We start from the raw sequence: 45,967 nt of genomic DNA, 5'->3' as shown, positions 1-45,967 counted from the left end.
GGAAGTGGGCAGATCTCATGGCCACCAGCGGGCAGTTCTACTGGCCGTCAGCGGGCAGTTCCATGGCCGCCTATGGGCAGCTTGTCATGGCCGCCGACACCCGGGGACCATGGACTCGGCCAGCACCTGGACGCTAGCGATGTCCTCCGAACTTCCCGTACAGCTACGCCACACCGCGTCGAGGCCAGCCCTCAAGGCCACGACTTGGCCTGCAGGAACCACCATGACTGCTGCATAGCGCTCGATCAAAGGCCAAATTCGCTCCGCACATGCCGCCGCAAAGGCCGTCTTCGAAGACCTGTCGAACTGCTCCAGCCGGCGCACGAACGTGGCCTCGTCATATTCGTCCGCTCCTACCATCTCGCCTCCCTCGCCTCCGTAGACGGCCGGCCGCGACTTGTTGCCCATGGTGTCGCCCCCTTCGAGTAGTTGATGCTTTCGTACGCGGGCAGCGTTCTAGCGGACCTCCAGTTCGCGAAACGGGTTAGTCGGAAGAACGTCAAGACATCGACGCATGATTGAATCGCTCGCAGGTGTCGACTCCTGGAACATAACGTGTAGCGGCGTCGGCGGTTGCTCACGATAGGGGTCGGCCTCCGAAGCGCCCTTTCCCCACAAGTCAATTGCTGATACGAGGCCTTCAATGGCGATCTTCAAATCTTTGGTCGTCGAGCCTGACAGGAACTCTCCCGATTCGATGATCACCACTACGAAGCCGCGCGTCGGAGGGAACCAATCGAGGTCAGTCATACATTCCCACCACGCGTCCCAGTTGCCGCCGAAATAGTCAGGGAACTCCAGCGCGGTAGAGAATTCCTTCAGCAGCGCACTCTTTGTCCGGCATTCAGCTCCGCGAACGACGCGAACGAGGAAGCCGTCAATTTCAAACGATTTCACAATCGACATCGCTGACTCCTTGGACCCCGCGAAGTGCCACATGTGACCGGGGTTGGACGTATGGGCCAATTCAATCTCAGATTTCATCGCATTCTCCAAAAACTCCGGACGGCGCGGCGGATGTCACCGCAATTCGACCGAAGTCCCCCTCTAGCACGTAGCCATCCTCGCTCGCCTCGAGAGCGTCAATCGAGCCGTAGTCCGGCTCGCCCGTTGCGTCAACCGCCGGCACCGCCCCTTGCCCTTTCCAATCCAGTGAGGAGACCGTGTCGAACCGGATAACCCCACGGCGATAGCAGTATTGCTCGCCAGTTTGAGGCGCTTCATAAGACGGGTGGGACTCCTGCAACACTAGATCCACGACGAACTCGAGGACGCCCGGCCGCGCGACGATGTGGAGAACCCAACTGTCCTCAAGGTAGAGCCCCGCAAATCCGGCGATGGTCCAATAGTCGCGCATCTCGATCACCGATCCCACACGACCGGCACCTTGTGGCATCGGGCGTGACCGCTTAAGCCTCCCCTGTAACCCAGCCGAGCGGGCTGAGCTGAACTGCCACGAGCAAGGAGTCTCACGGGTGGCCGCGTTCGTTATGAGGCGCCAGGGCGGGCTGGGATCCTCGAGCCCGATATTGGGCGGACTTGCGACTCACGAAGTCATCCCACCTCTGTTCGATAGCGCCATACCGGCTCGCCGAACCCTGAGGCCTGGGCATGAAACGGACCAGTCCTTCAATCTCCTCCGGGTAGTCGAAGTCCGCGTACAGCATCTCGACCACCTCGAACGGCTCCAAATACTCTGAGCGGTGCTCGAACACCCACGCAAGAGCCAGAAACAGCCACACTTCGCCAGGGTTCGGCTCGTCGACGGAGGACCGAGCGAGATCCTCCACGAGCTCAGGTGCCCGGCCGAGGTCGTCGGACAACAGCAACGCGAGTTCCTCCACCGCTGAAGGCAAGCCCGCGCCAGCATCGAAGGCGGCCAAGGCCACGTCAACGACCGCTCGATCACTGAGCCACCCGTGACGGTAGCCATGAACCAACTCACCTGGCGTCACCAGAACCCGCGCCGTGACAAACTCCGCCGGGATCGCGAACTTCACCAAGTCATCGCTCATGGCTTGATCGTAAACCGTTGACCGTCCCGCCACACAAGAATTAGATGCGTCAGATTTGCCACTCTCGACGAGCCTTAGGACGGAAACTGCCACGCACACACCCTGCCCAACTCCGTCTACCAGCCCAGCTGGCGACTCCGTTCCTCGGCCGCTCTCGATTGGATTTCGCCGAGATTGGTCTCCAGGACCCCGTTATCTTTTTCGTCCAGCATCGTCAGGAACTCGCCCAGGTATCGAACCACCTCGTTCGCCTGCTCCTCGACATTCAACGCTTGTGGCGTCGCCCAAGTGCCATCGACGAGGGCCGCGCAAACCTGCGGAGAGAACAAGGACCCTCGAACCATTCCGAGCTCGATCCACCACCGCCCGCGATCCTTCACGAAACGAATCCACGCACGCCCCTTGTGAGCCCACTCCAGTACCCCGTCCCCGAAGGAGACGGGCTCTTGGACGTCCTCGGTGAGGATGAAACCGTGCGCCTCCAGATGGCTGGCGAGATCATCGAGAGGGAGGGGCAAGTGGTCACGGATTGCGGTCATAAATTGCGAGTCCTTAGGAAGAACTTCTTGCCCATTGCTGGACACGCGGCAGACGCGTTTCCTTCTATTGTTGAGCACTCTTGCTCAAGGTCTGACCCTGCCCGACGTTTCTATGTAGCATCGCGCGTCGGAAGAAGCTCGGCAGCGACTTGTTCGCCAGCCTCGGTAAGCGTGAGCCAGATCCCCCACCCCCACGAATCAATATCACCGGATTCAATCTCGGCTCGCATCCGGTCTGACCAGCCTTCACGCGGCCCTTCCCAGGCTACAAAACCCACGTGCTCCTGAACTGCGCCCACGTCCATGAGACCTTGGCCGACTAGCGACAAGGCTGCACGGGCCACCTGTTGTTCACGCTGTCCATCGTCGGCCGACGGAGCCATACGTCGAGTCCTGGCGTCGATGAACGCGAGGGCGACCCAATCATCGAGACCTTCGATAAGGGCCCACTTCTCCAGTTCAGTCATCATAGGAAGTCAATCTTGGCTCTAAGACGAAACGTGACCCGGCAACCGTGGCTCTACAGCCCAGCGGTCGACGTAAATCACGGTTACCTGATCGCCCGCAACTGAAAATGCTTGACAGAGCTCACTGAGGCGGACCACGACTTCTAGCCCTAGGTGCGGCCTTGTCTCCAGGGCCGAACACAGCCCCCGGAAGACGATGACCAGCGGAAAGCTCCAACTCTGCCGGATCTCCTCAAATGCGTTCTCCAGTGAATCCCAACTCGAGGCACACCAATCAGGAAACGGCAGGCGACTCTTCAATGCGTCGATCACCGCGCCTGTGCCCGCGGCACTCGCGACGTCAACCGTCACCCACGTCGCGCCGGCAGCATTCAGAAATTCGAAAAGCTCTGAAGAACGCTCCTCGGTCACGAGATACGGCTCCGCCGGCCCCGCAGCCAGCAAGGCTCGAGGCAGGTCGATCCACTGGCTCACGATGGCCACGATCTGACCGTCCCGCAATGGTCGGGTGCGGACCAATCCTTACCAGGGCCTCCGGTCACCACTCGCGCAGTGCAACGTGGACCCCTTCCCCCGCCAGACCTCCCGAAGGACGCGCCTCCGCCAAACTCGTTGGGCCTGCCCGTCCTGGTGCATAACCCGCGAAACGACCGGTCCAAGGCGCACGGTCGAACGGACGACGAACGGCTCATAGGCCGGCCTCCTCCACTTCGCGCCGACGGGCCGTAAACACTTGAACCGCGTTGGGCTCCCTGTCCAAGAGTCGTTCATAAAATCCTCGATCATCCGCCCATTCCGGGAACGAGATAAGCGGGAACTGTTCCTCGACCGTGAAGCGGTTGTAGCCCACGATCCAACTCGCCGGTAGGGATCCGTCTGTGACATCAAACAGCGCAGAGGGAGTCGAGGTCGGCCAATCATGCCCATCATCATTGAGGATGTAGTACCAGGCCGACCCCAAAAATACCGTAATCGCGAAGACGGGGTAGTCGCGGCCAACCGTCAGTGGGAACTCGGTAGAACGGTCAAACCCGCGCCGAGGGTCAATGTTGACGGCCGGCAACGCGACAGCGGAGTTGGCAATACAGCGAACGATCATTGAACTACGGACTCCCCTTCTACCAGCTAGATACCCAGTCGGGCACGCGCCTGAGCGAGACTCAAGACGAGCGCGTGCGGCAGCGGCGGGTTGGGGTTGGTGATGAGCGACGCGGGCCCCGGGTAGAAATCGGCGTCGAACGGTCGCAGCCCGAGAGCCGCGCAGTAGTCGACCATCATCTGCTCGGTGAACCTGGAACGAACGGAACGCTTCTCATACGCCTCCACCTGCTCGAAGTCCTGAACCGTACCCGTCGCGCCAAAACGCCACCGGCTGTCGTCATGGGTTACGCCGACGGCCCGGACATGATTGAGGAAATGGGTTCTCAGTGGGCTGAGCATCTGGAACTGCAATGCCCCGAACCGCCCCGAATCTTCCGAACCCCTGCCGATTGTGTCCGGTACTGACTGGACGACCAGCCCTTGGCATAGGACCGTTTGCGCGATGTGACCCACTGTCGAGATCTGATTTCCGCCTGCGAATCCGGAATCGAAGACGGCCGTCCACTCAGGATTCGACGTTCCCACGAGAAGATCCCGCGCATTGTCGTTGGTTAGAGGCTCGAGACGAGGAAGGATTCGCTCGAGACTGCCCTCGAGGGGATCCATCGTGACGGGACCGTAGAGGCGGTCCCGCCAGACACGGAACGCCTCGGTCGCCTCCGACAGCGGCAGACGGAGCAAGCCAATCCGTGAGGTCAGGGGCGCAAATTTGTCGCCCAGCAATGTCAACACACCGCCATCCTATGGACTGACTCGCGGTATGACGACGCCGGACGGGTCATTGGCGACGATGCGAGTCTCATGGATCGGCCCCAGTTGGGAGGGCGACAGGTCGTAGTCCTCAACCTGCACTGTGAACTGCGCGTCCGGAGTTGGGCCTGGGCGGTCAGATCGGCAAGCCGGGCAAGACCGCAGTCGAGCCACCGGCGGTCCGCCGACCCTGACCTCAGCTGCCACCAGCGAGCAACTTTTGCCCAGGGCCGGTGACGAGCGACTTTCGGATCAGATCCTGACCGTCGCCTGATCGCAGGCCCTCCAGCGACGAGCTGGCCTCCATAAGAGGGAGGAGATGTTCGCGGAGCAAGTCGAGCAGCCCCTCCTTCCGGCTCATCTGATCAAGGTCGCTGTCGAGGTCCAGCAGCTCCGTCAGACGCTTCTCGAGGTCGGCTGGCAGGAGCCGAGTGAGTCGAGTTCGGATCTGGCACTTGTTCTCCTTCGGCGATTCCTCGTCGCCGAGCGCGCGTAGCCAGAGCGCCACATTGACGTAGTACTGGAGCCCGTTCTGCGACTTCTGAAGGTTGAGCACAAGAATCGTCTCGGAGCTTCGCCGGTACCAGGAGCCCGACTTTTTCGAGCAACCTGCCGTTTTCGCAAATTCGTCGAAGGCTGTCTGGATGACGTTGCGGTCACTCATGGTCCGTACGTTACCAGCCTGCCGGTCCATGTCGCACCTGGGTACCCTGCGTTGAGCTTCGCAATGTAGCTGTCCAACTGCTTCCCACCCAGTCGGATCTGACGAGGGTTGTTCGGCTGCAGCTCGCCTACCTTGCGGGTCTCGAAGTTGATCGCATCAACCCGACCATCGGCTTCTAGGGTGAACACTTTTTCAAAGCCCGGACCAGAGTCCCAGGCCGCGTACGTCTCCCGCCCCAAGCGCCGTGACGGCCGTCTCGACGCTGACCGCGACGCTGGCTCCCTCTTCTGCGACGGTTGCTGTTTCTACCGTGAGTTCTTCCGCAAGGACTTCCTCTGTGAAAGGCGAGAAGTTCAGACCATCGATCAGCGAGCTCTGCTCTTCAACAGAGCACGCGCTTCCTTTCCGAACAGCGGATCGTCCTTCAGGGACGTGAGAACGTCGAGTCCCCGCCTGCCACCGACCCTCTTGATCGGGCGCAGGAAGTGGATGCGAGTGCTGCCGCGGCTGGTCTCGTCCAGCAGGGCGATCAGAGCGTCGAGGTGATCAACGGTGGCAGAGGCGGCAAGCGCGACGGCCAGCCCTTCCTCCTCGCCGGGGCCCGGAGCGGCCAAGTAGAGCTGTCATAGCGTCTCCCAGACGGATGCTGCCGGCCCCACTCCCAGCGCCCGCCCAAGGCTCTCCATGATCCGGTCCGGATAGCCGCCGCGCTGCAGGTGGTCGAGCAGGATCGGTAGAGCTTTCGGATAAGGATCGGCGGTGTTGACCAGGTCCCAGACGGAATTCACCTCGACTCCCGCACTGCGCAGGTCTTTCACGATGGGAGACTCAGCCTGCGTAGCGCACTTACCCGCTCCTGCAACTCGGCGTCGAAGAGCTCCTTCTTGCGCTGATACTCCTGGTCGCCAGCCAGCTGGGCCATCAACTCAGCGGCCGTAATGCCTTGGGACGGCTTCTTCTGTTTGCTCACGGGATAAACCTCAGGTTGATCTGGCCACCGCGGATGGCATCTTGGAGCGGGCCGGTGAGATAGGTAGCCGTACCCGGACGCATGAAGAGGTCGAAACGAAGATCATTCCCTTGGGTGTGCGCGAGGCTGTCCTTCAGCTGCTGAGCTGACGCCTGACTGGCGACGTTCTTGACCTCCGAGATCGTCTCGCAGTTCAAGCCGTCGAAGATCCGAGTTCGTCCTCCGACCCACGACCTCGTGCCGGGCCGGCACCTCGATTCACGCGTCAGCCTGTGACTCCGCAAGGGCTTGAAGAAGGGTCGACTCGGAAAGGACAGCCATGGACTCCCCGCCCCACTCCAGCTCATCCCGCCGGTTGAACACCCCCGTCGCGTCCTCCCTCTGCCGCGCTCGCAGCTGACCGTTGAAGACCGACCTCAGTCGAATTGCGTCGTTCGAGTCGTTACCCTCCAAGAGTTCAAGTTGGCGTCTCGCCACGCTGGGAAAATTCGGGATCAACCGAATCTGGGGGTCATCCGGAAAGGTCACTCCGTCAAAGTGACACCCGCGGAACTCCACATTTTCGAATTTCGCGCCTGAGAAATCCACGTGGCGCATGTCTTCCGGAGCCTTGCGATCCGGAACTTCTCTAAAGTCGAAGAGGACGTCGCGGAGCACACCCGAGAAACGGACTCGGTCCAGGCTGCAGCCCTCGAACTGAAGCCCTTGGAGTCTCACATTGTTGAAGTCGCACTCGACGAAGGACGCTGCCTGCAAGGCAACACCACGCAGATCGGCGCGGTCGAAGACGATCTGGGTCCACGTGTCCGGTCGCTCGTCGTTGATTCCGAGGGAGGAATCGCGCAAGTTGCACCGGACGAAACTGCACCGAGATACGTGTGTCTGCCATAGTCGCCAATCAGCACAATGCGCTTCGTCAAAGAGGCAATCCGTGATCTCGGCGTCAAAGAACCGCAGACTCGGAAGAATCGCAAAGCTTAGGTCTAGGCCTTCCCACCGGGTGTCACGAAATGAAAGGGTGCCGTCCAGAATCGCGGCCGTCATCCCACCGACCTCGACATGACCGACAACCTCGGGCGACGGCAAGCCGAAGCCCCGAAGATCCACCCGACCGTCGTGCGTTCCAACATCGAGACCCTCAAATGACTCTCCGGACACAAGCCGGAACGCCACCTCCGTCGCAAGTGTCCGGCCCTCAACACTCATCCAACGGCCTCTGAGCTGCTTCTTGTTCATTGCGTAAAGAGTCCCAGACCATCCCCGAATAGCGAGGTCAGGGCGCGAATTTGTCGCCCAACAATGTCAACACAACGCCATCCGGCCCGACTGCGGACGATCAATATTCCGCGTTGAAGCTCATTCAACGACCCCGATACCGCGGACTTGTGCAGCTGGATCCCAATCCTTAGGAGGCGGTCGGAGGGTCTCGCTCGCCCAAGGCATGCCCCGACTCAACCACTGTCGACGCCATACATCGTAGGTAAACCCAAGGTCATCATCGGTGACGCCGAACTCGAAGCCGCAACTCCAGCAGATCTCGTACGATCCGCCACTGGCCTCCGAACGTGGTTGCTCGGTCAGGTGAGGCCAACCACATACCGGGCAAACATACTCCGTCATAGCACCGTCGTGTTCCGTAAAGGGTTCCTCTTGAGGTTGTTCGGGTGCCTCGATCCGTGGTGCACGCTTGTCCGACTAGACGTCACCAACCATTCCTGGAAACGGTCACCGATTGTAGTTCGCACTCCCGGTCCCAAGCTGGCATCCCCGCGATTACGTTGGCATCGGATTCATCGACGAAATCCGGCTGGATTCGACCAAGTCCCGTCAGCGTCAACGCGTAAAATGCCCCTCGCGTCGCTTCAACGGCCAAGTACTCCGTCGCGCCAGTGAACCCGATTTCGATTGACACTCCGGGAGAATCCCCTTCGACCCTGGAACCCATGACTATCCATGCCCGAGTTTCGGAGGGGAAAAGACTTGCAGACCACGTCAACTTCGTCACGCCGTCAAGCACCAGGAGACCCGTGTTGGAGCCTGTCCCCACAAAATTGAGACTGGTCCTCAGGTCGAACAAGAGGCCCCATCGCAAGTGGACAGCGTCGAACTTCATGCCGGCAAAGCAGGTCTCGAACAATTCGTCATCGAGCTCCAGCACGTTTGGAGCGGACTCGTTGACGTTCGCGAGAGGAACTTCCTGGAGAAAGACCGATTCCACTGTCAGCATTAGTTCCCCAAATCAATATGTGCGAATGGATCTTCGGGAGTTACGCCTCTCCCCGTCAGGGGATTCACGGTCTGCCCCTTTACGTTCGAATATGCCGCATAGCCATTTACATGTGTATAGCGTCCAGAAAGGACAGGGTCCATGATGCGCACGGAAGATACTCTAGCGTCCAGTCCCGGTGTCCCTTGGGGGAACTTGTATTCCAGTCCTTTCCCAGTCCGGACCAGAGTGCCAACCACACCTGACGGCACGCCCGGTAGAATTATGCCATCTGGCCCGACTATCTGCTCCGGCCGAATCGTCGCCCGCGCAATCGTCTCGGGAGCTAGAGCTGCAATGTCCTCGTCCGGCAACATAGCGAGAGGACATCTGCCTATCGCCATGCAGTAGTTGTAAGGCATCATAACTGCGTCGTAGACCAAGTACGCCTCCGTTTTGCGCACGAAGTTGGAGTAGGGCACGTTCGCGGGCACCGAAAGTGACTTGCCCACAGTTCCGCCCGCGGTCCTGTTCGGCTGAGCGGCATGCGGCTGACACGAGCTGGGATTCACCGAGACGCATCCGGAGCGCTTTCCGCTTCCGTTTCCTGCCGCGGGGGCGGCGCTGGTAGCCGTCCCTGAAGTGCTGGGTGCCGTCGACCTCGATCTACTGCCGCTGCACACATAGTCGTCCACCGTGTAGCAATTCCCAGACGGGTCCGTGAACGTCACTGGGCTGTTCGCACTGTAGGCGTAGCCGTTGTTCTGTTGTGGGTTGTACGGCGCAAGCACGGTGTCCACGGAGAGGAACTTCCCTAGGGCCATGTCGTAGGCGCGGGCGCCCAGCTGGGTGAGACCGGACAGGGACGATGTCGGGGCGTTCAGGTACCCGTGGCTGCTGGACCAGGTGGCGGTCGTCCCCCGGGTGATCCCATAGGGGTCGGCGTACCGACGTGTGACCGCGCCGGTCGTGACTGCGGCCTCCAAGTCCGCCGTGCCGTCGATGTTCGTGGTCACCCAGGTCGCCACGCTCCCGGACACTCCAGCCACCGTGGTGCGTTCGGCGATGGGAGTCCCGAGGGGAGCGTAAGTGCGGACAGCGGACGCCGTCGTGGATCCCGGCGCCACGTGCAGCTCGGTGTCACCAAGGTAGAGGGTGGAGCCGGTGGTGGCGTCCGTCTGGAGCAGCAGCGAGCCGGACGCGTCGTAGACGTTGGACTGCGTGACCGCGCCGGCGGTGACTGTGCCGAGTTTCCCGGTCGCGTCGTAGGTGAGCGTCTGGGCGGGACGTGTGGTGGTGTTCCCGGACGCGTCGTACCCGTATGTGCTGGTCGTGGTTGTGGTTCCCGTGGTGTGGGCGACGGACTGCACGGCGTGCGGCCTGGCGGCCCCCGCAGCAGGGTAGGTGTACGTGTCGGTCGTGGCGGTGCCGGTCCCGGTCGTCGGGTTCGTGGCGCTGCTTGTCCGGTTGCCGGTCGCCGGGTCGATGGCGTAAGTGGACCAGTAGGGTGCGGGGCCGCCAATCGTGGTGCTCGTCGGCGCGGCCGCGCAACTGTTGGAGGATGGCGTCCACGCCGAGGTCATGTCACGCAAGTAGTCGTAGCTGAAGCACTGTGTGTCGGTGGCGGCTGTGCCCGTGGTGGTCACCGAGGTGACGTTGCCGCCGTTGTCGTGGACGTAGTTGCGGTCAGCGACAACCGTGTAGGTTCCCGAGACCGTGGTGCCTTCCTTGATCTCGGTGATCGCACCGTTGGCGGGGTCGTAGCCGTAGGTGGAGTCCAGGCTCGTGGTCGCCGCGCGGCCGTAGTCGACGAGTTGGCCGATGGCGCTGTACACGTTGCCGATGAGGTACGAGCTCTTTCCCCCGAAGCTGGTCAGGTGCCCGTTCACGCTGTACGCGTAGCGGAGCAGTTCGGAGGCTAGTCCGCCCTCGGCGGGGTCTGTCGTCGTGAGGGGTGTGCCGTCCTGGTTGTACCGGTACGTGGTGGCGTAGCTGGTGCCACCGAAGGCGGGCGCACCGGTCGGGACGCTGACCGTCGTCCCCGTCGCTAGGTAGCTGTCGTCGTACCCGGTGACAGCCCCCGTGTACGCGATGCCTGGATGCCCGGCGGTCGAGCCTGTGTAGCTACTCGAGGAGGTCAACTGCCCCTTGGCGAGGGTATCATACGTCCACAACGCGAGCAGGCTGCCGGTGCTACCTGTTGACGTGAGGTACTGTCCGGTCTTCCTGTTGAGGGCGTCGTAGGAGTACGCGAGGGTTGTCCCGCGGCCGTCGGTGCTAGTCAGCAAGTTGCTTGCAGTGTCGTAGCTGCTGGTCGTGGTGCCGGTGTCCGGGTCCGTGGCCGTGGTCTGGTCCCCGAGGACGTCGAATCCCCACGTCCACTGGTGGCCGGCCGGGTCGACCATGGCGCTCATCTTGCCTTGGGCGGTGTAGCCGTAGGTGGTGGTCTCGGCGGTCCCGGACGCGGGCGTGGCGGCCAGGTATTGGACCAGCTTCGTCTTCTGGCCGAGGGTGTTGGTGAACACGCTCGTCGGGGTTCCGCCGGCTGGCGGGGTCGTGTCGGTGCGGTCCGCCCCGGGGTAGGCGAAGCTGGTGCGGTACCGCTCCGTGCCGAAGGAGCTGAGGATGGTGGCGAGGGTGCGACCTGTCGGGTCGAACGTGGTGACGGTGCGGGACCCGATCTGCTGCGGGTTCAGCGGGATGAACTGCACCGCTGAGGGGTTCACGGACGTTGTCCAGTAGGCGCCGTTGGATAGGTTCGCCCGGCCGGCCTCGTCGTAGCCGGTGTCGGTGACGACCGTTCCGCTGCCTTCGGCGGGCCCTTGGGTCTGCACGACCTGGCCGAGGCCGTCGTAGAGGGTGTAGTTCGTGACTGTTCCCGCTGCTGTGAGCGTGGTGGTGGCCACCGCTGTCGCTGCGGACTGGGACAGCGTGTAGGCGTAGCCGATGGAGGGGGTGGTGTTCGAGGCTTGCGGGCGGATGGGCAACCAGACGGCGGTGCGCCGGCCGAGAGCGTCATAGGCCGCGGTGGTGATCTTGCCGTTCTGGTCGGTCGCGGACGTCTCCACGCCCCAGGCAGGGTCGTATGTCGTTGAAGACGTCCAGCCGAAGGGCGCCGTGTTCGTGACTGTTTCCGAGGTCAAGGCTCCGCTGCCGGCAGCTGCGGTGGCGGCGGGAACGTAGGCGGTCGTGGTCGTGTGTCCGAGAACGTCGGTGGCCGACGTCACCCGGCCGAATCCGTCGTAGGCGGCCTGGGACGCAGTCGCCCAGTGCGCCGTCGCGGCCGTTGTTCCGGAGTACGAGTCCACAATCTGCGTGGTGGTGGCGTCCCCGCGGGTGGGTGTCGCTCCCCAGGCGAGACCGTCATACGTCGTGCGGGTGTCGGAGATGGCGGCGGCCGGGTAAGTCGCGGAGGCGACGCTGCCACAGGAGACGCCGACCTTGGCGACTTCCGCCGTGCGTCCGATGATCCACGCTGTAGTGTTAGCCGGCGCGTACGAGGTCGTCGCGCACGTCGCTCCCGCATCCGAGGTGAGGGTGTTGACCGTGACCGGCAGTCCGTAGGTGGCCTCGTGGGTGGTCTGCACGTCGGTGGTCCGGTTGCCTCCGGTCGAGACGGGTTCCGTCGTTAGGGCGTCGGCATCGCCCGTCATTCGGGCGCTGCTTGTTCCGTCGGTTGCGGTCACGGCCGATGCCCACGGGGTGTTCACCGTGTCGGTGACGACGGCTCCGCCGGCGCCGTTGAGGGTCTTGGTCTCGCGGGTGAACCCGGCGAACCAGGCCGAATCGGGCACGCCGGCAGAGCCGGTGACGGACACGGACTTGCTGCCGCCGGCGGTCGTCGCACGGTCGCCGTCCATCCCCTGATAGAAGGTGAAGTCCGTGGTTTTCTGAGCGGCTGGGGTGCTCGGGTTGCCGACCCGGACTTCGACGGTGTTGTAGCCGGCGAAGACGGACCAGGTGCGTTGCGTGTCGGGCACCAAGGGCGACGTGTCGTAGCGCCACGCCGGTGTTCCCGTGTAGACGTAGTCGCTCTCCTGGGTGGCGTCGTTTCCCCCGCCGGTCCGGGGGTTGGAGACGACGGAAGTGACCACGTACTTGTGGAAGAGGTCCTTCTTGGCGGGCTGCGGCGGCGTCACTTGCGGGACCCACCACTGCGGGAAGCACCGTGCAGTGTTGGACTCGGGGGCCGCCTCGATGCTGGCCGCGTTGGCGGTCGTGCACTGCTGTCCGGAGTAGTTCACGGAGATCGTGGCTCCGGCGGCCGTGGTGATGGACGAGATCCGGTACTTGTCCAGGGGCGCGAGCCCGTCGACTACCCAGACCCTGTTCTGCAGGGTGGTGCCGGCGAACGTGGTCGTCGGTTCAGGCAGGGAGGCCCCACCGGAGTAGCCGGTGTGCGCAACCTGGGTGAGCCACAGGGCGGCGTTCGTGCCGTCGCCGGGGCTCGGGAACGAGTGGCCGAGGGTCCACACGTCGACGTTCGCATAGCTGCCGGCGGTGAGCGCCCGCGTGGTGACGGTGCCGAGCATCCCGGTGGTCCAGAAGGTGGGCGAGAGGAGGCCCGTGCAAGCGCCGCTCGTGCAGAGCTGGTCGAAGGGCACGTCCGGGTACGCCGTCGCCTGGGCGGGGGCGACCGCGGCGCCGGTGATGGGCTCTGAAGTGCATGTGGCGTGGGTGCTGTCGCTGCAGCGGCCGTAGGCGTCGTAGCCAAGGACGACCTGGTCGGATGCGGCGTTCGCGGAATAGGCGCTGCCGTCGGTGAGCCCGTAGTCGATGTGGTCGAGCTGCCCGCCGCGGATGTAGCTGGTGGCGGCAGTCCCGTTCTTCGAGTAGTTGTTGGCTTCGGAGTCGTAGTAAAGAGCTTCTGCGTTGTTGTGGGTGTCGACGACGTAGTCGAGATTCCAGCGCCACGCCTGGGCGCACGACGAGGTTGCGAAGGAGCCGGCGTTGCAGGGCTCACCGGCGTCGTTGCCGAAGACCGGCACCGTCCAGGCGGAGTTGGTTGCCGGCTTCCCTGTGGCCCATCCAGGCAGCTGGTTCAAGCCGAAGTAGTACTTCGTGCCGTCCATCGTCATCAGGCGCCAGCAGTCATTGTCATAGGTGCCGTTGGCGGCACACCCTTGGGCAGTCCCGACGAGATGCTCGAACCGGGAGCTGTCGTCGTTCTTGAGCTTCCAGATGCCGCTCGCAGTGTCGCGGACGAGTTGCCCGGTGTGACCGGCGAACGAAATCGTGGCGTTGTCAGTCTTCCAGCAGAGGTCCCCGGACGTTGTGACCGGACCGGATGCCCCGTTGTCCTGGGCGCACGAGACGTAACTGCGCTCGATGAAACCGCCGGCACCGCCGAGGCTCCACCCCTCCCCGACAGCCGAGGGCTGGTTGTTCGTCGAGCCGGTCTCACCGTCAACGGACTGGGAATCATAGGACAGCGCCAGGCTCGGGGCCGGCCCGGCCGCAGCCGGAGGCGTGCGTAGCGGAAGCGACCAGGAGAAGTCTCCCGTTTGGGCGGACACGTCCCAGGCGCTCGAGGGCTTCAGCGACGTGGCTGCGAAGGAACCTGTGCCGGTGGATGACACGGGCGCGGCCAGTGTCGTGAGCATGACTGCTGCGGAGCTCACCCGCGCTGTGACGAGGACAGCGCCGGTGGAGGAGTCCAGGGACGTTGCCGCGGGCACTGCCGTGGCTGCCACCTTGTCGGAGGGCGTTCCGGCGGGCACCTGCACCCACCGAGCTCGTGAAGCGTAGTCCGCCCCAAATGTGCCGGAGAGCACTGCCGAGGGGATGCGCACCGTCACGGCTTCGGAATAGGCCGAGGACTTGTCATTCGACAGGCGCAGCGCGAAGTCGGACAGCCCCGCCGAGCGCGCCGCCGCGGTCTCGAGCACTTCGACCGACGCCGGCTGCTGGCCGGACGCCCCGGCAGCCCACGGGCGGGCGACCAATGCGTACGGAGCGGCAGCCGACGCATCAATGGGCGTGGTACCGAGTTGCTGCCAGTCCCCGAAACGTCCGGCTGCGGTGCTCGACGCAGCCGGGACCTTGACGGCATAGCGGCCCGCGACGGGCGTCACTGCGGCCGGAAGCGAAACGGACGAGGACGAGCTCGCGTCGGACAGACCGGCGGCGTCCGCAGCAGACACGCCCGGCACGGGGGTCCCAAGGAAGGGCGCCGGGCCGGCATCACCCGCCGATGCCGCTGGAACAGGCCCGAGAGACGCGGCCAGCACTAGGGCGACCGCCCCCGCTGTCACGGCAACCGTGCGACTGAACCGGTTGAAGATCGGCTGGACGTTTCTCATTGCAGGCTCCGGACTGTCAGACGACTGAGGTGAAGGGCGTGGGAGCTTCGAAACGTCACGGGCTTGGATCAAATTGGTTATAGAGGGCGTAAAGCTGGACCTTCTCAACCACCCCGGGGAAGATGGTGGGGTCCACAATGAGACCGCTCCACTGGTTGACCGTCGCACTGCTTGACACGGCCGACCCGACCGTCAGGACCCCGGTTGCCGAGACGTCCCCCGCGGGCACCAGGTGCGAAGCGACAGCGGCCGGCTGAACCTGGTTGCCGATGAGGAGCCGAATTTGGCTGTTGGCTGAATCCCAGACTCCTGTGACGAAAACCCAGGAACCGTCGGGCGTTGGGCTACTCGCCGTCGCACAGTCCAATGTGGGAGTTCCCGCCTGCGTCCGAATGCAAAAACGCAGCAACCCACCTGGCATTTCCTGAAGATAGAAGCCTGAATTGACCGGTCCCGACTGGGCCATGATGGTGTGGTACCGCGGCGAGCCTGACGTCGCGAGCGGCTTCACCCAGGCCGACACCGTGAAACTCGCAAGGGTATCGACAGCTGGTCGCGAAGTCTGATCGGTGCCCAACTCGGCAATGTAGACCATCGGCCCCTCAACCCTTTGACCTTCACAGTTTGACGCGAGCGAGTCGAAGTGGTCCGTCCCGGCCAGGCATCGGTAGAACAGACTGGTGGGCGGCGCGGTCGGTCCGGTCGGCGGACTTGTCCAGGCATAACCGAGAAGGATCGGGGTGGCACCCGAGCCCTCGCAATTTGACGACAAGGAGGTCATTTCGTCTCCTGTCGAAAGCATGCAGGAGTACACGCCTATGGTTCCGGGAGGAGCCGGTGCGCCGATAGGGGCCAACTGTCCCAAGACCGACTCGAACCAATAGTTGTCCGGCTTCGAGCCTTCGACGATTGCTGAGTGATCGGGCCCCGAGTTCTCACGATCCAGTGACGAATACCCGGGCAGCGAGATCGCTGCCTCTGGCGAGCCTGATGATGTCGGGTCTGCAGTGGCTGTCCGTTGAGTGCCCGCACCCAAGGTCAAGGAATTCGAGTTCGTAAGTCCAGTTCCCGATGCCGTGTTCAGGTCTGGAATCGTCTGTGCAAGCGGCGCTGGCATAAACCCTGGAAGCCACCAGCCATGTCCCTGCGTGTACGAAATAGTGGGGGCGGCCGCCGCGTGCACTTCGAGTCCCGCTGACGTTGAAGCCGGGGTGGCCGAATTCTTGGAGACGTTGCCCGCCTTGTCAACACTCGCCACCCAGAGAGTCGACATGTCATCCACGGGAGCGACCGTGACGTTCGCTGTGCCATTGGCGTCTGCACAGGCGAAGCGCACTAGGCCGGATGAACTGCCACACGCCGGCAACACGCCACCCGAGCCCGTCGTGACAGGTGGTGACGGGCTCGGCGTGACAAGCGGCGAGTTCGTCCACCAGTACTCAAAGGCAGCGACGTTGTCAGCCGCGTTCGAGGTGAACGTCGCAGCCAACGGCAGGCCCACCGTTGATGATCCGCTCTGGGAGATACTCACCCCGGGAAGTGCGGGGCCCGAGTTCTTGACCACGAAATAGCACCAGAATTGAACGTTTGAACTGTCTATTCCATCCCACCCGGCGACTCCCATCGCGTAGAAGCCAGGAACCAGAGTGTTGGCTGGGAGCACCGCCGTCTGCGCGCCTTGCGCCTGTGTGTTGGACGACAGGTATCCGTTGGGAGCAATGCTCGCCGGTAGCTTGTTGTCCGCTCCGTTGTACGCGTTCACGACGTAGAAGCGTCCGGCGACGTTGCCCCCGTCGGAGTCGGTAAAGTACGCCGCCATTGTGATCGGGAAAGTCTCATTGACATACGACGGGGACTCCGCCGTGCCGCAGAATCGGACGGGGCTCGTAAATCCGGCGTTCACCGGCCGGTTTGGGACAGTGTTGTAGGTGATGGTCAACGTGGCGCCGACGGCGAACTTCTTCCAGGAGTACGTGTCGTTCTCGTCGCTGGCGCGCATGCCCAGTGTGACGCTGCCCACGCCCGCTGCCGAGGCGGCTGCGACCGCGGGCGTCGCGTCAAAGCCGACTGCCTGCGCCGGGCAGGACGAGTTGTATCCGTGCGCGACGTTCTGTGTGTCCAGTCGCTGCTGCCAGCCCAATGCGCTGGACCCATTCCAAGACATGCCCGCAGAGACGCCGGTCACGGACCACAATTCGATGGGCCTCGCCTGACAGGACGAGGCGTAGAGTTCGGTCGTGTTGAACCGCGCTTGCAGGATGTGTCGTCCGGTGATGGCCGAAGCGTCCATCTGCCAGAACGCTTCGGCACGCTGCGCTCGGCCGTCTGACGACCACGAGGCCTGAACGTACCCAGCGAACTGCATCCCGTCCGTATATGCACCGCCGTCGATGTAGCTCTGGTTCGGATATGCCTGGTTGATCCACCAGGCGTGGATGTTGCCGCCGCTCCAGTCCGGGTCCACGAATACCGGATATGTGAGTCCGGGCTTCGCCACCACTGCCGCGACGTCGAGAGACATGGTGTCGCCGGTGACCGTCTGGTCGACGGGGAGACCGACGTCTCCGCCGCCGGGGCCGCTTGAGCTGGCGTCGGTCGCGGACGAGTCCCAGGCTTGCGGCTTGTTGGAACGTAACGAGGTTTCAGTGTCCGGCCCTGTGGACGTGGATCCATCTGCCGCGGCAGCCACGGGAGCCCCGCTGACGACGAGCTGGACCGCACTGAGTTCTGGGTTCGCTGCAGCCTCTTTGGTTTTCACCACGAGCACCTCGGACATGCCCGTTGAGGTGGCCGTCAATTGGAGGTCGACGCCTGGAAGCACTTCCGGATAGGTCGCTGACGCTGCGTCGACTACTGGTACCGGCAGGGCTCCGAGGGGCCACGTCTCGGTGAGCCACTCGCCGGTGGGAACCTGGATTTGGGCCAGGCTGTCGGCACCGCCCGAGGAGAATCGCACCGGAACAGTGGTGGCAGCTGGGGCCAGGAAGCCGTCGGTTGACTTGGACAGTGACGTGTCGATATCCGCCCAGGAGCCGTTCTGCTTGACCCTGATGGGTTCCGTGTTCACCGTCAGTTGGAACGACCCGTCTGGGAGGGCCATCACCGTATCGGTCTCAGTGGACGCCGAGTCCACCATGACGCTGTGGTTGTGAGCCTCGGCCACCACGGACGCGGATGACTCGTCGGGTGCCGACTGCGCGTCGTCCACGCTTGACGATGAAGACGCAGCAGTCCTCAACGTACTGTTCGGCGCAGCTGATGCTGGCGCAGCCACGGACGCCATCAGCGCGATGGTGGCCAAACCCGCGAGGAGCACTGGCCGAAAATTCGGCAGAAAGAGTACGGGTCTGGGACCCCGGACGCGACCATTGGCATTCGAAAACAACTGACGCGTCACAGATCCCCCTGCACACCAAACCCGCCCTATGGCGATGCCTGAAGGTAGCAGTACATAGGTCACCAGCGCATCCCCCAAATTCGCGGGTCGACTCAGGGTGACCTGCTGACCGTGAATGGCTCGGCGGTCAGGCCATTTTCACAGGGACGACCATTGGATGAGTTAGGCCGGATTCCGCAGTTCCGTTCGCGGATTGACTCGAACCGTTTGTGAAGCGAACCATGCGCCCCTAAGCGAGCCCTGATACCACAGAGTCAGGGCTGCGCTCATCTCGCTCGCAATGGCAATCTTTTTGTCTAGATTCTTTTGCTCAGCCAGTTCGAGAGCCTTTTCAGTGAGCCATCCGTGCAACGCCTGCTGCCGTTTCGGTACGTCCATCAGCAATCGGTTGGTTGCCAGGCTGACGTCCACAATGCTCGTGTTCCAAAGATTGCTGATGATCGGGTAACGAGCGGATCGGATGGTCCTATCGAGCTCGTCAAGTATCCTCACCACGTTCGCGCGACGCCGTTCTTGGCGTGAATTCGCTGCTGAAATTAGTTGATTCGCGACAAAGACCAACACGCCAACGAGAGCCGCTCCACTCGTCGAAATTGCGGCAGCCCAGAGCACGGCGGAATCGGCAGAAGTCATGCGGAAGATCTTATCGACGGCGGTCGGGTCTCCCCGGGCCGCCTGCCGTCTGAGAAATCACCTCGGTGCTCAACGAGGTTCGAGGCCCCGTCATTCGACAGGCGGCCGTGTTCTGCAGGGACGGTAGTGTGTGAATAAGCGCTGGAATACTAGGCCCAGTCAGGCCCGTTTCTCCTTCTCGGATCCGGCGTAAGACGGGGGTATGCATGCGCGTTCAGGAGCAGATTGAGTTTGACCTCGGCGAATTCGTCGACCGGCCTCAATACCGTGTCATATTTTGGATCCCAATGTCACGAGGGCGAGGCGTACAGAGCTACCAGCATGAATTGTGGACCATCACCGACGCTATCGGCCTCAGTGAGGTCGATAGCTGGGCGCGAGACACTGGCAAAAGCCAGCAGTTCACGGTCTACGTTGTCGTACCGTCCTCCGGTCGGGATCCCGCACTTTTCCGCGTTCAGGGCACCGACCCGACCTCAGGAGAAGACGTCACCTTCACTCTTTGACGAGATAGGTGACGCCTCCATCCTGGGTTTCCTACTGGTCGAAGCTGAACTTAGATTCGGCGAGGCTGAGATCCACCGCTTTGAAGGCCGAAGTCGGCTGCAATGTGAAGGCTGAGAGCCCACAGGCAACGTCGACCCAGGAGCTCTGGAGCGTCTCCGAGTGGTTGCCGGTGCTGCCTACGGGAGCTTGGACGCTGATGTAGGTCACGTTCCGGAAGGAACCAGGACCGTTCGAGCATGACGTCGCCGCATTTGCTGAACCCGACTTAGTATTCAACATGCTGTAGGCGCTACCCTGCCAATTCCTCCCGTCTGATTTCTCGAGGATCACGGAAATGTACATTTCTGCCGCCGCGCCGTCACAGGTGACAGTCCCCTGCGCGTTGATCGTCCCGCTTACATGGCTAGAGGCGTGCGGGTTATTAGCCTTGGCTGCGCAGGTAATCACGGTTGCTTCAGCCGAGGTTGCCATCAAGAGGCCCGCTCCTGAGAGCAATCCGACGAGACCCAACGTTGCACCCGACTTTTTCAATAAACTATTCACAATTCCCCCAAATTTAGTTCTTCGAATACTGCCAGTTAATTGCACGTTTCACCAGCATTTATGACCATTGCCCCAGATTTGGGGACGCGGCTGCAATTTTCGCGGTCACGTTGGTGCGAGGCCCCGTGGCCGCCCGAACGAGTCGCTGCAGCGAACCGGCCCGGCCCGGCCGCGCACCTTCGGTTCAAGTCGACCGACCTACGTCATGGTCTTCGTCGGCACGACCTTCGGCGAATCGAGAGTGCGCAGGCTCGAGCATTGACGCCGTCCGCTAAGGAAGAAGCTTCCATCAGCCACACCAAATCCCTGCTCCCCAAGCACCCCGTCAACGAGCTTCACCAGCCGCGCCACGGCTTCAAACCCCTTGTCGCTCACCATGAACCCAATGAGCCGGTCCTTGTCGAGTAGGCCCATCGCACGAAGCTCACGAAGGTCGTGGAGCGCATCGCGCTTGCCGGCAGCGTCGGCCCATCCGTTGTTGCCGTTCCAGAGGATCCGGTCATACAGCTTTACCTCCGCAGCTCCGAGCGGAGCCTGCACCTCCCGCGTCGCCACGTTGAACGCCCCGTTCGCAGCTGCCCAACCGTGAAGAGGCACGGTGGGGAACTCGACGACAACTGCCTTGCTCCCGCTGTCGCGGGGAAGCGCTCGAGAGAGAAGCTTGAGGCTGGGGTGAAGCAGGACTACGACGCGCGCCTGGATTCCGAGGTGCCCGGACGACTTCTCTGTGACGAAGTCCACACCCTTGAGCAAGTCCGGGATCTGGTTCTCCACAGTGACGGCCACTTGAAGCGGGAGGCGTGCGTCTCGTGCAACGAGCCGGCCGAGTTCGGCGCCGGGGACGAAATTGTTGACCTCGTCAGTCCAGGGAACGTAGAACAGCCTGTGGACAAGCGCGTCAGCGTGCGTGGAATCCTGTGAAGTCATATTCCTGAGGCTATGGCCCGTTCCACGAAGGGTGCGCCCAGGGGAGCGTAGGTGCGGACAGTGGACGCCGTCGTGGATCCCGGGGCACGTTCAGTTCAGTGCGCCAAGGAACAGGGTGGAGCCACTCGTGGCATCCGTTTGGACTAGTGGCGAGCCGGACGCGTCGTAGACGTTGGACTGCGTGACCGCGCTGGCGGTGACCATGGAGAGGTTCCCGGTCGCGTCGTAGATGAGCGTCTGGGCGGGACGTGTGGTGGTGTTCCCGGCCGCAACTCTCGACTTCAATTGAGCTACGGTTCGCCGCAGCCGAACGTCACGGCCACTTCGAGGTTTAGAACGATTGGTAACAAGCAGTGATTGAGAGCAACATGGCGGTGACTGGGGGCGTTGAAGGCTCACCACAGCGGTCATGCAGCGGAACCCAAGTACTAGCCTCGGTTCAGCCCCGGTAACTCAACTGCAGAATTGAAACACATCTGGTTGATTGCCTCGACGCAATTGATGTATGTTGAGGGGACGACAAGGTTCAAGCCTTGCTCGATAACAAAATACAGTCATCGGCCCGTATGGGCTGGAAGACCACAGATGGGCCCGCACGCGCTGAAAGCGAACTCGGCGCAATGCCATCCCATCGAATTCGGATCGTCAGCTGTACATCTGACGGTACGTGTTCATTGAACCCACGGGGGTTCCTGGAAGCGGTGCTGACAGGAGCGTGGTCACATTCACTATTCGTAGATGGCAAAACAATACTTCGAGATAGCCCCCTGCAACCGCACGGGGCTATCTGAATGAAGGGGTTTAGCCAATGAATGAACTGACTGCGACCGTATCAGCGGAGCCGGCCTTCGATCTTGCTGCGCAACTCATCGCTGAAGCTGCCGCGCGCGACTTCCACCCGACCGCTGCAGAGTTCAAGCTTCAAATGCTTAATCGCATGCCGATGTTCTCTGAGAAACAACTCGGATTCCGGAAGTTCATTGACTTCCTTCGCGAGGCTCAGGCTCAAGGCCGACTATTTGTCTTTCTGGACAACAACGGACACCCAAGAGTCTCGGGTGAACCCGTCCTCGCCGAGCCGGTGTTACCCAGCCAAATAGCACCTGAAGAACAGCCCCCTCGCATGCGACAGGACCTTTGGAGTTCCATCGTTCATTGGGAGGACATGAGCGACCGGTTCTGGGACCGGAAAGAACGGCGTGCCATCTACGTTCCAGTGAACGAGGCTGGATCTCCACTTTGGAATTCAGAGCCAGATAGGTTCGCTCGAATCATCCCTGTTTCCAGGGACAAGCACGTCGAGTGGATGAATGAGTTCGCCGAACGCTTGGGAGGGGAGAAACGCGACGCGCTGCTCCACGCGGTTGGCCCCGACGCGAAACGGGGGGCATTCAAATTCGCTCTGCGCCGCTACGACCTCACAGCGCAGTGGGGGGCCGAGCTCCAAAGCCGCGTCACCGAACACGCTGAAGCCTGGGCTAAATCAGAGGACGTGAGGCTGGACCATATTGTTGAACGGACTTCCCCTCAAAGCGCTCCAGCTAGCCCGCCGTCCGACACCAAGATTGCGCCACCGCCGCGGCCGTCGTTCTCCCTTGACTCGGTCCAATCACACGTCGAACCTGTCACCGAAACCGATCTGTTGCGCCGCAGGGTACATGGGGTCATCGACAGGATGAACCTGGCTGAACTCGCTGCTCTTCAGGTTCCTGCCATCTATCTGCTGTCTGAATAGGCTGCTCAATGGCGAGAACGATTCAAGAGCTGGAGCGCAGCGCAACTTCATATCTCGGTAGCCGTGATGTCTTCGATTCACGCATGGACATCGCTGAAGAGTTCAGGCTGGGCAGGAAGCTTCGCGCGCCCATCCGGTGCGCACTAGAGGAATCAAGCAGTTTCTTGTTTGTGGGGGACTTAGAACGTTCGCTCGCCAAAAACCTAGTGGATCTTGGCCTGAAAGAGAGCCTTGCGCCGGCCATGATTTGGGAAGTTCTGGCCGAACCGAGTGTAGCGCTGGCTGCCGAGGAGCATGGCAACCACAAATTTCGACAGGCCGTCGTGATTGCACGAGATGGAAATTCCTCTCCTTTTGACCTACGCCTCGTCGTCGACGCTGTCATCGTGCCGCGCGGTCATGATGCTCGACAGCAACGAACACCACCCGCAATAGTGTCCGTCGCTGTGTCGATAGATATGTATGACCTGGATGAGGAGCCCGAAACTGCCCGCCTAGTTCGGGAACTGTTGGATTGGTGCCTCGAATTCCCTGCGCCGCTCAGTGAAAGACGTTCGCGGCCTCAGCCGATGGCATTTGTTGGCGATCCTCGTCGCATTGGTATCGAAGAGGTCCCCGACTCGTGGCGTCAATACCTCACGATTCTCGCTGCAATGTTCATGTTAACCGCCGAGGTAAAGGACGGGCCAAGTTTCGACGGGACGCTATCATCTAAAACCACTCTGGTCGTGAAACTGGACCCATACGCGGGCAAGACGCTGGTGGTGCCAAGTGACACCGGAATAGTCCTAATCGACGCTAGGGGACGAACTTTCATGTCCGTTGTCGATGAGATATCAATACACCTGGTGACGAGGGAAGCCGCGTTGGTGGACATCCAGAATGCGACGGCGGCACGTGACCTACTTCCGGGTGAGCGTGTCTACCACCGGAAAATCGGCAGCTCCCGAAACTTCGACCGCTTCAATGAGGGGTCTCCGAAGCCCTGCTCCCACGGAGAATCATCCTTCATCCCATGGCACGGTCCCAAGGCTACAAAAGGCTTAGAACGCCGCTACACGAATTTCGAACCCGGCATGCACAAGCACTGCAGTCGTTACCCAACTTGCGGCATGTACGCGGTCTTCGCGTAGGCCGGTCGGCACGGAGTCACCCCGAAGACGCCTGGGGAATCCGCGGAACGAGCGCACAGAACAGCGAGTGCCAAATGTGCAGCGCGCTCCGAGGATGTTGCTTTCAATAGCCCGGACTCGCGCTCCTCAACGCGCGTAGCTGCGAAGTCAGTTCGCTGCGAGGTTTCTTCCAGCTGACCACGTTGGCTCCAATCGATTTCCGACACGGAGAAAATCACCCTTAGCAGGCGCGCGAACGTAGAGATCAGAAGTGCAAGTATTATCAGCACTTGAGAACAAATTCGGGGGCAAGTTGTTCAGAGGCGTATCGCCAACCGGCGCAAGAGCTAGCGGGCTTGAGGAGCCGCGAGGCGAGGCGAATCGATGGGACCTCCGATCCGCTCGTAGTGTTGCTGACGAGTTCAGCGCGCTGCATGCCAACAATCTTCACCCGCAGCTCGCTGCAACTGAACATCGAAGAGCCTTCGCCGCAGTAAAGGATATGGTTCTCGAAGCCACGCATGGCCGACTTCAGGTCGGGTCAGCGAACACAGATCCATGTCGAGTGATCGACCGGGTCGAGTTTCTCTTAGAACTTCGACCACTTTTCGAGTCACAAACCAAGACACGATTCGGGCGATCTAGACGACTAGTGCGGTTGTATTTTGCCGAACCGTCCTCCGCCCCGAATTTGCTGCTGGCACTACACTTGACAACAAAGGACGCCGTGTACAGTGCGACGGAGCAAGACTCCGCAATTGATGAAGCAGCCGCTCGCGCGAATGAATGGGATTTCAAGCGAGCCACAGTCCGATAGGAGCCGGCATGACATTCAGCATTTTTAGTTTGCTGACACCTGGGGAGCACAGTGACGCTGAAGTCATTGAGCAAGCCATCGCAGACGACAACTTTGCCTCACAGAAGCGACTGATACGTGAACTCCGCAGCGCTCAATCGAGCAGTGGACGCGCTGATTCCGCCGTTGCGGCCCTTCTAGGTATCGCGACGTCTGAGCTGGAATTGGCTCTTTCGGGCTCCGAAGACTTGTCACTCAGCGAGCTGGCTGAACTGGCTCAGGCCGTCGACGCACGCATTGAATACGTTGTTCGCCCGAATTACAGTGCAGTGCTGAAGAGCATGGCAATCGATGCCCACTTCCAGATGAGCGAAGAGCCAATCGATTTGGTTACGGAATCTGAAGAAACCGTTATCGCAGCCCTATACGCGGCATAGACGGATGCTTGATTATCGATATGACCACCTCCTCTTCCGATTGGACGTGTCACATGGGCGTCCGAAGAATGTAGATGCGGCTCCTTCCGTTCATTGGGACATTTCCTTGAATCCCTCGGGGAGCATCTTCTTGGTGCGCGCCGGACTTCAAGCTACGGCCTCGACTGGCTACGCCAGGGCAACGGCTTTCACGTTCCTATTCCCTTTGAATGAGGAGAGTGAGGCCGCATCTCTCCAAGAAGTCGCCGATTGGGCAGAGCCTCACTGCCTCGACGAGCTTTATGCCAATTGCAGGCGTGCGATCCAGTCGCAGGCAGCCACAATGGATCTTGACTTCAACCTTTCCACAAAGCTCCCAGAGGGAAGGCTAACGATCAAGGAGCACACTCCCTTGCAGTAACCACAGGCAGTCGATGGTCTTCGGCCGCCGACAATGTTCGATTACGTCGCCCCAGGCTTCGGCTCACCCAGCCGAGCAGCGGTTGCATCCACGGGACTCGCATCCCGGGTCCACCAACGAGACGCGACTATGAAGGTCGATTTGGTCATCCCAGACGCGCGCTTCTCGTTCTAGAAATCCCGTTGTAGGTCGGGACTGCTCCCGTCAATCGTCTTTGAAACCGAGCTTGAGGCAGAGGTCATGACCCATGCTGTAGTGCCAAATTTGATCGTGCCACAATCGGCCGACAACAATGCCCGGACTGACGCCGATATCCATGGCGAAAGCCATAACCTGGCTCTTGGTCTTCAGCGCCCTAAGCTCGTCGCCTCTTTCGACGGGGATCAGAGTATTGCCAGCAAAATCATTGGCCTCGCGCTCTGCAAGATCTCCGCCATCCGAGTCTTGATCGACCGCGCGAACGTGTGTTTCATCGCCCGGGTGGAGGAGCACGTGTCCAATTTCATGCAGAAGGGTGAACCAAAACTGGCCATCATTTCGTCCTCGAAGTGTCAGTGCGACTACAGGATTTCCTCGTATCCATCTAGTGGCACCAAAAACTCGAGCACCTGTCACCTCTGGAACAAATATCAACTGCACACCGGCCGCATGAAGCATTAGGACGAGACGCTCGCCGAAGTCGTGTGGTGGCTCTGCGGAGAGTGCTCGCAACTCCGGGATAAGCGCTTCCAAGTGCTGTGGCGAGAATTGCGGCAGATCCTCACGAGTCGCAGCGGCCTCGAGTTCTCCTAGACGGAGCCAAGTAGCAAGTGCGTGAATATCAACCGGGTGCGCAAGACCTTGACGGAAAGCAATTGCCTGCTTCTCGGTGCAGCGACGCAGGGCGTCAGCTGAAGCCACCCCAAAGAAGGCAAACAGCTCCACAACCACCTCCCCGGGCCGGCGAATTGTGGCCGTTACGAAACCCAATTTTCGAAGGTGGGCAAGGGGAAATGACATCGCCAAAGGCTTTTCAGTCACGAGGAGTTCCGCTAGCCCGAGCCTTGACACATCGGCTCTGTAAGTTGCCTCGTAGCCAAGCCACAGGCGCGCCGGCACGCCGGTGACCAAAGCTAGTTTCGTGGCCATGTCAGGCGTCATGGGAGCGCCTCCAATGAGCTTGCTGACATGTTTCGCGCTGACTCCGAGACGCCTCGAGAGTTCGGCCTGCGATAGCTCGTTTTCTTCGAGCCATTCGGCAACGAAATCACCGGTGGGTACGGCGTAGTCCGTCAATGCCTTAGTACCGTTCATCGGGTCCCCCCTCCTTAGTGATAGTCCTCAATTGAAAGGACAGTAGAACTTGCGGCACCATCAGCGGATTCGACGAATTGAACCAGGATTCTCCAGTTCGCGTTCAGATTCGCTGCGTATACGAGCAGGCCGCGATTAGTAAGAGAGTGCCATTTCCCAAGGCCGTCCAAGAGGTCGCGAATGGTTGATGCGCTTTCCAATTGCTTGATTCGATTCCGCAGTCCCTTGGCGACAGCGGGCGGAAGCGATCCGCGCATCGATCTTTCGACGGTGCATGTGTCCTCCAGATTCGACGACGAGAATGCTATCTCCACGCTACGAGCCCGTTACCTATCAGGTAACAGTATGACATGTAAAACTCCAAACACTGACTCTGAATTCCGCAAAATGTTGCGGGTCCCTTGCATCGTCCCGCACTCCTGTCGTGATGACGAACTCGCCACGCCCCCGTTCTGGGTTGATGCGTCGAGGAGACGGCTCTGGGAAAGGAAGTCGACCGTCGGCAGCTGATCCATATAGGTCTACGACACGCTTCCTTCCGAAAGTGAGCTTCAAGTCGAAATGCTCCGCCGTGTCCCGCGTCGCTCGTAGTGCTCGACATGGTCGATAGTCCGCGCGCCTGGTCGTGTGCCCCATCGCTGCCAACAGAATGGAGGTTCGTCGCGTATCTACTGGCGAGAAGGTCGACATCTTGGCAATTGGAGCGTTGTGAACGAACTTTGGACTGCGTTGATTCCAGCCATCACCTTGGCAGTTGGCGTCTTTGGCACTCTCGCCACCGAGTCGCTGAGAGATTCGCGACTTCGAAGACGCGAGGAAGTCGCTCGAGTCGATGGGCGCCGACGGATATTTGCCGACAGGCGAGACTCCTTCGAACTTGACAATCTCATTGAGACACATCGATGCCTAAATCGAGTTGCTCGCGCGGCGACTCGGTACCACCTACTCGACATGAAGGTAGCCAAAGCCACCCACAGTGACTATGCGTCCCACCAACTCGGAAGTCTCGCCGAAGAACCCGAGCTTGGCGAAGAGCTACGGCTTTCAAATGTGGAGGCCAGCGCCTCAGTCCAGCTGGTGCTGGATGACGACGTCCGAGGGCTCGCGGACATGGCGCTTTCCTCCTTCAACGGGCTCGGTCGAACGCCGAGATCCGTCGAGGAGGCGGAGCGAGACTGGGTCTCCGCGGCGCAACTCATGCGAACAGCTCAGACCGCGATCACTGATCGAATAAGGTCGCTCTACAAATTTGGAGAGGAGTCCTAGCGACTGAAACTTGCGGGGTTGCGCCTCTCTAGAGCCTGATTTGCCTGGCTGGACCCTCCGTGTCGCCCGTGGCCGCTAGGTTCTGGATATGGGACCAAGTGAGTGGATTGCACTAGCTGCCGCATTCCTCGGCGGCACGGCGTTGGTACTGGGCGAGTATCGGGCCCGGCAAGCCCGGCTCTCCGCCAGCGAACGAAACATCGTCGACTGGGAATTCAGCTGGACAGAACGCGATGTGCTGGAGCTGCGCAACGACGGCCCGGACGCAGCCCACGATGTGCTCATAAAGCTCACGTCGGACTACGTGCACGTGGAAGGCCAACGGCCCAAAATGCTCAGAGGCGACGTCTTGGCCCTCTCCGTTCCCCACTTGGCTGCAACTTGGGATTCAGCTGCGCAGAGACGGCAAGTCCCCGGTGAGTACCCAGTGGTGACGAGAATCACTTTTGGCGCACGGATTACCTGGACATCACCTCGAGGTCGACAGCAAGTGGACACTTTCACCTCGTCCGTGTCAGCGCCTGACGGGGGGACCGTCTAATGCGGGTTTCGCGGGGTCGGCTCGCCGGGCCCGAACGTACCAAGTGGCCTCAGGTCATCGGGCTGGCTTTAATCGCCTCTGGGCTCCTACTCTCCGCCTCCCTGTTCTTGCCAGGAATTGACCCGTTTCTTCGAGCGGCGGGCGCAACGGCGTCAGGCCTTCTCATAGGAGGCGGCCTTCAACTGGCTCCGTCGCTTTTCACCCGCAGGGCTGGGCCTGCCCAGCCAAGAAAAGCCTGGCTTTACATAGCGACTGCCGCCGTTCTCGCGTCAGGTTTTGGCGTCCTCACATGGCTCCGGCTATGGACCGATGACTGGGCCCCCGCAGGCTTCCTACTGCTGGGGCTTGCCGTATGCGCGCTCGGCGCTGGTCTTGGCCATCTATATCCCGGCCCGGACAAACACCCGGCAGTGTTCCTGCTGCCTGTGGGATTCAATGGCCTGCTCTTGTTCGAAGCTGGACTTCACTCGACCACGGACGATTCTCTCCCCGTGACGGTGATGGTCTTTGTGCCCGCCTTGGTTGTTTCAATTGTCCTCACGATCTGGGCATTTCGAATTCGCGAGGCTACAGCCGCCGAATATGCCAAGGCGACCGAGGTCGCTCGTGGTGCCCTTTGGGGGTGGCTGCTCCTTTTGATTGCGAGCGCCTTTTCGTCCGCTGTCGGGATCCAACTTGACGGCGAAGATTCCCTCGACCCGCTCCGCTTCCTGCTGCCCTTAGTTACGTTTGGCTCGGTCATTGCCGCCGTAACCAGCGGGTTCTCGAGGTACGTCGAGGTTCGTGCTGCACTGGAGTTGGAAAAGTCCCATAGCTGAATTTCAAGGTCCGGAAACCGGACTGACAATTCGGATACGAATTACTTAGTCGACACCTCCTTCGCTGGCCTCAGCATGCTGTGTTTTTGCTGGCGCGCTGCAATAGTCATGGGATGGCAATATCCCTTAGTAGCGACTCCGCGACCCGCGGTCTTCTCTTCATCAGAATCCTGAACGACGAAGGGATTTTTCCGTCGCTGGTCCAAGTGGATTCTTTTTCGGCAGCCAGCCCGCCTAGCTCCTTCGGTGCACGGACAAGCTCCCTGCCTTTTGCAATAGCTAGGGCGTCTGGCGCGGTGAGTGGGTATCTTCAGGATTCTCATCTAGCTGAGCCCCATGGCCCCGGTTTACAGCTCACCGAAGCTGGGCGAGCGTTCGCTGATTGGTTGGACGGCCACTCAGCTGACAGCGACAGGGAAAAGCCGATTGAAGTTGTTGGTCGCCTCGACTCTCCGTTTACGTATGCAAAATTGCTCGCCGAGATTGACCGTCGCGAAAACGCGATGATCGTGGATCCCTATCTCCCCTCGACCGAAGTCGTATCCCTTGTACAGCTTTCCAATGTGACTCGCTTTCTAACACGAGACGTCAAGGCCGCGGGCCAGGCAAAGGAGCCGCGAAGAAGGCATCTGGCCTATGCCCTCGGTGCACGAAATGGCGTTGAATTGAGATTCGCGGCCGCCGGACTATTGCACGACCGTCTTGTGATTCCATCGCGCGGTCAGGGTCTGACAATCGGGACGTCGCTCGGCGGAGGGCAGATGACCGTGATGACGAATCTCTCAGAACAAACAACGAAAGTGTTGCGGGAGCATTACGAAACCGTGTGGTCCACCGCGACGCCACTCCGGCCGGTGAGTCGCTCTGCCGGGACGGAGGACTTGCCCTGACCGTTCGATGGGCCCGTCACCACTCCACGGTCGCGTCGGCCCTAGCCTTCTCGAGGAGCTCGTCCGGCTCATCCAGGTGCTCCACCGGCCGGTCGCCGCCGAAGTAGCCGGAGGGGAAGCACAGCCAGACGACGAGCTCGTTCTGCGACAAGGCCACTTCGTGCGCGAGCTCGACCAGGGCGGGAATGACCGGTGCGACATGTCCTGATTCGAATTGGAAGCCTGGATACGCGTACGCACGTCCTCGCTCGATGGCGAGGAGCTGTCCATCCGCTCTCATCCGAGAGACCACGTCGACATCGGTCTTCGGCAGATTCAGGGCCTCCAACACTTCCTCAGGGTTGAGCAGCCCCCAGGTCGCCTCTATTTCGCGCCAGACCGTCTCAATCCTCATGGCCGGCACCTGACTGCTCGACGCGTTCAATCCGTCGGATCTGGCTGGTGACGTGCCAGTAGAAGTCAGTCATCTCGTCGTCCGAGATCATCGTCCATCGGCCGGATTCCCCGACACTGCACGCCTCGAGGGTGCGAAGTGGCCGCGTCACGTCGTTGAAGGTGGCCGGCCTGCCCGGTCCTGGAACACGAGTGACCGTCTTGGCGTCCAGGTCGAGGATGTGTGAGCTGCCCTGCGTGACGACGCGCCAGGCGCCGCCCTCGTCACCCACCAGGGCGGTGACCTCTTGCCGTTCGTTCTCCATGTCCGCCGACCCTCCCTGTCGACCATTTCGCATGGCCGACACACTCTGGCCTCAGGTGCGTTTGATGCATATACTAATCCGCAATTCAAGCCTTTGGGGTTGCGGTGACAAGTTCCGAATACGAACCGAATCTGGACTTGGCAGTCTGGATCGAAGTGAAGCAATTCGTTCTCGACGTAGTCGCCGACTCCGCCGACGGCACCCCGTACAAGGATGCGGCGCTGAAGGTCGCGGCGTCACGCCTCGCCGCCTGGACCTGGCAGACGGCAGGGCTGCCGCTCGAGCGCGCTGTGGTCTTCCGACGGGACGTGGTTGCCCGGTTCATCGCAGTCGGCTGTCCCACGTTGAAGCCCGCATCCCGGGGCAACCTCCGTAGCCAGCTTCTGCGGATGTCCGAGGTACTGCTCGACCCGCGCGAGGTACCCCGGCGGCTTGCTCCGCTGCCATCATCAGACCCGGCAGCCCCGTACTCGAGCGCTGAGCTGATCTCGCTTCGCAGCTGGGCGTCGGCCCAGTCGACTCCGGCACGGCGCGCGAACGCCTGGGTGCTGCTGGCCACCGGTGTCGGCGCCGGACTGGCCGCATCCGAAATCGGCCAGCTCCGCGTGCGCGACATCGCGGTTGACGAGGTCGGCGTGCTCCTGCAAATCAACGGTGAGCGCCCACGTGCTGTGCCCGTCCTGCGAGAGTGGGAGCAGGTCTTGGTCGACCGGACCCGCACCCTCGGACCAGAGAGGTTCGTTTTCCGCGAGAACCATGGCGCTTACTACCCGAACCTCATCGCCAACTTCATCGACCGAAGCCAGGTCGTCGGCGTCAAACCCCAGTCACAGCGACTTCGCGCAACTTGGATAGTCCGGCATCTGGAAGCGGCTACACCCGTGGTCCCACTGATGCGCGCCGCGGGCATCGAGTCCCTGGAGGCGCTCACCCGCTACGTGCGGTTCGTGCGCGACGGCGATGCAGGCGAGGTCAGGGCGAGGCTGCGGGATGCGTGAGGGGCGGTTCCGGCTTACCTGCTCTGTGTCACGCCGGCGGCCGCGGCACCACGTCTGGCGCACCTGGAATCTTCGGGACGAGGGTCCGGCACCTGGACGCGGCCACACCCGTGGTCCCGCTCATGCGCGCCGTCGGCATCGAGTCACTGGAGGCGCTCACGCGGTACGTTGGGTTCGTGCGCGACGTCGATGCGGGTGAGGTTAGGGCGAGGCTGAGGGACGCGTGAGGCTACAATGCACGCATATCCGGGCATGCACGTATGCACGAATAAGCTTGCATTGGGCTGAGTAGCCGGCGAAACCGGCCTGGAGAGAGACAACACATGTACACGGTGACCGTCAAGCGATTCCGGGACCTCGGTGCAGTCATCAAGGCGGTCCGCGCATCCCGTGGCATCCGCCAGGAGGACCTGGCCTACAAGCTCGCGTTCTCCCGCAACTACCTCCAAGGGCTGGAGAACGGCAAGCCCAACCTCTACGTCACCCGGCTATTTCGCACTATGAACACCCTCGGCATCACCATCAGCGTCTCCTACACACTCGGCGACAAGGCCGAAAGCCAAGACTGAGACACAGGCAGCGCCCAGCTGCGGACCGCTGCCGACGTCCACGGTTCCCAAGCTCTCGCGGCGCGTGTTTCAGCACCCGGAACATCTGAGAACACCCGTTTCTCCATCCGTCAATCAGCGAATGAGCACCTGGCCAAAAGTGCGCGCATAGATACGGCGTGCAAACTACTTCCACCATCCGACCGACAGTCCCCACCGAGAGCGCTCAGCGCGCCCCCGAGAGGCACTCGAATTTATTTGTCGAGGCGTCCGGGCCAGAGGTCGACGCCGAAGCCCATTTCGAGCTTGGCGATTGTGGCGAGGTCGGGCCAGGAGCGGCCGTGGAGGACGGACATCATCGTCGAGGGGTCCACGCCCACGTCGCGCGCAGCGGCGCGAATGCTCCGGTCTCCGATGGCGGCCTTGACGTTCAAGGCGAACTGCCGGGCGACCTCTCCGACGGGGTCTACCGAGGGCATTTCGGGCCAGTTGTCCGTGAGGTCGTGTGGGTTGGGTCGGGCGGGCCTGGACATAGGACGAGCGTAGAGCACTCGACGCGGGGTGCCGTATGACACCCGAGGCCTTGACCCTTGTCGACGATAGTCATAACGCATATAGTAATCCGCAATTGGGTGCAGATGTCGCCCAAACCATTCAGAACTTCACTCCGATGATTCCCAAACGCCTCTGGGACGACGTCGCGGACTTCACCCGGTCCGCCGTTGCAGACTTCGCGCCGACAAATTGCGCCGAAGCCAGCAAAGCCCTGACCGTTATCTCCCGGCTCGCCGTCTGGACGACTGAGACGGCCTGCCTCCCACTCGAGCGGAACATCGTCTTCAGCGGACGGCACATCGAGACGTTCGCCGCACGCCAGATGGCAGGCCTCAGTCCCGTCGTCGCCCGGGCAGAGCGCCTCCGCCTCCTCCGCATCGCGGGTGAGCTCCACTCCTTCGACCCCGTCCGACGTGACGCGGGCAAGAAGCCGCGGCCGAACCCGTTCGCCCCGTATTCTCCGGCGGCGATGGTTCGGTTCCGGAGCCAGGCCGCCACGCGGTCGACCGCGCTGCGCCGGCACAACTGGATGGTGCTGCTCGCCCTTGCTGCCGGCTGCGCACTGACGACGACCGAGATCATGCACCTCAAGGTGGAGGACGTGGACTCAACCGGCGACGGCCTCACGGTCACCGTGAGGGGTGCAAGCCCGCGGACGGTCGTCTGCCTGGCCGACTGGGAAGACGACGTCACGCGGCTCCTGGGCGGGCCGCTCGTTTCGGACTACCTTTTCGTGAAGGCCGAGCGCCCCAACAACGCCGTCGCGTACGTGACGAAGTTCTTGAACTCAACGGCAAAGGGCGGCGAGTTCCCGACCGTTGAGCGTCTGCGGTCAACGTGGATTGTGGGTCACCTCGAGGCCAGGACGCCCACCGTCGCCCTCGCCGAGGCGCTCGGCGTCAAGACGTTCAGCACATTCGAACGACTCGCACCTTTCGTGAAAACTCCCGACGCCTCCGACTTGCGGGTCCTCTTCCGCGGGGAGCTGCGACCATGACAACGACACCCGCGCCGCCGGTGTCTACGACAGTCATGGAGCAGCTTCGACGGACCCTGCCCAAGCACGGATTCACCGGCAACTCCAGCCGTATCTCGCACAGCCAGGTCGAGTTCATCGGCAAGCTCGTCGACGACTCCAAGGTCGCCGACCGAATTGACGCCTGGCGGGTGGAGGACCGGGTGAAGACCGCGCCTGGCGGACGCCGAAGTGTCGCCAGCACCCGCACGGTACTCATCCTGTTCCTGCTTCTCAGCACCGAGCACAGCGCTCTGTTCGTCAAGGAGATGGCGGCCATCGCGTCCGACCGGCTGAGCGGCAAGTCCCTGCGACACCTCGACTTGTGGGGCAAGCGGGAGACCATAACGGGCTGGTACTTCCCGCTCTGGCGCGCCCTGCACCGGGCCCTGGACGCAATCGACCCGAAGCCCGGTAAACAGTGGAAGTTCTCCACCCCCGAACAATACGAGGAGACGCTGCGTCGCCGCCTCGAGGCCAACAGCGAGGTCAAACAAGCGCGACTCGACTGGGTGTGCAACGCCTTGATTGAAGCGACACTCCAGCTCGTGCCCGACGCCGCCCGCAGCCAGTGGCAGGGCGACCTGTGCGTGGACGCGACCGTCGTTCCCGCCTACGGGAAGCGCGGTGCCCCTCGGTCCAAGACGCACGTGGCCATAGAGTCCGACGCCGGCTGGTACCGCCGCACCAGCAGTCACAAGGAGACCAACGACTCGACGAAGTCGGTGAAGTCTGTGTTCGGCTGGGACCTCACCATCGCCGTGCAGACCAACCACGACCCCAAGACCCTGCCCGGGTACCCGCTCCTCGTCGCGGGCATCGGCTTCAACATCCCCGGCACCGCCCTCATCCACACCGCACGCCACATCTTCGAAAGCGTCGCCGAGAGAGGGCACCCCGCCGGGCGCGCCACCGGTGACCGCGGGTACCACGTCGCCGCTGTAGCCAAAGAATTCCAGATCCCCCTCCGCATGCTCGGCTACACCGTCGTCACCGACTACCTCGACATCCAACTGGGCCTCAAGGACGGCTATGCCGGCGCCATCCAGGTCGAAGGCGCACTGTACTGCCCGTCGATGCCCGAAGGCCTAGTCAACGCGACCGTCCTCTACCGAGCCAAGGACATCGACGCCGACACTTGGCGAAAACGCATCGTCGAACGCCGCCAATACATGCTGCGCCCCAAGGAGAAGCCCGACGCCAAGGGGCGCGTCCCGATGATGTGTCCCGCCCGCGGACCCGGAGCCACCGTCAGCTGCCCACTCGTCGAGAACGGCTGTTCCAAGGTCGACGACGCCCTGACGACCATCTACAACCCGCCCGTCAAGCCCGACACAATCTGCACAAACGCCTCCTCGGTGAGCGTCCCACTCGACGCAGGCGCGAAGCTCGCGCAGCACTACCAGTACGGCAGCAACGAGTGGCAGGAAATCTACTCCCACGACCGCAACACCATCGAAGGCGCCAACGGCTTCCTCAAAGACAGCTCCCACGAAGCCATCGGCGACTCCAGCCGCCGACGCGTCCGCGGTTCCACCGCCCAGTACCTGCTCGTGAGCATCCTCGTCGTCGCCGGCAACCTCCGGAAGCTGCAGAAGTTCCGCGACGACATGCTCCGGCCCGAGACCGACGACGAACGCGCCGACCGCAAGGCACGGAAACTCTTACTCCGGAAGAGGCGCAAGAACCGCAAGAACAAGCGCGTCGCCGCTTGGGACGACTTCCAGGCGTCGCCGACCAAGACCTAGGCCCGGCCCGGGTCCACCGACACTTTCACCCGCAATACACGGCGCTCCAGCACGCTCGAAAACAACTCCTCGAGGCAGCGGGGGCGCTTTTTCGCGCCCATGGAGCCGACCCGGGCGAGATCGGCCTCGCTGTGAGGCGACGTAAGCGCCGGGAATGACGAAAGGCCCCCGATTTCTCGGGGGCCTTTCTTGTCCGACCGGGTTTCGCAAATAGATTCAATCTATTTGGCAATCAACCCACTGTGCGCGAGGGGGGACTTGAACCCCCACGTCCTTTCGAACACTGGCACCTGAAGCCAGCGCGTCTGCCAATTCCGCCACTCGCGCGAACTTAGAGAGGCTAGCACTAATCGGGGTGCGAATGCCATTCGTCCAGCCGCCGGGCGAGGCGGGAAGGGGCGCGCAGCATCCGCCCCGTTTGCCGTCTCGTGACCCTCTCGGACGCGAGTCATGCGAGACTGCCTCCTGGCCGGACAGAAACGGACCCACCTCCGTGCCCATAGCCGCCTCCCGTAGGATGACAATTCCGGTTCCATGTGCCCGGCGGGCGAGTTAACACGCGAGGCAAGTAACATGCTGATAGCCGAAAGGATCGGATCGGGAGACCTGTGGGCATTCTGGATAACTTTGAAAAGGGCCTTGAGCGCGCCGTAAACGGCGCATTCGCCAAGACCTTCAAGTCGGGACTACAGCCGGTGGAGATCACCTCCGCGCTGCGTCGCGAACTGGACACCAAGGCAGCTGTGGTGTCCCGCGACCGCATCCTCGCGCCCAATCGCTTCACCGTCCGCATGAGCCACACCGACTTCCAGCGCATGACCAACCTCGGACCCGCACTCATCGACGAGCTCACCGACCTGGTCCAGCAGCACGGCAACGAGCAGCGCTACCAGTTCGCCGGCGGCATCTCGATCAGCCTCTCCGACGACCGCGGCCTCAGCGAGGGCATGGTCCAGATCGACTCGTCCACCGTCAAGGGCAGCGTCACCTGGACGCCCGTCGTCGATGTCGGCGGCAAGCGGTACCCGCTCCGCAAGTCGACCACGGTCATCGGTCGCGGCACGGATGCCGACATCACCATCGACGACACCGGCACCTCCCGCCGCCACGTCGAGATCACCTGGGACGGCGCCCGTGCGCAGGTGCGCGACCTCGGCTCCACGAATGGATCCCAGCTCAACGGTGTCGCCGTCAAGCAGGCGATCCTCGAACCGGATTCGGTCATCACCATCGGCCGCACCCGCATCGTCTTCCGGGTGCTCGCCCAGGCCCACGCGGATGCTCCCGCTGCCGACCAGCGCTCCGATCTGCCGGCCGCACCGCACGAGCGCCACGACATGGGCGGATTCTGGGGGCCCTCCGCATGAATGTCAGCGAGCTGACCCTGCTCGTCCTGCGGCTCGGGTTCCTTCTCGTGCTCTGGCTCTTCATCTTCGGCATCGTCTATGCCCTCCGCAGCGACCTTTTCGGCCAGAGGGTCCGCAAGCAGCCCAAGGACGGCGCCCCCGCGGTGGCGTCCGCAGGACTCGCCGCAGCATTCCCGTCGGCCGTACCGGTCGCGGCACCGGTGATGCAGGCCGCTCCCGCCTTCGTCCAGCCGCCGGCGGCATCCGCTGCGGCACCGACGGAACAGTTCTCGGCGCAGGCCGCGAAGGACGACCTCGGCCCCGGCGACAAGGCCACCGCCCAGAACGCGACCAGGCTCGTGATCACCTCCGGCCCGAAGGCCGGCACCGAATTCCCGTTGACCGTGGATTCGGTCACGATCGGTCGCTCCGCCGATTCAAGCCTCGTCATTCGCGACGACTACACGTCGACCCACCATGCCCGGCTGATGCTGTGGAATGACAAGTGGATGATCCAGGATCTCGATTCGACAAACGGCACCTTCCTCGCGGGCGTACGCCTCGCGGTTCCGACACCTGTCCCCTTGAACACCACCGTCAAGATCGGCGCGACCAGCTTCGAGCTTCGGCGGTAGGTCCATGGCGACAGTCAGTCACAGCGCGGCCGCGTCCCACGTTGGAAAGATCCGGTCCAACAACCAGGACTCCGGCTACTCCGGCCAGCACCTGTTCCTCGTCGCAGACGGCATGGGCGGGCACGCGGGAGGCGACGTCGCCTCCGCGATCGCGACCAAGCGCATCATCGAGGCCGACCGGGACTACCAGAGCCCGCAGGACGCCGAATTCGCACTCCAGGCCGCCCTCATCGCGGCGAACTCCCTCCTCGCCGAGACGGTCTACGAGCACACCGAGCTGACCGGAATGGGCACGACCGTCAGCGCCCTGATCGTGCTCAACGACGAGGTCGCGATCGCCCACATCGGCGACTCACGCATCTACCTCCTGCGCCAGGGCGAGCTCTCCCAGATCACGATCGACCACACCTTCGTGCAGCGCCTCGTTGACAGCGGCCGCATCACCGAGCAGGAGGCGATGGTGCACCCGCGCCGCTCGGTCCTGATGCGCGTGCTCGGGGACGTCGAGGCCGCCCCCGAGATCGACACCTCGATCCTCGCGACCTTCGCCGGCGACCGCTGGCTGATCTGCTCTGACGGACTGAGCGGCGTCGTCTCCAACACCAGCATCGCGGCCGCACTCTCGAGCGAGCTCGACCCGCAGGGCGTCGCCGACCGACTCGTCAAGGAGAGCCTCGACGGCGGAGCCCCTGACAACGTCACGATCGTCGTCGTCGACATCGGCGCGCCGGACCAACGCATCGACACCCCCATCGTCGTCGGGTCGGCATCCGCACCGCTGGCCTTCGGCGAGGAACCCGGACGCAGCCGTGCCCTGCGTATGTCGAGCCTGCGCCTGCACCCCGTTCGCGAGACCCACTTCGAACCCGATTCCCAGGACTACCTCACCGAACTCATCGAGGAGGACGCCCGCCGCGCCCGCCGCCGCAAGGCCACCTGGCTCGCCGGCGTCATCCTGCTCATCGTCGCCCTCGTCGGCGGCGGAATCCTCGGCTACCAGTGGACCCAGACGCGGTACTACGTCGGCGTCGAGGGCAGCACGGTCGCGATCTTCCGCGGCGTGCAACAGGACCTCGGGCCCATCTCCCTCCACTCCGTCTACGAGGAGACCCCGCTCCAGGTCACCGACCTGCGCGTCTACGACCGGCAGCAGGTCGAGCAGACCATCAGCGCAGCGTCGCTCGATGAGGCCCGCCTCGTGGTCGAGCGCCTGACGAAGGCGAAGAATGAGTAACGCACGGGCAACGGATGCCCCCACGCGCGCTCCGAAGTCCAAGCCCGGCAGCACGCGGCGACTGCACCTGCCGCAGAAGATGCGGAACGTCGAACTGTTCCTGCTCATCGTCGCGTGCGGGATCAACGCCTCGGCCGTCGTGCTCGTCCAGCTCGGGGCGCTCGGGCACATCGATACGACCCTCGTCGTGCTGGGCGCAGGGTTGTCCGGCCTCGTGCTCTGCCTGCACATCGTCCTGCGCTTCGTGGCGCGGGACGCCGACCCGTTCATCCTGCCGATCGCCACGCTCCTGAACGGCATCGGAATTGCGATGATCTACCGCATCGACATCGCCAATGGAGACGCCGGCTGGGACAGTGCCGCGGTGCGCCAGACCGTGTGGAGCGGCCTGGCGATCGCCTGCGCCATCACGGTGATGCTCGTCATCCGCAACCACCGGGTGCTCTTCCGCTACACCTACGTGTCCGGGTTCGTCGCGGTCGTCCTGCTCCTCCTCCCGCTCGTCCCCGGCCTCGGCCGCGAGGTCAGCGGTGCCAGGGTCTGGATCGGAATCGGCTCCTTCGCAACCTTCCAGCCCGGTGAGATCGCAAAGATCGCCCTCGCGATCTTCTTCGCCGGCTATCTGGTCCGAAACCGGGACAGCCTGTCGATGGTCGGCCGCCGGGTGCTCTGGATGAAGTTCCCGCGGCTGCGCGACCTCGGTCCGATCCTGGTTCTCTGGGCCCTCTCGATGTCGGTCATCATCTTCCAGCGCGATCTCGGAACAGCGCTGCTCTACTTCGGGCTGTTCCTCGTCATGCTCTACATCGCGACCGGCCGGCTCAGCTGGGTCCTGCTCGGCATGACCCTCTTCATCGGCGGCGCGATCATCGCCAGCCAGACCCTCGATTACGTGCACGGCCGGTTCCAGAACTGGCTCGATGCGCTCAACCCCGACGTCTACAACGCAGACGGCGGGAGCTACCAGCTCGTCCAGGGCTTGTTCGGGCTCGCCAAGGGCGGCCTTCTCGGCACCGGCCTCGGCCAGGGACGCCCCGAAATCACCCCGGTTCCGCAGAGCGACTACATCATCGCGAGCCTCGGCGAAGAACTCGGCCTCGCCGGGCTGTTCGCGATCCTGGCCCTGTACCTGCTCTTCGTGGCCCGCGGCATCCGCATCGGCTTCGCCGGGCACGACGACTTCGGCAAGCTCCTCGGTGTCGGGCTCTCCTTCGTCGTCGCCCTCCAGTGCTTCATCGTGATCGGCGGTGTCACCAGGGTCATTCCGCTCACGGGGCTCACGACACCCTTCCTCGCGGCCGGCGGGTCATCGCTCGTCGCCAACTGGATCATCGTCGCGCTCCTGCTGCGCCTGTCCGACACCATCCGCAACCAACCCAGGCTGGTGGTCTGATGAATCGCGAACTCAAGCGCGTCAGCATTGTCGTCATGCTGATGTTCGTCGCCCTGCTGAGCTCGACGACGATCATCCAGGTCTTCCAGGCCGAAAGCCTGTCCGCAGACTCACGCAATACCCGCACGCTCTACGACAGCTACATGGTCGAGCGCGGCGCCATCCTGGTTGCGGGCACCCCGATCGCACAGTCTGTCCCGACCGATGACAACTACAAGTACCTGCGCACGTACAGCAAGGCCGCGCTCTACGCCCCTGTCACGGGGTTCCTGCCCGTCAATGGCGCGGCCACCGGGCTCGAGCACGCGCTCAACGGCGAGCTCAGCGGCACCTCGGACTCCCAGTTCTTCGACCAGATGAACTCCCTCGTCACCGGCCAGGTCTCCAAGGGCGCATCGGTCGAGGTCACGATCGACCCGGTCGCCCAGCAGGCCGCCTGGGATGCCCTCGGGAACCTCACCGGTGCCGTCATCGTCACCGAGCCGAAGACCGGCCGGATCCTGGCCATGGTGTCCAAGCCGAGCTACGACCCGAACCTGCTCGCCGTGCACGACAGCGAGGCCGTCACCGGCACGTACCAGAGCCTCGTGAACGACCCGGGCAACCCCCTCATCAACCGGTCCATCGATGCCCTCAACCCTCCCGGCTCCGTCTTCAAGCTCGTCGTCGCATCCGCTGCCATCGAATCGGGCAAGTTCACCCCCGACAGCGCCTTCCCGAACCTGGCGACCTTCACGCTGCCGGGCAGCTCGTCGATCGTGATCAATTCCGGTGGCGGCACCTGCGGCAGCGGCGACACGGTCACGATCGCCACCGCGCTGCGCCTGTCCTGCAACATCCCCATGGCGGAGCTCGGGCTGCAGCTCGGGTCGACGGCCATCCGGGAGATGGCCGAGAAGTACGGGTTCAACACGAGCTACTCGGTTCCCCTCGACGTCGCGACGAGCGTGTACCCCACGGTCCTCGACGACGCGCAGACCGCACTTTCGGCATTCGGGCAGTACGAAGTGCGCGCAACGCCCCTGCAGATGGCGATGGTGTCTGCGACGATCGCAAACGGCGGAGTCCAGATGGCGCCGAACCTGGTGGAGGAAATCATCGCCCCCAATCTCAGCCCTCTCGAAAGCTTTACGCCGAAGACGGTGAAACAGGTGATCAGCGCCGCAACCGCGGCCACGATGACCCAGATGATGGTCAACGACGTCGCGGATGGCGCGGCGAGCAATGCAAGAATAGACGGGGTCAACGTGGCGGGAAAAACGGGTACGGCCGAGAACGGAACTGACGAGCCATACACACTCTGGTTCACCGGTTTTGCTCCCGCAGAAGATCCAAAATACGCGATCACCGTCCTCGTCGAGGATGGCGGAGGTCTTGGCCAGAAGGGGTACGGCAATTTGCTCGCCGCACCCGTTGCAAAGCAGGTACTAGAGGCGGTGCTGAACAAATGAGACCCACAGCAGGGCTCACCTTCGGGGGACGCTACGAACTGAAGTCCCGGATCGCCATCGGCGGAATGGGCGAGGTCTGGCAGTCCGTCGACCTCGTAATCGGTCGTACCGTCGCCATCAAGATCTTGAAAGACGAGTACCTCGGTGACCCGGGCTTCCTCGAGCGCTTCCGCGCCGAGGCCCGTCACGCCGCTCTCGTCAACCACGAAGGCATCGCCAATGTCTTCGACTACGGCGAAGAAGACGGAAGCGCGTTCCTCGTCATGGAACTCGTACCCGGCGAAGCCCTGTCGACGATCCTCGAGCGCGAGCACGTCCTGCCGACCGACAAGGTCCTCGACATCGTCGCGCAGACGGCATCCGCCCTGCACGCCGCGCACGCCGCGGGACTGGTGCACCGGGACATCAAGCCCGGGAACCTGCTGATCACCCCCGACGGCCGCGTCAAGATCACCGACTTCGGCATCGCCCGCATCGCGGACCAGGTTCCACTGACCGCCACCGGCCAGGTCATGGGCACCGTGCAGTACCTCTCGCCCGAACAGGCCAGCGGTCGCTCAGCGTCGCCGACGACCGACATCTACTCGCTCGGCATCGTCGCATATGAGTGCCTCGCCGGACGCCGCCCGTTCACGGGCGAGTCCCAGGTGGCCATCGCGATGGCGCAGATCAACGAGATCGCCCCCGACCTGCCCGACACCGTGTCCGAGCCGGTCCGCAACCTCGTCATCTCCTGCCTCGCGAAGAACCCGGCGGACCGCCCGGCATCCGCAGCCCACCTCGCCAGGGCCGCGACCGCCCTGCGCCGCGGTGATGTGGCCCTCGCGGCCGCTTCCGTTCCTGCCGTCATGAACGGGGTCACCCCCACCATGGCGACCATGCTCATGCCCGGTGCCGGCGCGAACGCGCAGGCGACCACGCTGCTTCCCTCCGGGCTGCCGCCCGTCACGCGCGCGTCCGCGGCAGCGGCCGAGGAGGCCGCGAAGAAGAAGCGCAGCCCCTGGACCTGGCCTCTCATCGCCCTGATCGCACTGCTGGCCCTTGTTCTCATCGGTGGCATTGTCGCGTTCGTTTCCCAGCAGAACAGCGGAAGCACCCCCGTCACGACGTCGAGCACGTCGAGCACCCCGTCGCCCACTCCCTCGAAGACGCCGAGCGCCACTCCGACGCCCACGCCGACGCCGACTCCGACGCCGACGCCCACCACGGCGGAAGTAACCGAGTCCGATTTCATCGGTAAGACCAGCGGGGAAGCCCGCACCATGCTCCAGTCTCTGGGCTTCGTCGCCGACGTCGTCACGGGTAAGGCCTCGGTCGACCCGGCAACGCAGGTTGCAGACACGGTCTACTCGGTCAACCCCACCGGCCCGGTCAAGAAGGGCGAGAAGATCACGGTCACGGTCTACGCTCCGGCCGTCGTACCCGACGCCCCGAGCGCCGCTCCGACGACGACCACGACCACCGTCGCCAGCGGCAAGACGGTGACCTACACCTGGGTCGCGCAATCGTGCCCCAGTGGCCAGACCCTGGCCGGGTACAAGCTCGAGGTGACGGGCGGCACCGTGCAATCCGCGAACCCGACGGGCGCCGATGTCACCACGGCGACCGTCGTCGCCGGCCCGGTCGGATCGATGACCGTCAAGTACCTGTACTACTGCGGACAGGTCGCCTCAGCCTGGTCGCCGTCCTCCACCGCGGTGCCGATCACCGCTGCGACACCGTAAGACTGACGCAGGGACGTCAGCTAAAATAGCCAAGATCCGCGCAACCAGGGTTGCCTCAGCCGGGGCGATGCCTGGAGCCGAATGGTCGACAAGAGTGGGAGTGAGTCTGTGAGTGATGAAGGCCGCCTGCTCGCAGGTCGCTATCGAGTGGGGGCACTCATTGGTCGCGGCGGCATGTCCGACGTGCATATCGGCACCGACGCGCGGCTCGGCCGCACGGTTGCGATCAAACTCCTGAAGTCGTCCCTCGCGGCCGATCCCGCCTTCCGCACCCGCTTCCGCCAGGAGGCCCAGGCCGCGGCGCGGATGGCGCACCCCACGATCGTGCGCGTCTTCGACGCCGGCGAGGAGACCGTAGGAGAACCCGGCGGCCTCGAATCGCAGATTCCGTTCATCGTGATGGAATTCGTCGACGGACGCCTGCTCAAGGACATCATCCGCGAAGGCCCTGTCCAGGCCACCGAGGCCGTGCGCATCATCGACGGCGTCCTGACGGCGCTCGAATACTCGCACCGCGCGGGTGTCGTTCATCGCGACATCAAGCCCGGCAACATCATGATCACCAAGACCGGCCAGGTGAAGGTGATGGACTTCGGCATCGCCAGGGCCATCTCGGATTCCTCGACGACGGTCGCCCAGACCACGGCGATCCTCGGCACGGCATCCTATTTCTCCCCGGAGCAGGCCAAGGGAGAATCCGTCGACGCACGCACGGACCTGTACTCCACCGGCGTCGTTCTCTTCGAGATGCTCACCGGCCGCGCGCCCTTCCGCGGCGATACACCCGTCGCCGTCGCCTACCAGCACGTCAGCGAGACACCGGTCGCCCCGAGCTCGATCAACCCCAAGGTTTCCCCGGCACTCGACGTCGTCGTGATGCGCGCCCTTGAAAAGGACCGTTTCGCCCGGTACCAGAGCGCCGTCGAGTTCCGAACGGATGTCGAGATCGCCGGCTCCGGCGTGATCCCGCTGCACCGCCCCGTCGATGAAGCCACCGCGAGCCTTTTCGGCGCACCGCCCACGGCGACCTCCGGATCGGAGCTTGCGCTCAAGCAACTCGCCGAGGACGCCACGATGGTGCGCACCCAGCGACGGCCCCCGGTCATCTGGATCTGGGCCGGCATCCTCAGCGTGATCGTGATCGTGCTTTCCGTGATGATCTGGGCCTTCAGCCTCACCCCCAGCAGCGACCTCCCGGATAACTCCCGGAAGGTGCCCTCGTTGGTCGGCCAGAGCTACGAGACCGCTCAGAACACCCTCATCGAGTCCGACCTCGCTGCCACGATGGCCCAGGAGGCAAGCGCAACGGTCCCCAAGGACAAGGTCACCCGCACAGACCCGCCCGCTGGAACGATCGCCCAGCCGACCGATGTGATCAAGGTCTACGTATCAACGGGTCCGCAGCCCGTGACGGTGCCCGATGTCACGAACCTGCCGATCGCCGACGCCCAGGCCGCGATCAGCGCTCTCGGGCTCCTGCCAGGGTCGATCACCAAGGAGAACTCTGCGACGATCGCGCCCAACCTTGTGCTGCGCACCGACCCGGCGCTGCAGGGGAGCGCCCAGACCGGCGACACCGTCGATATCTTCATCTCCAGCGGCCTCGTCACCCTGCCGAACCTCGTCGGCCAGTCTCTTCAGGCGGCCAGCGAGCTCCTGCTGGCCCCGTCCGTACAGCTTGTGCCGATCCCGACGCCAGACGCCACGTGCGCCATGAAACCGGGATCTCCGGTCACCAAGCAATCCCAGGCGCCCGGAGACGTGGAGCAGAAGTCCCAGGTGGCGCTCACCTACTGCGCAGGCTAACGCCGCGTTTTCTGCCCCACCCTCCCTCACGCTCGGGATGCAAAGCGCTCACGAGCGCATGTGCCCGACAGGCCAGCGCGCTGGCCACCGTGCCGCCTGCCGTGCCCGAGCGCAGAGGATCCCAGAGCAGGGTGAGTGTGTCGAATTCAGGAGATCCGTGCAACCGGGCTGGATTGACCGCACTGGTCCGCTGGCCGGTGTCGCTCACCCGGGCGGATCTCCTGAATTCGGTACCACGAGCACGCACCCGTCGTCTTCAGATGTGAAGATAGAGCTTATATACGCATAATTATGTGATCAAACCTCGTCTTCGTGTTCGATTCGGGGTAGAATCGGGGTATGGCAGGAGCTTCAGATCCCCAGTCACACACCCCGCAGACCCACGATTCAGTGGCCGCGGGCGATCAGCCCACCGTTGGTGTCGAGTCGGCCTATCCGGTCGCGGTTGCCGAGGGGTTCGAGGGCGCTGAGGGGTTGGCCGGCTCGGTGCCGTCGGTGCATGCGGAT

44 protein-coding genes and 1 tRNA gene are annotated in these 45,967 nt (G+C 62.7%); 18 read left to right on the top strand and 27 right to left on the bottom strand.

The window, feature by feature from the left end; all coding sequences use genetic code 11:
* Positions 1-84: 84 nt before the first annotated feature.
* The 19 genes from E3O50_RS12845 to E3O50_RS12755 form a co-directional block, all read right to left on the bottom strand.
* Positions 85-408, bottom strand: a complete 324-nt coding sequence (locus E3O50_RS12845) for a DUF416 family protein (RefSeq protein WP_134560869.1) — start codon at positions 406-408, stop codon at positions 85-87.
* Between the two features lie 48 nt (positions 409-456).
* On the bottom strand, positions 457-906 hold the full coding sequence (locus tag E3O50_RS12840) for a barstar family protein (RefSeq protein WP_166790727.1): 450 nt from the start codon (positions 904-906) through the stop codon (positions 457-459).
* Positions 907-973: 67 nt separating this feature from the next.
* Positions 974-1,375, bottom strand: a complete 402-nt coding sequence (locus E3O50_RS12835; protein WP_241975561.1) for a hypothetical protein — start codon at positions 1,373-1,375, stop codon at positions 974-976.
* 94 nt (positions 1,376-1,469) lie between these two features.
* Positions 1,470-2,015 carry a DUF2247 family protein gene (locus tag E3O50_RS12830; RefSeq protein ID WP_134560867.1) on the bottom strand — a complete coding sequence of 182 codons (546 nt, stop codon included), beginning with the start codon at positions 2,013-2,015 and terminating at the stop codon, positions 1,470-1,472.
* Between the two features lie 116 nt (positions 2,016-2,131).
* On the bottom strand, positions 2,132-2,554 hold the full coding sequence (locus tag E3O50_RS12825; protein WP_134560866.1) for a hypothetical protein: 423 nt from the start codon (positions 2,552-2,554) through the stop codon (positions 2,132-2,134).
* 110 nt (positions 2,555-2,664) lie between these two features.
* Complete coding sequence (locus E3O50_RS12820) at positions 2,665-3,024, bottom strand: hypothetical protein (protein WP_134560865.1); 360 nt, start codon at positions 3,022-3,024, stop codon at positions 2,665-2,667.
* Positions 3,025-3,042: 18 nt separating this feature from the next.
* Positions 3,043-3,504 (bottom strand): hypothetical protein, encoded by a 462-nt coding sequence (locus tag E3O50_RS12815; RefSeq protein ID WP_134560864.1) that lies wholly within the window; start codon positions 3,502-3,504, stop codon positions 3,043-3,045.
* A 205-nt stretch (positions 3,505-3,709) separates the two neighbouring features.
* Positions 3,710-4,120: a hypothetical protein gene (locus tag E3O50_RS12810; protein WP_166790726.1), complete on the bottom strand. Its 411-nt coding sequence runs from the start codon at positions 4,118-4,120 to the stop codon at positions 3,710-3,712.
* A 26-nt stretch (positions 4,121-4,146) separates the two neighbouring features.
* Positions 4,147-4,854 (bottom strand): hypothetical protein, encoded by a 708-nt coding sequence (locus E3O50_RS12805; RefSeq protein ID WP_134560863.1) that lies wholly within the window; start codon positions 4,852-4,854, stop codon positions 4,147-4,149.
* Positions 4,855-5,068: 214 nt separating this feature from the next.
* The gene (locus E3O50_RS12800; RefSeq protein ID WP_166790725.1) at positions 5,069-5,536 is read right to left on the bottom strand and encodes a DUF4304 domain-containing protein; all 468 of its coding nucleotides are present in this window, start codon (positions 5,534-5,536) and stop codon (positions 5,069-5,071) included.
* A 365-nt stretch (positions 5,537-5,901) separates the two neighbouring features.
* On the bottom strand, positions 5,902-6,150 hold the full coding sequence (locus E3O50_RS19680; RefSeq protein ID WP_241975560.1) for a hypothetical protein: 249 nt from the start codon (positions 6,148-6,150) through the stop codon (positions 5,902-5,904).
* 9 nt (positions 6,151-6,159) lie between these two features.
* Positions 6,160-6,354 carry a hypothetical protein gene (locus E3O50_RS19675; protein WP_241975559.1) on the bottom strand — a complete coding sequence of 65 codons (195 nt, stop codon included), beginning with the start codon at positions 6,352-6,354 and terminating at the stop codon, positions 6,160-6,162.
* On the bottom strand, positions 6,351-6,506 hold the full coding sequence (locus E3O50_RS19670) for a hypothetical protein (protein ID WP_241975558.1): 156 nt from the start codon (positions 6,504-6,506) through the stop codon (positions 6,351-6,353). Before E3O50_RS19670 ends, E3O50_RS19675 begins: the two co-directional genes overlap by 4 nt.
* Positions 6,503-6,853 carry a putative toxin gene (locus E3O50_RS19845; RefSeq protein ID WP_134560860.1) on the bottom strand — a complete coding sequence of 117 codons (351 nt, stop codon included), beginning with the start codon at positions 6,851-6,853 and terminating at the stop codon, positions 6,503-6,505. The genes E3O50_RS19670 and E3O50_RS19845 overlap by 4 nt, the downstream gene beginning before the upstream one ends.
* Complete coding sequence (locus tag E3O50_RS12780) at positions 6,765-7,742, bottom strand: pentapeptide repeat-containing protein (RefSeq protein ID WP_134560859.1); 978 nt, start codon at positions 7,740-7,742, stop codon at positions 6,765-6,767. Before E3O50_RS12780 ends, E3O50_RS19845 begins: the two co-directional genes overlap by 89 nt.
* A gap of 466 nt (positions 7,743-8,208) precedes the next feature.
* Entirely contained in the window at positions 8,209-8,733 is a 525-nt protein-coding gene (locus E3O50_RS12770; RefSeq protein ID WP_134560857.1) for a hypothetical protein, read from the bottom strand.
* On the bottom strand, positions 8,733-15,014 hold the full coding sequence (locus E3O50_RS12765) for an RHS repeat-associated core domain-containing protein (protein WP_134560856.1): 6,282 nt from the start codon (positions 15,012-15,014) through the stop codon (positions 8,733-8,735). The genes E3O50_RS12770 and E3O50_RS12765 overlap by 1 nt, the downstream gene beginning before the upstream one ends.
* Before the next feature lie 55 nt (positions 15,015-15,069).
* A complete protein-coding gene (locus E3O50_RS12760) occupies positions 15,070-18,222 on the bottom strand; it encodes a LamG domain-containing protein (RefSeq protein ID WP_166790723.1) in 3,153 nt (1,050 codons plus the stop codon).
* 351 nt (positions 18,223-18,573) lie between these two features.
* Positions 18,574-19,044, bottom strand: a complete 471-nt coding sequence (locus E3O50_RS12755; RefSeq protein WP_134560854.1) for a hypothetical protein — start codon at positions 19,042-19,044, stop codon at positions 18,574-18,576.
* 206 nt (positions 19,045-19,250) lie between these two features.
* Between E3O50_RS12755 and E3O50_RS12750 the strand changes: the two genes are divergently transcribed.
* Positions 19,251-19,550 (top strand): hypothetical protein, encoded by a 300-nt coding sequence (locus E3O50_RS12750; protein ID WP_134560853.1) that lies wholly within the window; start codon positions 19,251-19,253, stop codon positions 19,548-19,550.
* Between the two features lie 31 nt (positions 19,551-19,581).
* Here E3O50_RS12750 and E3O50_RS12745 read toward each other — a convergent pair whose 3' ends face one another.
* The 3 genes from E3O50_RS12745 to E3O50_RS12735 form a co-directional block, all read right to left on the bottom strand.
* Positions 19,582-20,094, bottom strand: a complete 513-nt coding sequence (locus E3O50_RS12745) for a hypothetical protein (protein WP_134564568.1) — start codon at positions 20,092-20,094, stop codon at positions 19,582-19,584.
* Between the two features lie 198 nt (positions 20,095-20,292).
* Positions 20,293-21,021 (bottom strand): hypothetical protein, encoded by a 729-nt coding sequence (locus E3O50_RS12740; RefSeq protein WP_134560851.1) that lies wholly within the window; start codon positions 21,019-21,021, stop codon positions 20,293-20,295.
* Positions 21,022-21,111: 90 nt separating this feature from the next.
* Positions 21,112-21,306 (bottom strand): hypothetical protein, encoded by a 195-nt coding sequence (locus E3O50_RS12735; RefSeq protein WP_134560850.1) that lies wholly within the window; start codon positions 21,304-21,306, stop codon positions 21,112-21,114.
* Positions 21,307-21,829: 523 nt separating this feature from the next.
* Here E3O50_RS12735 and E3O50_RS12730 point away from each other — a divergent pair.
* The 3 genes from E3O50_RS12730 (at position 21,830) to E3O50_RS12720 (ending at position 25,101) form a co-directional block, all read left to right on the top strand.
* On the top strand, positions 21,830-22,756 hold the full coding sequence (locus E3O50_RS12730; protein ID WP_134560849.1) for a hypothetical protein: 927 nt from the start codon (positions 21,830-21,832) through the stop codon (positions 22,754-22,756).
* 8 nt (positions 22,757-22,764) lie between these two features.
* Positions 22,765-23,889 (top strand): hypothetical protein, encoded by a 1,125-nt coding sequence (locus E3O50_RS12725; RefSeq protein ID WP_134560848.1) that lies wholly within the window; start codon positions 22,765-22,767, stop codon positions 23,887-23,889.
* An 804-nt stretch (positions 23,890-24,693) separates the two neighbouring features.
* Positions 24,694-25,101 carry a hypothetical protein gene (locus E3O50_RS12720; RefSeq protein WP_134560847.1) on the top strand — a complete coding sequence of 136 codons (408 nt, stop codon included), beginning with the start codon at positions 24,694-24,696 and terminating at the stop codon, positions 25,099-25,101.
* Between the two features lie 604 nt (positions 25,102-25,705).
* On the opposite strand, the gene E3O50_RS12715 is transcribed toward E3O50_RS12720, so the two are convergent.
* Entirely contained in the window at positions 25,706-26,794 is a 1,089-nt protein-coding gene (locus E3O50_RS12715) for an ImmA/IrrE family metallo-endopeptidase (protein ID WP_134560846.1), read from the bottom strand.
* Between the two features lie 951 nt (positions 26,795-27,745).
* On the opposite strand from E3O50_RS12715, the gene E3O50_RS12710 reads away from it, so the two are divergent.
* From E3O50_RS12710 to E3O50_RS12700, 3 genes are all read left to right on the top strand, one after another.
* Positions 27,746-28,060 carry a hypothetical protein gene (locus E3O50_RS12710; RefSeq protein WP_134560845.1) on the top strand — a complete coding sequence of 105 codons (315 nt, stop codon included), beginning with the start codon at positions 27,746-27,748 and terminating at the stop codon, positions 28,058-28,060.
* Between the two features lie 951 nt (positions 28,061-29,011).
* A complete protein-coding gene (locus E3O50_RS12705; protein ID WP_134560844.1) occupies positions 29,012-29,419 on the top strand; it encodes a hypothetical protein in 408 nt (135 codons plus the stop codon).
* 113 nt (positions 29,420-29,532) lie between these two features.
* Positions 29,533-30,309, top strand: a complete 777-nt coding sequence (locus E3O50_RS12700) for a hypothetical protein (RefSeq protein ID WP_134560843.1) — start codon at positions 29,533-29,535, stop codon at positions 30,307-30,309.
* Positions 30,310-30,325: 16 nt separating this feature from the next.
* Here the strand turns inward: E3O50_RS12700 and E3O50_RS12695 are convergent, their stop codons facing one another.
* Complete coding sequence (locus tag E3O50_RS12695; RefSeq protein ID WP_134560842.1) at positions 30,326-30,703, bottom strand: hypothetical protein; 378 nt, start codon at positions 30,701-30,703, stop codon at positions 30,326-30,328.
* On the bottom strand, positions 30,693-31,007 hold the full coding sequence (locus E3O50_RS12690) for a hypothetical protein (RefSeq protein ID WP_134560841.1): 315 nt from the start codon (positions 31,005-31,007) through the stop codon (positions 30,693-30,695). The genes E3O50_RS12695 and E3O50_RS12690 overlap by 11 nt, the downstream gene beginning before the upstream one ends.
* A gap of 155 nt (positions 31,008-31,162) precedes the next feature.
* Between E3O50_RS12690 and E3O50_RS12685 the strand changes: the two genes are divergently transcribed.
* Both E3O50_RS12685 and E3O50_RS12680 read left to right on the top strand, forming a co-directional pair.
* A complete protein-coding gene (locus E3O50_RS12685) occupies positions 31,163-32,005 on the top strand; it encodes a site-specific integrase (protein WP_134560840.1) in 843 nt (280 codons plus the stop codon).
* A 323-nt stretch (positions 32,006-32,328) separates the two neighbouring features.
* Entirely contained in the window at positions 32,329-32,574 is a 246-nt protein-coding gene (locus E3O50_RS12680; RefSeq protein WP_134560839.1) for a helix-turn-helix domain-containing protein, read from the top strand.
* Positions 32,575-32,807: 233 nt separating this feature from the next.
* Here E3O50_RS12680 and E3O50_RS12675 read toward each other — a convergent pair whose 3' ends face one another.
* On the bottom strand, positions 32,808-33,086 hold the full coding sequence (locus tag E3O50_RS12675; RefSeq protein ID WP_134560838.1) for a helix-turn-helix transcriptional regulator: 279 nt from the start codon (positions 33,084-33,086) through the stop codon (positions 32,808-32,810).
* A gap of 137 nt (positions 33,087-33,223) precedes the next feature.
* Between E3O50_RS12675 and E3O50_RS12670 the strand changes: the two genes are divergently transcribed.
* Together E3O50_RS12670 and E3O50_RS12665 are read left to right on the top strand one after the other, a co-directional pair.
* Positions 33,224-34,105, top strand: coding sequence for a hypothetical protein (locus E3O50_RS12670; protein ID WP_134560837.1), 882 nt, complete (start codon positions 33,224-33,226; stop codon positions 34,103-34,105).
* Positions 34,102-35,871, top strand: a complete 1,770-nt coding sequence (locus tag E3O50_RS12665; RefSeq protein WP_134560836.1) for a hypothetical protein — start codon at positions 34,102-34,104, stop codon at positions 35,869-35,871. The genes E3O50_RS12670 and E3O50_RS12665 overlap by 4 nt, the downstream gene beginning before the upstream one ends.
* A 243-nt stretch (positions 35,872-36,114) precedes the next feature.
* On the opposite strand, the gene E3O50_RS12660 is transcribed toward E3O50_RS12665, so the two are convergent.
* Positions 36,115-36,198, bottom strand: a tRNA-Leu gene (locus E3O50_RS12660).
* A 281-nt stretch (positions 36,199-36,479) separates the two neighbouring features.
* Between E3O50_RS12660 and E3O50_RS12655 the strand changes: the two genes are divergently transcribed.
* The 7 genes from E3O50_RS12655 (at position 36,480) to pknB (ending at position 45,460) form a co-directional block, all read left to right on the top strand.
* The gene (locus E3O50_RS12655) at positions 36,480-37,238 is read left to right on the top strand and encodes a DUF3662 and FHA domain-containing protein (RefSeq protein ID WP_134560835.1); all 759 of its coding nucleotides are present in this window, start codon (positions 36,480-36,482) and stop codon (positions 37,236-37,238) included.
* Positions 37,235-37,852, top strand: a complete 618-nt coding sequence (locus E3O50_RS12650; RefSeq protein ID WP_134448592.1) for an FHA domain-containing protein — start codon at positions 37,235-37,237, stop codon at positions 37,850-37,852. Before E3O50_RS12655 ends, E3O50_RS12650 begins: the two co-directional genes overlap by 4 nt.
* 4 nt (positions 37,853-37,856) lie before the next feature.
* Complete coding sequence (locus E3O50_RS12645) at positions 37,857-39,086, top strand: PP2C family serine/threonine-protein phosphatase (protein WP_134448590.1); 1,230 nt, start codon at positions 37,857-37,859, stop codon at positions 39,084-39,086.
* A complete protein-coding gene (locus E3O50_RS12640) occupies positions 39,079-40,479 on the top strand; it encodes an FtsW/RodA/SpoVE family cell cycle protein (protein ID WP_134448588.1) in 1,401 nt (466 codons plus the stop codon). The genes E3O50_RS12645 and E3O50_RS12640 overlap by 8 nt, the downstream gene beginning before the upstream one ends.
* A complete protein-coding gene (locus E3O50_RS12635; RefSeq protein WP_134560834.1) occupies positions 40,479-41,930 on the top strand; it encodes a penicillin-binding protein 2 in 1,452 nt (483 codons plus the stop codon). The genes E3O50_RS12640 and E3O50_RS12635 overlap by 1 nt, the downstream gene beginning before the upstream one ends.
* Positions 41,927-43,654, top strand: a complete 1,728-nt coding sequence (locus E3O50_RS12630; RefSeq protein WP_134448584.1) for a serine/threonine protein kinase — start codon at positions 41,927-41,929, stop codon at positions 43,652-43,654. Before E3O50_RS12635 ends, E3O50_RS12630 begins: the two co-directional genes overlap by 4 nt.
* Before the next feature lie 108 nt (positions 43,655-43,762).
* Complete coding sequence (gene pknB / locus E3O50_RS12625; RefSeq protein ID WP_241975557.1) at positions 43,763-45,460, top strand: Stk1 family PASTA domain-containing Ser/Thr kinase; 1,698 nt, start codon at positions 43,763-43,765, stop codon at positions 45,458-45,460.
* Positions 45,461-45,967: the final 507 nt, after the last annotated feature.

The organism is Cryobacterium sp. MDB1-18-1 (assembly GCF_004402735.1).
Lineage (GTDB): Bacteria > Actinomycetota > Actinomycetes > Actinomycetales > Microbacteriaceae > Cryobacterium > Cryobacterium glucosi.
Note: the sequence above shows the minus strand (reverse complement) of the source record. Positions and strands in the feature narration are given on the sequence as shown.

Excerpts from the sequence above, each read along its gene's own strand:
- E3O50_RS12710 (WP_134560845.1), top strand. The coding sequence starts at position 27,746 with ATGAAGGTAGCCAAAGCCACCCACAGTGACTATGCGTCCCACCAACTC.
- E3O50_RS12650 (WP_134448592.1), top strand. The coding sequence starts at position 37,235 with ATGAATGTCAGCGAGCTGACCCTGCTCGTCCTGCGGCTCGGGTTCCTT.
- E3O50_RS12675 (WP_134560838.1), bottom strand. The coding sequence starts at position 33,086 with ATGTCCAGGCCCGCCCGACCCAACCCACACGACCTCACGGACAACTGG.
- E3O50_RS12640 (WP_134448588.1), top strand. The coding sequence starts at position 39,079 with ATGAGTAACGCACGGGCAACGGATGCCCCCACGCGCGCTCCGAAGTCC.
- E3O50_RS12840 (WP_166790727.1), bottom strand. The coding sequence starts at position 906 with ATGTCGATTGTGAAATCGTTTGAAATTGACGGCTTCCTCGTTCGCGTC.
- E3O50_RS12730 (WP_134560849.1), top strand. The coding sequence starts at position 21,830 with ATGAATGAACTGACTGCGACCGTATCAGCGGAGCCGGCCTTCGATCTT.
- E3O50_RS12825 (WP_134560866.1), bottom strand. The coding sequence starts at position 2,554 with ATGACCGCAATCCGTGACCACTTGCCCCTCCCTCTCGATGATCTCGCC.
- E3O50_RS12695 (WP_134560842.1), bottom strand. The coding sequence starts at position 30,703 with ATGAGGATTGAGACGGTCTGGCGCGAAATAGAGGCGACCTGGGGGCTG.
- E3O50_RS12750 (WP_134560853.1), top strand. The coding sequence starts at position 19,251 with ATGCGCGTTCAGGAGCAGATTGAGTTTGACCTCGGCGAATTCGTCGAC.
- E3O50_RS19845 (WP_134560860.1), bottom strand. The coding sequence starts at position 6,853 with ATGAGCTGGAGTGGGGCGGGGAGTCCATGGCTGTCCTTTCCGAGTCGA.
- E3O50_RS12665 (WP_134560836.1), top strand. The coding sequence starts at position 34,102 with ATGACAACGACACCCGCGCCGCCGGTGTCTACGACAGTCATGGAGCAG.
- E3O50_RS12845 (WP_134560869.1), bottom strand. The coding sequence starts at position 408 with ATGGGCAACAAGTCGCGGCCGGCCGTCTACGGAGGCGAGGGAGGCGAG.
- E3O50_RS12810 (WP_166790726.1), bottom strand. The coding sequence starts at position 4,120 with ATGATCGTTCGCTGTATTGCCAACTCCGCTGTCGCGTTGCCGGCCGTC.
- E3O50_RS12670 (WP_134560837.1), top strand. The coding sequence starts at position 33,224 with ATGATTCCCAAACGCCTCTGGGACGACGTCGCGGACTTCACCCGGTCC.
- E3O50_RS12720 (WP_134560847.1), top strand. The coding sequence starts at position 24,694 with ATGACATTCAGCATTTTTAGTTTGCTGACACCTGGGGAGCACAGTGAC.
- E3O50_RS12830 (WP_134560867.1), bottom strand. The coding sequence starts at position 2,015 with ATGAGCGATGACTTGGTGAAGTTCGCGATCCCGGCGGAGTTTGTCACG.
- E3O50_RS12740 (WP_134560851.1), bottom strand. The coding sequence starts at position 21,021 with ATGACTTCACAGGATTCCACGCACGCTGACGCGCTTGTCCACAGGCTG.
- E3O50_RS12635 (WP_134560834.1), top strand. The coding sequence starts at position 40,479 with ATGAATCGCGAACTCAAGCGCGTCAGCATTGTCGTCATGCTGATGTTC.
- E3O50_RS12630 (WP_134448584.1), top strand. The coding sequence starts at position 41,927 with ATGAGACCCACAGCAGGGCTCACCTTCGGGGGACGCTACGAACTGAAG.
- E3O50_RS12780 (WP_134560859.1), bottom strand. The coding sequence starts at position 7,742 with ATGAACAAGAAGCAGCTCAGAGGCCGTTGGATGAGTGTTGAGGGCCGG.
- E3O50_RS12770 (WP_134560857.1), bottom strand. The coding sequence starts at position 8,733 with ATGCTGACAGTGGAATCGGTCTTTCTCCAGGAAGTTCCTCTCGCGAAC.
- E3O50_RS12820 (WP_134560865.1), bottom strand. The coding sequence starts at position 3,024 with ATGATGACTGAACTGGAGAAGTGGGCCCTTATCGAAGGTCTCGATGAT.
- E3O50_RS12680 (WP_134560839.1), top strand. The coding sequence starts at position 32,329 with ATGTACACGGTGACCGTCAAGCGATTCCGGGACCTCGGTGCAGTCATC.
- E3O50_RS12700 (WP_134560843.1), top strand. The coding sequence starts at position 29,533 with ATGGCAATATCCCTTAGTAGCGACTCCGCGACCCGCGGTCTTCTCTTC.
- E3O50_RS12645 (WP_134448590.1), top strand. The coding sequence starts at position 37,857 with ATGGCGACAGTCAGTCACAGCGCGGCCGCGTCCCACGTTGGAAAGATC.
- E3O50_RS12725 (WP_134560848.1), top strand. The coding sequence starts at position 22,765 with ATGGCGAGAACGATTCAAGAGCTGGAGCGCAGCGCAACTTCATATCTC.
- E3O50_RS12755 (WP_134560854.1), bottom strand. The coding sequence starts at position 19,044 with ATGACTTCTGCCGATTCCGCCGTGCTCTGGGCTGCCGCAATTTCGACG.
- E3O50_RS12690 (WP_134560841.1), bottom strand. The coding sequence starts at position 31,007 with ATGGAGAACGAACGGCAAGAGGTCACCGCCCTGGTGGGTGACGAGGGC.
- E3O50_RS12715 (WP_134560846.1), bottom strand. The coding sequence starts at position 26,794 with ATGAACGGTACTAAGGCATTGACGGACTACGCCGTACCCACCGGTGAT.
- E3O50_RS12765 (WP_134560856.1), bottom strand. The coding sequence starts at position 15,014 with ATGAGAAACGTCCAGCCGATCTTCAACCGGTTCAGTCGCACGGTTGCC.
- E3O50_RS12800 (WP_166790725.1), bottom strand. The coding sequence starts at position 5,536 with ATGAGTGACCGCAACGTCATCCAGACAGCCTTCGACGAATTTGCGAAA.